Consider the following 57,671-nt stretch of genomic DNA (forward strand, 5'->3'; position numbering starts at 1 on the left):
CATCGCGCCACGGGTGGATACCACCAGCGTTCCGGCGCCGTCGCGGGACAGCCATGACTGCAACACGGGTAGCACCGCTCGCGTCGCCGCGTACACCTCGGTGATCACGTCGCCGGACACCGGCTGCGACTCGAACAGCAACGCCGATGGCTGCGCCTCGGTGTCGTCGGATTCCGGTGCACCCCAGGCGGATACCGATACCGGCTGCACCGCCGGCGGCGGCTGGGCGGACCAGATGACCTCGAAGAGCCGGTCGGGTCCCGAATTCGACACCGCGGCCAACAGCTGCGTATCGGTCACCGGGCGGGCCACCATCGAGGCCACCGAGAGCACCGGCAGCCCCAGCGCGTCGGCCAATTCGATCGACACCGCGGAGGGGCTCACCGGCACGATGCGTGCACGTACGGCCCCCGCCCCGGCGGCATGCAAGGACACCTGTTGCCAGGAGAACGGGACCAACATGGAGCCCGCCGCGAGTTCCTCGCTGTCAGAAGCCAACATGACCGCGTGCAATGCCGCGTCGAGCATCGCCGGGTGGACGCCGAACCCGGCAGGCGAAACCCCGGCATCGGCGGGCAACGACACCTCGGCGAAGACTTCATCGCCGCGACGCCACATCGACGTCAGGCCGCGGAATGCGGGCCCGTACCCGTAACCGCGTTCGGCCAGTTGCTCGTATCCGTCGCCGACATCCACCGGGGTCGCACCCACCGGCGGCCACGCCGACAGGTCCGCGCTGGGCTGCACCGACCCCGCCCGCAGCACGCCTTCGGCATGCAAGGACCACCCCGAGCCCGCTTCGGCCCGGGAAAACACCGACACCGTACGGGGACCCGAATCATCGGGGCCGCCGACCACAACCTGGATCGCGACCGACCCGCCGGCCGGCAACACCAGCGGCGCCGCCAAATTCAGCTCGTCGACAATTCCGCAGCCCACCTCGTCGCCGGCCCGAATTGCCAACTCGACGAAGCCCGCACCGGGGAACAGCACGACACCGCCGACGGCGTGATCGGTCAACCAGCCCTGCGTGCCGGGCGACAGCCGGCCGGTCAACACCACGCCGCCTGAGGCCGGCAGTTCCACCACCGCGCCCAGCAGAGCGTGTTCACTGGCGGACAGGCCCAAGCCCGCGGCATCGGCCGGCGCCCCGTCGGCCGCAAGCCAAAAGCGCCGCCGGTCAAAGGCATACGTGGGCAGCTCGACGAGATTGGCGTCACCCACGACACCGCGCCAGTCCACATCCATCCCGACGACGAATCCCTGCGCAACGGAGTTGACCAAAGAGAGCGGCTCTGGGCGGTCCTTGCGCAGGCCGGACATCGTTGTCACCGGCGCATCAGCCAGCGATTCCTCGATCGATGCCGTCAGGCCGCTGCTCGGCCCGACTTCGAGGAACCTGTTCGCCCCGGCCGAGTGCACAAAGCGCACGCTGTCGGCGAATCGCACCGCCTCGCGTACGTGTCGCTTCCAGTACGCCGCCGACGCGAAGTCGTCTCCGGCCAGCTGTCCGGTCACGTTGGACACGACCGGGATGGTGGGCTTGCCGATGGCCAGTCCGGCTGCGACAGTTCCGAATTCGTCGATCATCGGGTCCATCAACGGCGAGTGGAACGCGTGCGAGACGGATAGTTGATGGACGCGGTGCCCGTCGGTGCGGAGTCGATCGGCCACCGCGGCCACTGCTTGTTGTGCGCCTGAAATCACCACCGAGGTGGGGCCGTTGACCGCGGCGATGCCCACGCTGGCGTGTTCGGCGCGCGCCAGCACCTCGTCTTCGGTAGCCTGCACTGCGACCATCGCGCCGCCTTCGGGCAGCGCCTGCATGAATCGGCCCCGCGCCGCCACCAGCACCGCGGCATTCTCCAGAGACAGCACGCCGGCGACGTGCGCGGCGGACAACTCCCCGATCGAGTGGCCCATCACGAAGTCGGGTCGTACACCCCAGGATTCGAGCAGGTGGAACATCGCGACTTCCACCGCGAACAGCGCGGGTTGCGCGAATTCGGTGGTGTTCAGCAGGGTTTCGTCATGTCCCCACATCACTTCGCGCAGCGGACGAAGCAGATGACGATCCAATTCGGCTACAACGGTGTTGAACGCCTCGGCGAAGACGTCATAGCCGGCGTGCAATCCCATTCCCATGCCCAGTGCTTGGGAGCCCTGGCCGGGGAACACAAAGACCGTCTTGCCGGCCGTTGCCGTCCCACGAATGATCGAGCCGGCCAGGTCGTCAGCGGCCAGCTCGTCCAGGCCCGCCAGCAGCCGGTCGCGGTCGCTGCCGACGATGACCGCCCGATGCTCGAACGCCGACCGGCCCGCCAGCGACCACCCCACATCGGCACTGTCCACATCCAGGTTCGCCTGCAGGTGGGCCGCCAACCGCGCAGCCTGAGAAGTCAACGCCGACAACGATTTCGCTGAGATCGGCCACGGCACCACCGGTACCTTCGAGCCGTCCACGACGCGTGGCGACTCGGCCGGAGCGGCCTCGACGATGACGTGGGCGTTGGTGCCGCTGATGCCGAACGACGACACCCCCGCGCGCCGCGGGCGGTCAGCGGGCCACGCCCGCGCCTCGGTCAGTAGCGACACCGAACCCGCCGACCAATCGACGTGCGGGCTGGGCTCATCCACATGCAAAGTCGCCGGCAACATCTCATGGCGCATCGCCTGCACCATCTTGATCACACCAGCCACCCCCGCGGCAGCCTGCGTATGACCCATGTTCGACTTGATCGACCCCAACCACAACGGCTCGCTGCGATCCTGCCCATACGTGGCCAACAACGCCTGCGCCTCAATCGGATCACCCAACGTGGTGCCAGTGCCATGACCCTCAACAACATCCACATCAGCCACCGACAACCCGGCATTGGCCAACGCCGCCCGCACCACCCGCTGCTGCGACGGACCATTGGGCGCGGTCAACCCATTCGAAGCACCATCCTGATTGACCGCCGAACCCCGCACCACCGCCAACACCGGATGACCCAGACGCTGCGCATCCGACAAACGCTCCACCACGAGGATGCCGCCGCCCTCGGACCAGCCGACGCCGTCGGCTGCGCCCGCATAGGCCTTGCATCGGCCGTCCGGCGCCAATCCGCGGTGTCGGCTGAATTCCACGAAGACCGTCGGCGTGGCGTTTACCGTCGCGCCGCCGGCCAGCGCCAGATCGCACTCCCCCGAGCGCAACGACTGCACCGCCATGTGCAACGCCACCAACGACGACGAACACGCCGTATCCACCGACACCGCCGGGCCCTCCAACCCCAGCACATAAGACACCCGCCCCGACGCGACACTCGATGACTGGCCGGTGAGCCGGAAGCCTTCCGCGGTCGGTGCGGCGCCCATGCCGTAGCCCTGCGTGTACACGCCGGCGAACATCCCGGTGGCGCTACCGCGCAGCCCGCTGGGGTCAATCCCGGCCCGCTCCAACGCTTCCCACGACAACTCGAGGAACATCCGCTGCTGGGGATCCATCGCCAGCGCCTCGCTCGGCGCGATGCCGAAAAACCCCGGATCAAAGTCCGCCACACCGTCCACGAAGCCGCCGGTGCGGGTGTAGCAGGTGCCCGGAACATCAGGATTCGGGTTGTAGACGCCCGCCAGATCCCAGCCGCGGTCGGTCGGGAATTCGGAGAGCACGTCGCGGCCCTCGGTCAACATGTTCCACAGGTCGTCGGGTGAGTTCACCCCGCCCGGATAGCGGCAAGCCATGCCGACGATGACGATCGGATCGTTGTCGGTGGCGCGCGTGACCGGGGCGTGCTTGATCTCTTGTGGAACCCCGGCGAGTTGGCTGCGGATGTAGCCTGCCAAGCCGTTGGGCGTCGGGTAGTCGAAGATCAGCGTGGGCGAAAGCGCCAGTCCAGTAGCGGTTTTGAGGCGGTTACGCATCTCGACCGCGGTCAGCGAGTCAAAGCCCAACTCCTGGAACGCCCTGTCGGGATCGATCGCCTCGGCACTGGCGTTCCCCAGCACGGTGGCGATGTGCGAACGCACCAGATCCAGGAGCACGGCATGCTGCTCCGCTTCGGAAAGCCCCTCGAGACGGTGCGCCAGCGCCGATTTCGATTTCGCGGCAGCCAGCGAGTCGTCGACCCGGCGGCGCGTCGGCGCGTTGATCAGATCGGCGAACATCGGCGGTACCGCGACCGCGTGGGCCCGCAGCGCGCCGAGGTCGATGCGGGCCGGCGCCATGAATGGTTCGTCGACAATCAGTGCGGTGTCGAAGAGTTCCATGGCCTCCTCGGAGGACAACGCCAAGATCCCGTCGCGGCCCAGCCGGGCGAGGTCGGCGGCGTCCAATCCGCCGGTCATGGCGCTGGCCTGATCCCACAGGCCCCAGGCCAGCGAGACCGCGGGCAGTCCGTGCGCCCGACGATGCGCTGCCAACCCGTCGAGGAACGAGTTGGCCGCTCCGTAGTTGCCCTGGCCCGATGAACCCACCAGCCCGGCCATCGACGAAAACATCACGAAGGCAGACAGATTCACGTCACGGGTTAATTCATGCAGGTTCCATGCGGCGTCGATCTTGGCCCGCAAAACCGCATCGATGCGCTCGGGAGTCAGCGAGGTGACCACGGCGTCGTCGAGAACGCCGGCCGCGTGAATCACGCCCGATAGCGGCCGCTGCGCCGAAACAGCGTCGATGACGCCCGCAAGTGCTGTGCGGTCAGCGGCATCGCAGGCAACCACGCGAACCCGCGCTCCCGCGGCTTGCAACTCGGCGGTTAACTCGGCCGACCCCGGTGCGTCCGGGCCACGCCGGCTCAGCAGCACCAAATCCTGCACTCCGTGGTGTGCCACCAGGTGACGGGCCAACGTCGAACCGGCCATGCCGGTGCCGCCGGTGATCAGCACGGTGCCGGCCGACAGCCCGGAAGGTAGCGTCATGACGACCTTGCCGATATGGCGAGCCTGGCTCAAGTATCGCAGCGCGCTGCGGGCACGCCGCACGTCAAACGTCGTCACCGGCAACGGCTTCAGCGCCCCGGCGTCGAACAGTCCGGCGAGCTCCAGCATCCACTGATGCATCCGGGGACGGCCAGGCTCGAACAGGTCGAAGGCGCGGTATCGAACACCCGGGTAGTCCTGGGCCACCACGCCGGGGTCGCGGATGTCGGTCTTACCCATCTCCAAGAACACGCCGCCGGGAGCGACCAGCCGCAGTGAGGCATCGACGAATTCGCCGGCCAGCGAGTCCAGCACCACATCCATCCCGCGGCCGCCGGTGACGGCGCGGAACTTCTCCTCGAACTCCAAGCTGCGCGAATCCGAGATGTGGTCATCGTCAAAGCCCATGGCCCGCAACGTGTCCCACTTGCCGCGGCTGGCGGTGGCGAACAACTCCAGGCCCAGATGCCTGCCCAGCTGAACCGCGGCCATTCCAACGCCACCGGCTGCGGCGTGCACCAGCACTCGCTGTCCCGGCTTGACGTCGGCCAAGTGAATGAACGCCATGTAGGCGGTGGTGAAAACCGCTGAGATACCGGCGGCTTCGGCGTAGGACCAGTCGGCGGGCTTGTGCTGCAGCAGGCGCACATCACCGGGCACCAGCGTGCCGCTGCCGTCGGGGAAGAACCCGTACACCGAATCGCCGACCGCGAATTCCGTGACATCCGGTCCCACTTCGACCACCACGCCGGCGCCTTCACCGCCGAGCAGGGCGTCGTGGGTGAACATGCCCAGGGTGATCATCACGTCGCGGAAGTTGGTGGCGATGGCGCTTAGCGCCACCCGAACCTGGCCGGGCTGCAGCGGAGCGTCGGCGTTGGGAACCGGCTCCAATTGCAGGTTCTCGAACGTGCCCGCGCTGCTGATGCCAAGCCGCCAGGGGCCGTGCGCTGGCGGCGTCATGATGCCGTCGACCGCGCGACTGCCGTGTACTCGCGCCGTATAAGCCTTGCCGTCGCGCAGCAATACGGCAGGCTCGGCAACCGCGAGAACGGTCGTTATCGCGCTATCGTCAAGCGCCGCATCCGAATCGACCAGTACGAACCGGGCGGGATGCTCGGTCTGCGCCGACCGCACCAAGCCCCACACCGCCGCACCGGCCAGATCGGTGACGTCCTCCCCGGCCAGTCCCATCGCGCCGCGGGTCGCGACGATCAGCACTCCGGTCTCGTGCTCGGTCAGCCACGATTGGACGGCCGCCAGCGCGCGATGGGTACGCTCATACGATCCGGTGACCGGATCTTCACCGGCCGCAATGGATTCGAACACCTCGTGCACGGGGGCTTCGGTGCTGACGGCCGTCGTCGACGCCGGTGACCACACCACTTCGAACAGCCGGTCGGGACCCGAGGCCGATACGGCCGCGCGCAACTGCCGCTCGCTCACCGGACGCGCGACCATCGCGCGCACCGACAACACCGGCAATCCCAAGCCGTCGGCCAGCTCGATCGAGACCGCCCGGGCCGTCGATGTGGCCTCGGACGGCGATGCCGGAGCGATGCGCGCACGTACCGCCGGCGCGCCGGCGGCGTGCAGCGACACGCCCTGCCAGGAGAAAGGCAACACCACTTCGTCGGTCTCGCCGGCGATTTGGTGGCTGACGATCAGTGCGTGCATCGCCGCATCCAGCAACGCAGGGTGGACGCCGAACCCGTTCATCCCTCCAGCGGCATCGGGCAGACGCACCTCGGCGAACACCTCATCGTCGCGCACCCACGCCGCGGTCAGGCCCTTGAACGCCGGGCCGTACTCATAGCCGCGCGCGGCCAACTGCTCGTAACCGTCCGCCGCATCGACCTTGACGGCTCCCGCCGGCGGCCATGCAGACAGGTCCGCGCTCGGCTCGACCGAACCGGTGCTCAATGTTCCTTCGGCGTTGCACACCCAACCGGAGCCGGCGTCGGGGCGCGAGAAGATCGATACTTCGCGCTGTCCGGAGTCCGCGGCGGGACCCACCACTACCTGCACCGCAACCGATCCGAACCCGGAATCCTTGGCCGGTAACATCAACGGCGCCTGCAGCGTCAGTTCGTCGACTGTCGAACATCCGACTTCGTCGCCGGCGCGAATGGCCAGCTCCACGAAGCCGGATCCGGGGAACACGACCGTGCCGGACACGGCGTGATCGGTCAGCCACCCTTGCATGCTCGGTGACAAGCGGCCGGTCAGCACCACCCCGCCCGACGCCGGCAGTTCGACGACGGCGCTCAACAGCGGGTGCTCGCCGGCGCCCAGCCCCAGCCCTGAGGCGTCGGCCGTGGCACCTTCACCGGACAGCCAAAACCGGCGCCGGTCAAAGGCGTACGTCGGCAGGTCTACGAAGCCGGCGCCGTCCAGGGCGCCGCGCCAGCGCACGTTCACACCCGCGGCAAACGCGGTGGCGGCCGAAGTCATGAATCGGTCGAGGGCGCCGTCGTCGCGGCCCAGGGTGGGGATGACGATGGCCTCGGTGTCTCCCGGCAGGCTGTCGTTGGCGGTGTCCTCGATGCCGGCGACCAGGGCCGGGTGGGGGCTGGATTCGATGAACGTCCGGTATCCGTGTTCGCATGCGCTGCGCACCGCCTGATCGAACTGCACGGTCTGCCGGATGTTGCGGTACCAGTAGTCGGCGTCCAATCCCGCTGTGTCCAAGCGGTTTCCGGTCACCGTGGAAAAGAAGGCGGTGCGCGAGGAGTGCGGCTCGATACCAGCGAGCACCTGTGCGAGGTCATCGCGGATCGCCTCGACCTCAACCGAATGCGAGGCATAGTCCACGTCGATCCGGCGGGTCCGCAGCTCGAGGTCGGCGCAGAAGCCGACCAGCTCGTCGAGCGCGGCCACATCACCTGATACCACGACGGCGGATCTGCCGTTGACGGCGGCGATGCTGACTCGATTGCCGTAGGGCGCCAACAACTCCCGGGCCCGTTCGGTGCTGCAGGCGATGGACAGCATGCCGCCGGGGCCGGCCAGTGACCGGAGCAGCTTGCTACGCAACGTGACCACCCGGGCGGCGTCGCGCAACGACAGCGCGCCCGCGACGTAGGCGGCGGCGATTTCACCTTGCGAGTGCCCGATCACCGCGTCCGGATTCACCCCGACCGACTTCCATAGTTCGGCCAGCGACACCATCACCGCGAACAGGACCGGCTGCACGACATCGACCCGGTCAAAGCCCGGAGCGCCAGGCACGCCGCGCAGCACGTCGGTCAGCGACCAGTCGACGAATTCCGCGAAGGCCTCTTCGCAATCCCGGATCTGTTGCGCGAATACCGGTGCGGTGTCCAGCAATTCAATGGCCATGCCCAGCCATTGGGAGCCTTGGCCGGGAAACACGAACACCGTCTTGCCGGCCGCGGCGGCGATGCCCCGGATGACCGATCCGGTCGGGTCATCGGCGGCCAGCTCGTCGAGCCCGGCTAACAGCCGGTCGCGGTCACCGCCCACGACGACGGCCCGGTGCTCGAATGTTGACCGGCCGGCCAACGACCAGCCGATGTCGGCGACATCCAGGCCGTCGTGCGCGCGAACGTATTCGGCCAACCGAGCCGCCTGGGCCGTCAGCGCCGACGGCGATTTCGCCGATACCACCCACGGAACCACCGGCCGTGCCGGGCCGGCCTCCCGCACTGGCGCCGCCGGGGCGGCCTCGACGATGACGTGGGCGTTGGTGCCGCTGATGCCGAACGACGACACCCCCGCGCGGCGCGGGCGTTCGGCGCGCCATGGTTGTGCCTCGGTCAGCAGTGATACCGAACCCGCCGTCCAGTCGACGTGCGGGCTGGGCTCATCCACATGCAAAGTCGCCGGCAACATCTCATGGCGCATCGCCTGCACCATCTTGATCACACCAGCCACCCCCGCGGCAGCCTGCGTATGACCCATGTTCGACTTGATCGACCCCAACCACAACGGCTCGCTGCGATCCTGCCCATACGTGGCCAACAACGCCTGCGCCTCAATCGGATCACCCAACGTGGTGCCAGTGCCATGACCCTCAACAACATCCACATCAGCCACCGACAACCCGGCATTGGCCAACGCCGCCCGCACCACCCGCTGCTGCGACGGACCATTGGGCGCGGTCAACCCATTCGAAGCACCATCCTGATTGACCGCCGAACCCCGCACCACCGCCAACACCGGATGACCCAGACGCTGCGCATCCGACAAACGCTCCACCACGAGGATGGCGCCGCCCTCGGACCAGCCGACGCCGTCGGCTGCGCCCGCATAGGCCTTGCATCGGCCGTCCGGCGCCAATCCGCGGTGTCGGCTGAATTCCACGAAGACCGTCGGCGTGGCGTTTACCGTCGCGCCGCCGGCCAGCGCCAGATCGCACTCCCCCGAGCGCAACGACTGCACCGCCATGTGCAACGCCACCAACGACGACGAACACGCCGTATCCACCGACACCGCCGGGCCCTCCAGCCCCAGCACGTAGGAGACGCGCCCCGAGGCGACGCTGGAGGTCATGCCGGTCAGCCGGTAACCCTCGATTTCCTCGGCGAGCATGCCGTAGCCCTGAACGATGAGCCCGGCGAATACGCCGGTGGCGCTGCCGCGCAGCCCGCTGGGGTCAATCCCGGCCCGCTCCAACGCTTCCCACGACAACTCGAGCAGCATCCGATGCTGGGGATCCATTGCCAGCGCCTCGCTCGGCGCGATGCCGAAAAACCCCGGATCAAAGTCCGCGACACCGTCGACGAACCCGCCGGTGTTCACATAGCACTTGTGCCGCGCGTCGGGATCCGGGTCGTAGAGGCCCGCCAGATCCCAGCCGCGGTCGGTGGGGAAATCCGAGATCACGTCGCGGCCCTCGGCCACCATTTGCCAGAGCGCTTCCGGGCTGTCCACCCCACCCGGGAAGCGGCAAGACATACCGACGATGGCGATCGGCTCGTTGGACCGCTCCAGCAGTGCGCGGTTGGTGCGCTTCAGCCGCTCAACCTGGACCAGCGCTTTACGCAGCGCTTCGGTCGCATGCTGGAGTTGATCAACCATCACAAACCTCGCCTAACCTTCACCTAACGACGTTCGGCCGCCTTGCACCGCCGGTTGCGGTTCTGGCCGAGTCACGGAATTTGCTGCACGAGGCGACGCCGTTTCCCGTTCGACCAGCGCCGTGCTGCTCTCCGACACAAGAATGTTGCTGGTGAGTATGGCCAACTCCGACACGATTTCAAAACGTCCGCTGCTCGCGGGCGCTAAAGGAGGACCAGCATGGAGCGGCGCGCCGCGTCGCGCGAAGAAGATGCGGCGCCGGGTGTCCGGTGTGCTCGCTGCACAGCGGTGCGCTGTCGACATGGCCCGAAGTCCATGGCGCGACTGTACCCGGCTGGCCATAGCGGGTGGTCAGGCACATGTCGTGGCAGGTTCGGTGGAGGGCCAGGCCGACAGGTTCGGGGGCGGACGACGCAGTCACACGCCGGCTCGGCGCCAGCCGTCGGCGGCCCGGGCGGCTTGGATCAGCGCGTCGCACAACTCGCGGAGCTCGTTGGCCCCGGCGCCTTCGTCGACCGCCGTGGCGACGTCCTCGGCCGCGCACCGCACCTGGTAGACGCGATCGGACAGATCGGCAGCATCGTCGGCCGACAGCACCACGGCGTCGTCGGGCACGGCCGCAGCACCGTTGCGGTTCAGTGAGGCCCGTTGTTCGTAGGCCCGCTGCCGGCACGACTGCCGGCAGTACTGGCGGCGGCGGCCCATTGCCGCATCGGTGACGTCTCGGCCGCACCAGCGACAAGGCTGCGGGTGGGTACGGCGGCTCACGCCTGCCGACTTTAGTCGGGGTTTCCCGGCGATCCCGGTATCATGGAAGGTCGCGTCGCGTATGCCGGCTGCGGCCGGGGAACTGCGCAGATCGCCGCAGCGTTTGCTAAACGAAGAGAATTGCACCGAATTGCAGTAACGGAGCTTGCGAGCTCCGGAAGACCTAAAGGAGTAGCAGCCATGGCTGATCGAGTACTGAGAGGCAGCCGCCTCGGAGCCGTGAGCTACGAGACGGACCGCAACCACGACCTTGCACCGCGTCAGCTCGCGAAGTACCGCACCGAGAACGGCGAGGAGTTCGAGGTCCCCTTCGCCGACGACGCCGAAATCCCCGGCACCTGGCTGTGCCGCAACGGCCTGGAAGGCACCCTGATCGAGGGTGACCTGCCCGAGCCGAAGAAAGTGAAGCCGCCGCGGACACACTGGGACATGCTGCTGGAGCGCCGCTCTGTCGAGGAACTCGAAGAGCTGCTCAAGGAGCGCCTCGAGATCATCAAGACCCGCCGCCGGGGCTGACCCCGAATCCAGCCGGGGTCGGCTGACGGCCTATTGACACCTAGGTGCGATTGTCGGCCCTGGTGGCCCGGACGCCGGACCGTCGGCCCTGCACGCCCCAACGGGTGACTTTGACCAGGGCCTCGCGGATGTTAGAGCCGCTCATCTTGGACACGCCGAGTTCGCGCTCGGTGAACGTGATGGGCACTTCGGTGATGGTGAACCCGTTGCAGATGGTGCGCCAGGTCAGATCGATCTGGAAGCAGTAGCCCTTGGAGTCGACGCCGTCCAGATCGATGGCTTCGAGCACTTCGCGGCGGTAGGCGCGGTAGCCCGCGGTGATGTCGTGCACGCCGATGCCGAGCGCCAGCCGGGCATAGGTGTTGGCCGTCCAGGACAGCGCCCAGCGCCGCCAGGGCCAGTTGCGCACCGTCCCGCCGTCGACATAACGCGACCCGATGGCCAGATCGGCGCCGGCATCGACGGCGTCCAATAGCCGGTGCAGTTGTTCGGGCGCGTGGCTGCCGTCGGCGTCCATTTCGACCAGCACCGAGTAGTCGCGGCTCAATCCCCAGGCGAAACCGGCCAGGTAGGCCGCGCCCAATCCGTCCTTGGCGGTGCGGTGCATGACGTGCGTGCGACCGGCGTCAGCCGCCGCCAGCTCTTCGGCAAGCCGGCCGGTGCCGTCGGGGCTGCTGTCGTCGACGATGAGCAGGTGCACGTGCGGGCAGGCGTCTTTGAGCCTCCGGTGGATCACCGGCAGGTTCTCCAGCTCGTTGTAGGTCGGGATGATCACCAAGACGCGCTGGCTGGGACGATTGCCCTGGGCTCGGTGCGCCGGCTGGCCGGTGGTCATGTAGCTCCTTTGTGTTGCCCGACATCGAAAGCGTGTCGGCCGTCCTGGTGGGACGGAGTGTGGTCAGTCGCCGTCATCCGTCGGCGTGCGGTCCCCGCCCTGATAGGACGTTGAGCCTGAGTCGTGCTGGTCGGGCGGGGGTTTGCCCGGGGTCGCACCAACCCTTGTCGATTGACGAGTCGTTTCACCCGGGGACCTGGACCTACGACGAATCGAACGCGGGAACCATCCATTGTGCCGTATCCCGGCCAGAATGACCGCCCCAGCCGCTAGCACCATGACCCACTGCAGCAGCGGCCCCCATCGGGTCGCGGGCGTCAACCTGGTCTTGAGGCGCACCTGCATGTCCAGGTATGCGGGCTGGAAGAAGTCGGTGCGTGCCAACTCGCCGCCGTCGGGGGCGATCACCGCGCTGATTCCGGTGGTGCCGGCCACCACCACGTAGCGGTCGTGCTCCACGGCCCGGACCTTGGCGAATGCCAGTTGTTGTTCACTCATCCGCTTGTTGAAGGTGGCGTTGTTTGCCGGGACGGCCAGCAGCTGGGCACCGCCGACGACGGCTTTTCGCGGAACCCGGTCGAAGATCACTTCCCAGCAGGTGGCGACGCCGACCGGCACACCTGCGATGTGCACCACATCGGATCCGCCGCGAGGCACAAAGCTTCCGGCGCGGTCGGCGTAGCCGGACAGATGTTTGAACAGCCACGGCATCGGCAGGTACTCGCCGAACGGCTGCACGATCTCCTTGTCGTGGCGGTCGGCCGGGCCGGTGGTGGGATTCCACACGATCATGGTGTTGGTGTAGCGCGGGTCCTCCGGTGGGCGTCCCGGCACGTCGAGCACGCTGCCGATCAGGATCGGAGCGCCGATCGCCGTGGCGGCCTGCGATATCGCCAGGGCGGCATCGTTGTTGACCAGCGGATCGATGTCCGACGAGTCTTCCGGCCAGATGACGAATTGCGGTTGCGGGGCGGCCCCGGCGCGCACGTCCTCGGCGAGCCGCAGGGTCTCCTGGACGTGGTTGTCCAATACCGCCCGGCGCTGTTCGTTGAACCCGAAGCCCAGCCGCGGCACGTTGCCTTGTACCGCAGCGACGGTGACCGACGGGTCGCCTCCCGACCCGGTACCAGCGTGGCGCACCTGCGGCCAGACGATGAGCGAGGCGAACAGCACCAGGCAGATGCAGACGCCCGGCAGCACCACCGCGGGCGGCGCCGCCTCGGTGGCGTCGCTGTCGGTGGCCCGGGGCGTCGCCGCGTGACCGAAGTGCCACCACTTCACGATCTCCAGTGCGATGGCCGTCGCGCTGAAGCCCACCAGCATGATCCCCATGGACAGCAGCGCAACGCCGCCGAGCTGGACCAGCGGCAGGAACGGACCGTGCGTCTGACCGAATGCCACCGAGCCCCAGGGGAAGCCGCCGAACGGGAAAGCCGATTTGAGCCACTCCTGAGCCGCCCACAACAGCGCGAACCAGATGGGCCAGCCGGGCAGCCGGCGCACGGTGACGGCGCACAAGCCGAAGAGGGCGGGAAACAGCGCCGATACGGTCGCGAGCGCGACCCACGGGATGGCACCAACCAGCAGACCGACCCAGGGCAGCAGCGGCAGGTAGAACGCCAGCCCGAACAGGAACCCGTAGCCCAGACCGCCCGCCGGTGTCGTCGCGGGATGGGTCAGCACCCAAGCCAGCAGCGCGGCGCCCAGCACGGCGCCCCACCACCAGTTCAGCGACGGAAAGCTGGCGCATAACAGTAGGCCGCCCGCCACGGCGCAGATCAGCCGCGTCAGGCGGGGCAGCATGGCGGCCTGGGCCGCGGGTAGCCGCGCGACCACCGCGGCCACCAGCCCGGTTAGCGCACCGCGCGCAGCGCTCCCCAGTCGATCGGCCAGCATCGTCGCGGCGGGCCTGCGCTCGTCGGTCGGTCCCGGTTTCGCGGAGTCCTCATTGTCCTGGTCGGGTTCGCCGTCGTGTCCGGTGTGTTGCGCTGCATGCTCGGCGTGGATGTCGGCGGGCTGGTCATCGCGATCCGATTCGGCCTCGTCGCTGATGGGATCGGTGTCTGGCCGGGTCGGCACGTCCTCGCCCAGCCCATCGGCCGCACCGGTTCGGTCCGGACGTTTCTCGCCGCCGAGCCGATCCCTAGCCATAGATGACAGCGCCCCGATGCACGGTTCGCAGGCACCGCGGTAAGGCATCGCTCGGGCCCAACCGCGGCAGCGCGGGCACGCGGGAACGCGGATCGGTCGACCAGCGCTGGACGGTGTCGCGTGGGGCGTGCACCTCGAGATCCCCGGCATCCCAGATGACATAGGAGGCCGGCGCTCCCGGCGTCAGGGTGCCCGTCTTCCCGTCGTGGACACCCGCCGCCCGCCAGCCCCCGCGGGTGGCCGCAGCAAACGCGGCACGGGCCGATACCGCGCTGCCCGGGGTGCGGTGGTTGACCGCTGCGCGCACACTCACCCACGGGTCGAAACCAGTGACCGGGGCGTCGGAACCAAGCGCGAGGGGCACGCCTTGGGATGCTAACAGCGCAAAGGGGTTCAGCCGACTGCCTCGTCGGGCGCCGAGCCGCCGCGCGTACATGCCGTCGGCACCGCCCCAGAGCGCATCGAAATTGGGCTGCACGCTGGCGATGACGCCCCACTGGCCCAGTTTGGTGGCCTGATCGGCGCTGACCATCTCGACGTGCTCCAGGCGGTGTCCGCAGTGGGCGACGGCGACCGGGCCGAGGTCGGCGACGACGCGCTCAAGGGCAGCCACCACGGTCGTTACCGCGGCGTCCCCGATGACGTGAAATCCGGCGGTCACGTTGGCCTGGGTGCATGCCCGCAGGTGCGCCTCGACGGCGGGGGAATCCAGATAGCAGGTTCCGCTGCAGTCCGGAGCGTCGGCGTACGGCTCGTGCAGCCAGGCGGTGCGCGACCCCAGAGCACCGTCGACGAACAGGTCGCCGGCCAGCCCGCGGGCACCGGTCGCCGCCATCAGCGCGCGCGCGTCGGCAGGGCTGCTCACCGGCTCGCCCCAGTAACCGATCACCTCGACGCCGTGGTCGAGGGCCCGCAACTGCAGCCAGTCGTCGATCCCGCCGATCTGCGGTCCGGCGCATTCGTGCACCGCGACGATGCCGGCCGCCGCGGCAGCCTGCAATGCCGCGGCGCGGGCTTCGGTGAGTTGATCGGCGGTCAGCAGATTCCGGGCAACGGCTCGCACCAGGTGGTGTGCGTCGCCGACCAGCGCGCCCTCGGCGCTGAAGCCGTCGGCCGCCGTAAGGTCCGCGACCAGCCGGCGCAGGCCCGTCGAGGCCAGCGCCGAATGCACATCTACGCGAGCCAGATAGGCGGGCCGGTCTCCGAGAACGGCATCCAGGTCGCTGGTGCTGGGCGCGGTGTTCTCCGGCCACGCCGTCTCATCCCAGCCATGCCCCCACACCGGTTGGGCGGGATGTGCGGCGGCGTAGTCGGCGACCATCTGCAGGCACTGAGCTCGCGAGGCCGCTGGGCGCAGGTCCAGCCCGCTGAGTGTCAGCCCGGTGGCGGTTAGATGGATGTGGCTGTCCACGAACCCCGGCGCGACGAAGCCGCCGTGCAGGTCTTCGACGTCGGCATCGGGGAACATGCTGCGGCCGACCTCATCGCTGCCCAGCCATGCGACGACGCCGGCGCGCACGGCCATCGCGGTCGCGTCGACGTGAGTCGGGCTGTGTACCCGGCCGTTGACCAGGAGTGTCACCGGGGCAGGACTATCGGTCACGTCCTGCGACGATGCAGACCGCGAAACGGCCTGAGAAGGAGCAGGACTATCGGTCACGTCCTGCGACGATGCAGGCCGTGAAACGGCCTGAGAAGGAGCAGGACTATCGGTCACAGGCCAAAACTACTGTTCGGATGGCGACAAGGGTCAGCGGGTGAAACGGTCGGCTCGCCGAACGTTCAGCGTCCGTCGAGTCGTTGCGGAGGCGCCTCGACGTCGCGGACGTCGATGACCTCGCCGTCGATGTAGTCGCCGTGGCCGGGTCGAGCACCAGACCCGCTGTGATATGACGCCGGATAAAACTCCGCGCCGAAAGCGTTTGCGTAGTTGACTCCCGGCATCTGCCGCTGCAACTTGCGGACCGCCACGGCGGTCAATCCGGGGCCGACGGCGGACCGTACCGGCGGAATGAGCAGCAACAAGCCCAGCGCCGTGCTCACCAGGCCGGGCACCAGAACGAGCAGTGCAGCCAGGCTGAGCAGCGCACCATCGCCGGCCGCATTGCGTTGTACGGTCAGGCCCGAGCGCAGTTGGCCGATTCGGCGAATGAGGTGCGAACCTGCCAGCGGCGCCACGACGCCCCAGCCGAGCACGAAGGTGACCAACAACGCCAGCAGGGTCCAGCCCCACCCGATCGTCGACACCAGCGTGAAGATGACCGCGAGTTCGACGACCGCGTAAGCCAGCAATAGCCGCGACACCATGCCAGCTCAACGTCCGCGGACCACATCCAAGTTCCCATGGTGCGATCGGCCGTGATTGCAGTTAGATGACGCTATGACGACGATTCAGATCGATGCCCCCGACGGGCCGATCGATGCGTTACTGAGCACTCCTTCCGGAACGGGTCCCTGGCCGGGCGTGGTGGTGGTCCACGATGCGTTCGGCTACCGCCGGGACAAGCAGTCGATCAACGACCGCATCGCCGCGGCGGGTTATCTGGCGATCACCCCGAACATGTACGCGCGCGGTGGCCGCATCCGCTGCATCACCCGCGTCATGAAGGAGTTGCAGACGCAGCGCGGCCGCGCCCTCGACGACATCCTAGCCGCCCGCGACCACCTGAAAGCCATGCCGGAATGTTCCGGCCAGGTCGGCGTCGCGGGCTTCTGCATGGGCGGCCAATTCGCACTTGTCATGTCGCCCAAAGGATTTGGTGCCTCAGCGCCGTTCTACAGCACTCCCCTGCCCCGCAACCTCGATAAGACGCTGGACGGCGCGTGCCCGATTGTGGCCAGCTTGGGCGGCCGTGACCCGCTGGGCCGGGGCGCCCCCGAAAAGCTGAGCAAGACCCTCGCCGACAAGAACATCACCGCGGATGTGAAGACCTATCCCGACGCCGGGCACAGCTTCGCCAACGAACTGCCGGCCCAACCGCTGCTTCGCATCACGGGTTTCGGCTACAACGAGCAAGCTACCGAGGACGCCTGGCGGCGGGTCTTCGCGTTCTTCGGCGAGCATCTGGGAACGGGCGCCGCGACGTAGGGGGTTAGCGGGCGTCCAGTTTCTGCGACAACACCGTTGCGAATGTGCGGGTATCGCCGGGCCAGTGCGCCGACACATAACCGTCGTCATCGAGACAACTGCGGGCCGCGAGTCCGTCACCGTATCAGGTGCTGCCCCTGAGGTTTTCACGAGCCAGCGTGGTGATCCGCGCGGCAAGCAGCACGCCGTAACAGGGTCAGGCCACCTTCAGCGCGAGGCCGACGTTGTTCTCCATCCCGCCGCGCAGCTTGCTGAAGAAGTTGAACACCTTGCCGACGATGCCGTAGCGCTTGCCGATCGCGTCGTAGACGGCAGCCGTTTCCGACTTGTCAAGGATGGCCGCTTTGCCGTCGACGGCCTCGCTGGTGGGCCGGCCGTTCACGGTGCAAGTGGCCAGCGTGACCCGTGGCGTGTTGCGGATTCGCTTGACCTTCCATGACTTTTCCTGGGTGATGACTAAGAGTCGGTCACCGCGTTCTTTGTCCACGGCGGCCCAGATCGGGGTCGGCTTGGGCTTGCCGTCCTTGGTGAAGGTGGTCAGCAGGATGTACTGCGCCTCGGCGAGATCGGCGAAGGTTGGTGTCACCTGAACAACGTACCGCTGCAAAACAGGAAGTCAGCCTTCGAGGTCGCCCTCGGTTTCCAGCAGCGCCTGGCGCAATTGAGCCAGGGTTTCCGGTTGCGGCGCCGCCCACATGCCGCGCCCGGCCGCCTCCAGCAGTCGTTCGGCCATGCCGTGCAGTGCCCAGGGATTGGACTCGGACATGAACTTCCGGTTCTCCGGGTCCAGCACGTAGCTCTCGGTGAGTTGTTCATACATCCAGTCGGCCATCACCCCGGCCGTCGCGTCGTAACCGAACAGGTAGTCCACGGTGGCCGCCATCTCGAACGCGCCCTTGTAGCCGTGCCGACGCATTGCCGCCATCCAGCGCGGATTGACCACACGCGCGCGGAACACCCGGGTGGTCTCCTCGGACAGCGTGCGGGTGCGGATCGCGTCGGGCCGGGTGTTGTCACCGATGTAGGCGGCCGGTGCCTGACCGGTCAGCGCGCGGACCGTGGCCACCATGCCGCCGTGGTACTGGAAGTAGTCGTCGGAGTCAGCGATGTCGTGTTCGCGGGTATCGGTGTTCTTGGCGGCGACCGCGATACGCCGGTACTGGCGATTCATGTCGTCGACGGCTTCGCGGCCATCCAGGTCACGCCCATAGGCGAATCCGCCCCAGGCGGTGTACACCTGCGCGAGGTCGGCATCGTCACGCCAGTTACGGCTGTCGATCAGTTGCAGCAACCCGGCACCATAGGTTCCTGGCTTCGATCCGAAAACCCTTGTGGTGGAGCGGCGTTGATCACCGTGCTGAGCCAGGTCTGCCTGGGCATGCGCACGCACGTAGTTGTCTTCGGCGGCCTCGTCGAGGTCCGCGACCAGTCGGACCGCGTCGTCGAGCATGGTCACCACATGTGGGAAGGCATCCCGGAAGAATCCTGAGATCCGCACGGTCACGTCGATGCGCGGGCGGCCCAGTTCGGTCAGCGGAATCGGTGTCAGGTCGACGACCCGTCGCGATGCGTCGTCCCACACCGGACGGACACCCAGCAGCGCAAGCACTTCGGCGATGTCGTCACCGGCGGTGCGCATGGCCGATGTCCCCCACACGGACAGCCCAACCGACTGCGGCCATTGCCCGTGGTCGTTGCGATAGCGGGTGAGCAGCGAATCCGCCAGCGCCACACCGGCTTCCCAGGCCAGCCGGGACGGCACCGCTTTGGGGTCGACGGAGTAGAAGTTGCGCCCGGTGGGCAGCACGTTGACCAGCCCGCGCAGCGGTGAACCCGACGGGCCGGCCGGGATGAAGCGGCCGTCCAGAGCGCGCAGCACCTGGTCGATTTCGGCGGCAGTATCGGCGAGCCGGGGCACGACTTCGCTGGCCGCGAACCGCAACACCGCGGCGACCTCGGCGTTGTCGGTAATTTGTTCGGCCGCACCGGCATCCCAGCCGGTCGCCTGCAGCGCTGCTACCAGTCCGCGGGCGGCGGCCTCTGCCTGGTCGACCGCGGATCGTTCATCGGTGCCGTCCTCGGCCAGCCCGAGGGCCTGCCGCAGGCCGGGGAGGACCTGCTCGCCACCGAACAGTTGGCGGGCGCGCAAGATCGCCAGCACCAGGTCCAGTTCCGCTTCCCCGGTGGGCTTTTGCCCCAGGATGTGCAGGCCGTCGCGGATCTGGACATCCTTGATCTCGCACAGCCAGCCATCCACGTGCAGCAACATGTCGTCGAACGAGTCTTCTTCGGGCCGTTCGGTCAGACCCAGGTCGTGGTCCATCTTCGCGGCCCGAATGAGGGTCCAGATCTGCTGGCGGATGGCGGGCAGCTTGCCGGGATCCAGCGCCGCGACGTTGGCGTGCTCGTCGAGCAGTTGCTCCAAACGGGCAATGTCGCCGTAGGTTTCGGCACGCGCCATCGGCGGGATCAGATGGTCGACCAACACGGCATGCGCGCGTCTTTTCGCCTGGGTTCCTTCGCCGGGATCGTTGACCAGGAACGGGTAGATCATCGGTAGATTGCCCAGCGCGGCGTCGGGTCCGCAGGCCGCGGACATGCCCAGCGTCTTGCCGGGCAGCCATTCCAGATTGCCGTGCTTGCCTAGATGCACCACCGCGTGCGACCCGAACCCGGCGTCCAGCCAGTGGTAGGCGGCCAGGTAGTGGTGGCTGGGCGGCAGGTCGGGATCGTGGTAGATGGCGACCGGGTTTTCTCCGAAGCCGCGGGGCGGCTGCACCATCAGTACCAGGTTGGCCGATTGCAGTGCGGCAATGACGATTTCGCCGTCGGGGTCGTTGCTGCGATCCACGAAGAGATTCCCCGGCGGCGGGCCCCAGTGTTCCTGCACGGCGTCGGTGAATTCGCTGGGCAGGGTCGCGAACCATTCACGGTATTCCTTGGCGGACACCCGGATCGGATTGCCGGCCAGTTGCCCCTCGGTGAGCCAGTCGGGGTCCTGGCCGCCCCGCTCGATCAGTGCGTGGATCAAGGCGTCGCCGTCGTTCGCCTCGACGCCCGGCAGCTCACCCACCTGGTAGCCGTGATCCCGCATGGCCTGCAGCAGCGCGACGGCGCTTGCGGGCGTGTCCAATCCGACCGCGTTACCAATCCGGGCGTGCTTGGTGGGATACGCCGAGAACACCAGGGCCACCCGCTTGTCCGCCGGACTGACATGACGCAGCCGTGCGTGCCGGACCGCCAGTCCGGCGACCCGGGCGCAGCGTTCCGCGTCGGCGACATAGGAAATGAGTCCGTCTTCGTCAATCTCTTTGAACGAGAACGGAACCGTGATGATGCGACCGTCGAACTCGGGCACCGCCACCTGGCTGGCCACGTCGAGCGGGCTCAGGCCGTCATCGTTTTCGTGCCACTGGGCGCGCGGACTGGTGAGACACAACCCCTGCAGGATCGGAATATCCAGGGCGGCAAGATGTTCGACGTTCCAGCTGTCGTCATCACCGCCGGCAGACACGGTGGCCGGCTTCAGCCCCCCCGCCGCCAGGACGGTTACCACCATGGCGTCGGCGTCGCCCAACCGTTGCAGCAGTTCGGGTTCGGCGGTGCGCAGCGACGCGCAGTAGAGCGGCATCGGCCGCGCGCCGGTGTCCTCGATGGCCCGACACAGCGCTTCGACATAACCGGTGTTGCCGGCCAGGTGCTGGGCGCGGTAGTACAGCACGGCGATCGTCGGGCCGTCCGTCTCAACGGCGTTCGGGCGCGACAGCTCACCCCACATCGGCGTCACGACCGGCGGGGTGAACCCGAACCCGGTCATCAGCACGGTGTCGGAGAGGAAGGCGTGCAGCTGGCGCAGATTGTCCACGCCGCCGTGGGCCAGATAGATATGCGCCTGGACCGCGATGCCGGCCGCCAGCGTGGACAGGCCGGTCAGCTCGGCGTCGGCGGCCTGCTCCCCGCTGACCAGCACCGTGGGCACCCCGCTGGCGATCACCGTGTCAATGCCGCTTTGCCAGGCCCGGTAGCCGCCGAGGATGCGCACCACCACGATGGCGACATCGGCCAGCAGATCGGGCAGTTCGTCTTCGGACAGCCGTGACGGGTTGGCCCACCGATAGTTTTTACCGCTGGATCGCGCGCTGATCAGGTCCGTATCGGACGTCGACAGCAGGAGGATGGTCGGCTCAGCCACCCACCATTCGTACCGCAGTGAGGCATGGAGATGCCGATGGGGCCCGCGGCTCAACCGCCCAGCGTCGCGGCAATCCGGTCGGCGACCCGTTGGGCTACCGCCCGGCCGGGTCCGTTCTTCGAGGGTTCATAGCGGTCCGCGACGGCGTCGTAGTCGGCGCCGGCAATCGACCCGTGATCGGCCTCGAGTTCGACCACCTGCACCGGCCAGCCGATCCGTTGCAGGCACGCGGCAAAGTCTCTACTGGCGGCAACCGGCACGACGTCGTCGGCGAGGCCGTGCAGCAACGTGAAGGGCGAACCGATCTCGGCGGCGGTGAGCCCGTCGGTCAGCGGTGTACCGAAGATCGGATCGGGGACCATGAAAGCTCCAGCCAGGCACACCGTGTGCGCGGGAGTCAAGCCGAGTTGCGCCGCATGAAGCGTCACGGCCGCCGCGGCGGTGCCGCCCATCGACCACCCGACGAGCAGGATGCGCTCGGCGTCGGTGGCGAGGTTGCAGGCGAACTCCAGCGATCGCAATAAATCCGCGCGGCCGCCGTCTTCGGCGTGGGAGTTCCAGTCGGGTGCCACCACCACCGCGGCGCGGCCGGACAGCATGCCGGCCAGTGGGCCGACGGCGGCGCGGGCATCGGTCTGCGCGCCGTGCCACAGCAAGATGGTGGACGGTGCCGGCTCGCCGAAGACATCAGCCCGGCGCCCCGGGGCATACTCCACCGTCCTCACAGGCACCAGGATGCCCGCGCCGAGGCGACTTCAACCCTCGCGGATTCAGGCGACGCCCTCGCCCGTCGTCGGCAGGAATCAAAAAGGCTTTGCCGCCATGACTCCTCGGATCAGCCGGCCAAGCCTTGTCGCAGGGCTTCATTGAATCGACGGTCGACCCAGTTGGCAAACCTGGGTGACGATGCAAGCTGGCCGGCCGCCGCGAACAGGTCGGCCAGCTTCTGCTCCGATGCGACCACGTCATCACCGAGTTCGGTCGGCAGTCGCAAACTGCGAGTCGCGGCAACCGCCGCCACTTGCGGGTCCAATCCGACTGCAGCGGAATAGCTTTGCGCCCATTCCTGCGGGTGAGCCCTGGCCCACTGCACGGCCTTCTCGAAACGTATCAACAGATCTGACAGCGCGGTGTTGCGTTTCGGGTCGTCCAGCGCCTGGTCGGATGCGACACCGACCCAGTCGCCGTTGGTGACGCCCTGCGCCTCGGCGATGCTGCGCACCGGGATCTGCTGCTCGGCCTGGGCGGTGTAGGGATCCCAAATGGCCCACGCGTCGGCCTGGTGCTGACTGAACGCCGACAGCGCATCGGCGGGTTGCAAGAACACGAATTTCACCTCGGCGGGTTTGAGTCCGGCCTTGTCCAGCTGGGCCAGCAGGTTGGCGTGCGATGAGCTGCCTTTGGCGACGGCGATCGCCTTGCCGCGCAAGTCGGATACCGACCTGATCGGCGAATCAGCGTGCACCAGAACGCGATTGCCCTTCCCGCCGCCGCCATACGCGGAGACCGCCTTGATCTTCGCATTGCTGGCGGCCCCGAAGATGGGCGGCGTGTTACCGGTGATCGCAAAGTCGATCTTCCCCGCGGTCGCAGCCTCGACTTGCGGCGGCCCGGAGGTAAATGTCGAAAACGCGACCCGGTAGGGCAAGTCGTCCAACTGCCCCGCGGCGCGCAACAGCGCTTCGGTGCCACCCTTTTGATCGCCTACCTGCAGGGTGAGACCCGACAATTCCGATAACGGCACCGCAGCCGGTGGTGGCTTGGGCCCCAAACTGGCAGTGCGAGAGACACATCCGGTCAGCAACAGTCCGGCCGCCGCGGTGAGCGCGACGAGAGAACGCCACTTGGTCAAAGCCGTACACCAAGACGATCCAGCAGCTCCGCGCGATGCTGCTCGGTGTGGGCGCCGGGATCACCAGGGGCGCGGCGGGGCTCGTCGATGGCAAGCGTATGGATGATGCGTCCTTCCTCGAGTACCAACACACGATCGGCCAGCGCTATCGCTTCGTCGACGTCATGGGTGATCAGCAGCACCCCAAACCCATGCTGGCGCCACAGATCCAGCAGCAGGGTATGCATCGTCAGCCGAGTCAGCGCGTCCAACGCACCGAACGGTTCGTCGAGCAGCAGCAGCTGCGGCTCGGCCACCAGCGCGCGGGCCAGCGAAACACGTTGCGCCTGACCGCCGGACAGGGTCAGCGGCCAAGAGTCGGCGTGGTCGGCCAGCCCGACGTCGGCCAGTGCGCGCTCAGCACGTTCCCGGACTTGTGCGCGCGGAAGGCGACTGCGGGTGAGACCGTAGCCCACATTGGTGCGCACGTCGCGCCACGGAAAAAGGCGCGGCTCCTGGAATGCCAGCGCCGGTGCGCCGGCGACCACGCATTGTCCGCTGTGGTCGCGGGATAGGCCGGCCAGCACCCGCAGCACCGTGGACTTGCCCGAACCACTGCGTCCGACCAGCGCGACGATCTCTCCGCTTTGCACCCGCACCGAGACGTCGGTGAGCACCTGGCGGTTCCCGTACCACTTGTCCACGTGGCGCAGTTCGGCGGCAACCTCGGCCCGCCCGCGGGTAACGCCGGACGATTCCGCGATGAGAGTCAAGCCTGGACCTTTCAGTGTCGGTAGCGCAGCGTTCGGCGCTCGATCAGCCGGACGATCGCGTCGGTGATGATGCCCAGCAGCGCATAAATGGTCAGCCCGAAGATGATGATGTCGATGCGCAGGAAATCACGGGCGTTGTTGATCAGGAAGCCAATTCCCTTGTCGGCATTGATCTGCTCGGCCACGATCAGTGTCAGCCACGCGATCGCCAGCGACTGCCGGAAACCGACGAGCACCTGCGGCGCCGTGCTGGGGACAATGATCCGGGTGAACCGCTGGGCGAATGAAAAACCCAGCACCTGAGCGGTTTCCAGCATCTCGGGATCGACCTGGCGGATCGCCGAAAAGGTGTTCAGGTAGAGCGGAAAGACCACCCCCAAAGCGACGAGCAACACCTTGGGCAGCTCGCCGATCCCGAACCAGAGGATGAACAGCGGGATCAGCCCCAGGTGCGGCAACGCCCGAATCATCTGCATGGGTGGGTCCACGGTGGATTCGACCCAGCATGACAGTCCGACCGCCGCGCCCGCCACGATCCCGATGACCCCACCCAGGACCAACCCCTCGACGACGCGGACGGTGGAAATGTGCAGGGCGGCAGCGAGCTGACCGTTACGGGTCAACTCGACGCCGGCCTCGACGATCAACGAGGGCGCGGGCAGCACGTCGGCGGGGATCACTCCGATCGCGCTGCCCAACTGCCACAGCGCCAACAGCGCCAGCGGCGACACCACGCGCACGATTTCCCATTTGCGCCGCGCCCACAACCCACTCGCCGCGCCGGCTTGTGCGCTGTCCGGATTGCTCGATGCAGCGTCGACCGCAGTGGCAATGCTCACTGTGCCGACGCTAAGGCGCGGCGATGGGCTTGGGTAAGGGTTTAGGTCTGGCTGAAGGCAATCACTCCCGGTCGCCATCTTCAGCGGGGGCCGTACCGTGGACAGGTGGCCAGGACACGCGAGAGCGACGCTTGCCCGGGTGCGCTGCAGGTGCACCAGGCGGCCGATGGCGCTCTGGCGCGGGTCCGGCTACCCGGCGGCATGATCACGGCCGCCCAGCTGGGTGCGTTGGCCGCGATCAGTAGCCGCTCAGGTTCGGGAACGCTCGAGTTGACCGCTCGGGGCAACGTGCAGTTGCGCGGGCTGACCGAGCTGACCGCGGTTGCTGGAGCGCTGGCGGCGGTGAACCTGTTGCCGTCGGCGACGCATGAGCGGGTCCGCAACATCGTGGCATCACCGCTGTCTGGGCGGTCCGGCGGCAACCTCGACGTGCGACCCTGGGTCGGCGAGCTCGACGCCGCGATCTGTGCCGAGCCCAGACTTGCGGAGTTGGGCGGTCGGTTCTGGTTCAGCTTGGACGACGGGCGCGCCGACGTGTCCGGGCTGCGCGCCGACGTCGGGGTGCACGCGTTCCCCGACGGCTGCGCGCTGTTGCTGGCCGGGCGCGACACCGGTGTTCGGCTGGCGGCCGGCGAGGTGGTCGAGACGCTGGTCCGCCTCGGCATGCGGTTCGTCGAGGTCCGCGGAACAGCTTGGCGCGTGCAGGAATTGGACGATGTTCGGCAGCTGCTACCCGAGGCAGAACCGGGCACCACCTCCTTCCCGGTCGTCACCAAGGCTCCGGTGGGATGGATCAACCAGGATGACGGCCGGGTGACGCTGGGGGCCGGGGTGCCGCTCGGCGTGCTGCCGGCCCGCGTTGCGGAGTATTTGGCCGCGATCGAGGCGCCGTTGGTGATCACGCCGTGGCGATCGGTGCTGGTGTGCGATCTCAGTGAAGCCGTCGCCGACACGGCGCTGCGGGTGCTGGCGCCGTTGGGCCTGGTGTTTGACGAGAACTCACCCTGGCTGACGGTCAGCGCCTGCACCGGCAGCCCCGGCTGTGCGCGTTCGGCCGCCGACGTACGGGCCGACGCAGCGCAGTCACTGGAACCGGCCTCGACGGGGCATCGCCATTTCGTCGGCTGCGAACGGGCCTGCGGCAGTCCGCTCGCCGGTGAGGTGCTGGTGGCCACCGCGGACGGATACCGGCGGCTGTAGCCGGGTGCGGCGGGTCGCCGCGTGGGTGCGCCTTAAAGTGGGCGGGTGCTCGACTACATCCGCGACGCGGCGGAGATCTATCGCCAGTCGTTCGCGACCATCCGCGCCGAAGCCGACCTCGCGCGATTCCCCGCCGACGTGGCACAGGTCGTGGTCCGGTTGATCCACACCTGCGGGCAGGTCGACGTCGCCGAGCACGTCGCGTTCACTGACGATGTGGTGGCACGGGTCGGCGCCGCGCTGCGAAGCGGCGCTCCCGTGCTATGTGATTCGTCGATGGTGGCCGCCGGGATCACCGCCGCGCGGCTGCCCGCCGACAACCAGGTGGTGTCGCTGGTGGCTGACCCGCGGGCGGCGGAACTGGCCGCACGCCGGAACACCACTCGCTCGGCGGCCGGCGTGGAGCTGTGGGCGGACCGGCTGCCCGGCGCGGTGCTGGCGATCGGCAACGCGCCGACCGCTCTGTTCCGGCTGCTCGAGCTGATTGACGACGGGGTTGCCCCGCCGGCCGGGGTGTTGGGCGGCCCGGTGGGATTCGTCGGCTCGGCACAGTCCAAGCAGGAGCTGATCGATAACCCGCGCGGGACGTCGTATCTGGTGGTGCGGGGCCGCCGCGGCGGCAGCGCCATGGCCGCCGCGGCCGTCAACGCGATCGCGAGCGATCGGGAATGACCGTGCGGGGGACGCTTTGGGGTGTCGGGTTGGGACCCGGTGACCCGGAATTGGTGACCATCAAAGCCGCCCGGGTGATCGGCGAGGCCGACGTGGTGGCCTATCACAGCGCTCGGCACGGCCGCAGCATCGCCCGCGGTATTGCCGAACCGTATCTGCGGCCGGGCCAGATCGAAGAGCACCTGGTTTACCCGGTCACCACCGAGACCACCGACCATCCGGGCGGATATGCCGGCGCGATCGAGGACTTCTATGTAGAGGCCACCCAGCGGATCGCCACTCACCTCGACGCCGGCCGCAATGTGGCCCTGCTGGCCGAGGGTGACCCGCTGTTCTACAGCTCCTACATGCATCTGCACACCCGGCTGACGCAGCGGTTCGACGCCATCATCGTGCCGGGTGTGACGTCGGTGAGTGCCGCCTCCGCGGCCATCGCGACTCCGCTGGTGGCCGGCGACGAGGTGCTGTCGGTGTTACCGGGCACCCTGCCGGTCGCCGAGCTGACCCGGCGGCTCTCCGACGCCGACGCCGCCGTCGTGCTCAAACTGGGGCGCTCCTATCATGCTGTGCGAGAAGCACTTTCGGAGTCAGGGCAACTTGACGGCGCATTTTACGTGGAACGGGCCAGCACCTCCGCGCAACGCATACTGCCGGCCGCCGACGTCGACGAGGCCAACGTTCCGTACTTCTCGCTGGCGATCTTGCCGGGCGGGCAGCGTGGGCCGCGCACGCCCACCATGGGCAGCGTCGCGGTGGTGGGTCTGGGCCCCGGCGACATGGACTGGATGACGCCGCAGACCCGCCGGGAGCTGGCCGCGGCGACCGACCTGATCGGCTACGACGGCTACCTGAACCGGGTCCCGGTGCGTGACGGCCAGCGGCGTCACCCCAGCGACAACCGCGACGAGCCCGAGCGGGCCCGGCTGGCCTGCGCGCTGGCCGAGCAGGGCCGCGCGGTGGCGGTGGTGTCGTCCGGTGACCCGGGTGTGTTCGCGATGGCGACCGCGGTGCTGGAAGAGGCCAAAGAATGGCCGGGTGTACAGGTTCGGGTGATCCCGGGGATGACCGCCGCCCAAGCGGTGGCCAGCCGGGTCGGCGCCCCACTGGGCCACGACTATGCGGTGATTTCGCTGTCCGACCGCCTCAAGCCATGGGAGGTGATCTGCGCGCGCCTCGACGCCGCCGCTGCCGCCGATCTGGTGCTGGCGATCTACAACCCGGCTTCCAAAACGCGGACCTGGCAGGTCGGTGCGATGCGCGACATATTGCTGGCCCACCGCGAACCCGGCACACCGGTGGTGATCGGTCGTAACGTGTCCGGCCCCGACGAAGACGTCCGCGTGGTCCGGCTGGCCGATCTCAATCCCGCCGAAATCGACATGCGGTGCCTGCTGATCGTCGGGTCGTCGCAAACCCAGTGGTACTCAGACGATTCCACTGATCGGGTTTTCACACCCCGGCGCTACCAGGCATGAAACGCGCTTAGTGCCGAACGCAAGCACGCCGGGCGCAGCGGGTCACCACCATTGGACCTAGTCGCGGTCCCAGGTGCTCGGCATCATCGGCACCGTGGGACCGTCGCTCAGCCCGTCACGGGTCAGCGTCGCCAACCCGGTGGCTTGGGCCGCATCCGATTTGGCTGCGGCACCGGCGAATCCGAGCGGCCCGGCACTGTCTTCGGAAGGGCGGGCGGCGTGCGGATCCTCAGCGTTACCAACCAGATCGACGCCGTCGTCCAAGTCCATGAATTCGTAGCGGTACGCGCGCTCGGTGGCGGTGCCACCGCGGCGCCGACGGGCCCGGGCCTTCTTCTTGGCCGCGGCGGCCGCGGCGGCGGAGGCGGACGCGTCGACATCGTCAGACGATGGTTCCATCGACTTACGACGTGACCGACTGCTCGCGCTGCCGCGCGCCGACAGTCCCGATATCCCCACCGCGTAAAGCGCATTGGACACGTTCGCGCCGATGCCGTCGGTCGCCGTGGGGCCGAAGCCGACGCCGGGCCCGCCACCGACCGGTCCGCCGCCGGTCGACCCGGCGACTGTCGACGCGGGGGCCGTGGACGGTGTCGGTACGTGGCTCACACTGGCGGGCGCGCTGGCGATCGTCGGCGCCGCAGCGGCCACCGGTGCCGGTGCCGGTACCGGTGCGACGGCCGGCAACGGCGCCGGTGTCGAAAGCGGGACCGCGACGCTGATCGCGGTGACCGCGGCCGCCGCCCCACCCGCCGCGGCCGCCCCGATAGCGGCAACGACAACCGGTGCGAGCACCACCGCCATCTGGATCGCGAGCTGAATGAACGGCCAGAAGATCATCAGGGTGTGGAAGATGGCCCAGCCCAGCGCGCTGGACAGGGCCGGCGAGAATCCCAACTGCCCGAAGAAGGAGGCGAGGCTGTTGACCCACGGCACCGGGTTGAACGGCCATCCGCCGGGGTTGAGCTCTTCGGATACCGGCCAGGCGAAATTCTGGGTGTACTGCTTCAGCCACGCCGTGAGCTGATCCATCCACGACGGATAGGTCTGCGTGGCCGTGCTGGCCTGCTGCTGAGCGCTCGAAGTGTCCGCCTGGTGGAGGTTCGAGCCCGAAGTGACGGCCGGAGCCACGGCGGCCGACTGGACCGCCGCGACGCCTGCCGTCCCCGCCTCGGCGCCCGGCACGACGATTGTCGGCGCGGGCGTGGTCACCGGCACCGCAGCCAGGGCGGATTCGCTGACGGCCTGGTAGGTGGTCATGGTCGTGGCGGCCTGCACCCACATGCGCGCGTAGTCGGCTTCGTTGACGGCGATGGGAATGGTGTTGATCCCGAAGAAGTTTGTGGCGACCAATGCCCCGTGAATGGCGTGGTTCGCCGCCAGTTCGCCCAAAGTCGGCATGGCGGCCAGGGCGGTGGTGTAGGCGGTGGCCGCTGTCTCGTGCAGGGTCGCCGCGGCGGTGCTCTTGGCCGCGCTCTCCAGCAGCCACGCTTGATATGGGGCGTGCGCAGCCACGTACTGGGCGGCGCTGGGACCCTCCCACGCTCCTGCCTGGGTGGCACTCAATAGTCCGTCGAGCTCGGCTGCCGCGGTCGCGTAATCGGTGCTCAGGGACGACCATGCCGTGGCGGCGGCCACCAGTGGCGCCGGGCCGGGGCCGCTACTCAGCAGCGTCGAGTGCACTTCGGGCGGAAACGCCATCCAGATCGGGGCGGTCATCGTCGGGGGCCTTCGGGCACGAACACGAATACCTCTTCGGTGCATCTCGTGGGTGGGCTGGCGATGCTTACCACCAGAGGTCGGTTGCTGGCGTCGGTTAGTTCCATGCAATTTCGTTGCGGCGGGAAATTTCGCGAGTCTTTGCGCGCAGCCGGGCCATGCGCAACGATGCAGGGATGCGGTGTGAGATTGCGCGCGAAGCGCTGTCGGCTCGATTGGACGGCGAGCGCCCCCAGGTGCTCGCGCAGCAGGTCGATGCCCATCTCGAATCCTGCCGCAGCTGCCGCTCCTGGCTGATCGGGGCGGCGGTGCAGACCCGCCGGCTGGCCTCGGTGACGCCCGGCGAGGGCCCCGACCTGGTCGAAAAGATCATGGCCAGCATCGGCGAGCAGCCCACCGGGCACCAGGCCCGGATGCGCTGGTTGCGCTCGCGCTATCGCCGGTGGGGTTTGATCGCCGTCGGCCTTTTCCAGGTGGCGATTGCGGCCGCCCAGATCAGCGGCATCGATTTCGGCATGGTGTCGGCTCACATGCACGGCGCGATGTCCGGCGAGCACCTGATGCACGAGTCCACGGCATGGTTGCTCGCGTTGGGCCTGGCGATGGTCGCCGCCGGAGTCTGGCCCGCCTCCGCATCGGGGGTGGCGGCTATCACCGGTGTCTATTCCATTGCGCTGCTGGGTTATGTGATCGTCGACGCCTTCGACGGCGAGGTCACCGCCACCCGCATCGCCAGCCACATGCCGTTGTTGTTGGGCCTTGCGTTCGCGTTGCTGGTGGCGCGCGAACGCGTGGGCACGCACCGACGGCGCGGCTCCGATGCCTCGGACGACGCCCACTTCCCCGCGTGGGCGGCGGACTCACCCAGTGGTCGGCGACGCGGGCATCTGCGGCCCATCAATCATGCACTTCTCGACCCAATTGCATCGTCTACGACGACCCGTCGTAGGATCGGAAAACCCGCGCAACAAAGGTGGTTGGGCATGATCGCGTCGAGCGACGACGAGGCAATAACCGAGCTCGCGTTGTCAGCCGCACGCGGAAACTCGCGAGCGCTCGAGGCGTTCATCAAAGCCACCCAGCAAGACGTGTGGCGGTTCGTCGCCTATCTGTCGGATACGGGCAGCGCCGACGATCTGACTCAAGAGACGTTTCTGCGCGCCATCGGCGCGATCGAGCGGTTCTCCGGACGTTCGAGCGCGCGGACCTGGCTGCTCTCCATCGCGCGCCGCGTGGTCGCCGACCACATCCGCCACCTGCAATCGCGGCCGCGTGCCGCGCTGGGCGCCGACCCCGAACACGTGGCGCACGGCGACCGTCACGCCCGGGGCTTCGAGGACCTGGTCGAGGTGACGACGATGATCGCCAACCTCAATGCCGAACAGCGCGAAGCACTTTTGCTCACCCAGCTGCTCGGCCTGCCCTACGCCGACGCCGCCGCGGTGTGCGGCTGCCCGGTGGGCACCATCCGCTCCCGCGTCGCGCGTGCCCGCGACGCGCTGCTCGCCGATGGCGAGCGCAGCGACCTAACCGGATAGCGCGCCAACCCATTCGGCGGCCTCCGGCACGGTGCCGACCGAAATCACGCCGGCTGGTAGCGGCGGCCGGGCCACCATCACCACCACAACGTCCAGCGCCGCAGCGGCATCCAGCTTCGCGCGCGTCATGTCCCCGCCGCTGTTCTTGGTGACCAGCGCGTCGATGCGATGGTCTTGCAGCAGTGCGAGTTCATCGTCGTAGCGATACGGTCCGCGGGAAAGCACCACCCGGTGATGACCCGGCAACACAGAGGTGTCCGGTTCGGTGACCGCCCGGATCAAAAACCACGCGTCACTCTCGGCGAAGGCCTTCACTCCGGAGCGTCCAGTGGTGAGAAATACTCTCGAATAGCCTTCTCGGGCAACGGTTTCAGCGGCAGCGGTGTCCGACTCGACGACCAAAGCGGCGCCCGGGTCCCAGGCCGGGCGCGCCAGGATCAGGTGCGGGATCTGCAATTCTCCGCACACGCCGGCCGCGTGCGCCGTCATGGTCGCCGCGAACGGGTGGGTGGCGTCGACGACGGCATCGATGCGTTCGTCTTGCAGCCAGCGTCGCAGCCCGTCGACGCCGCCGAAGCCGCCGATACGCACCGAGCCGACCGGCAGTGCCGGATCAGGCACCCGGCCCGCCAGGGAGCTGATGATGTCGACGCGGGGGTGCAGGGCTTTCGCCAGAGCGCGGGCCTCACCGGTGCCACCGAGCAACAGGACCCGCATCAATGCCTGCTCCCCCGGGCCCGCCCGGTCGAGTACAGGTAACTGTCGGTGAACCCCCCGGCGCTCAGCGCCTGGCCGACGACGATGACGGCGGTCTTGGTGATGTTGGCGTTGCGCATCTGCTCGGCAATGTCCGCGAGGGTGCCGCGCAGCACCGTCTCCTGCGGCCAGCTCGCGAAAGCCACGACGGCTGCTGGTGTTTCGGGTTGGTAGCCGCCTTCGAGAAGTTGCGGAATGATCGCGTCGATTTGGGCGGCGGCCAGATGCAGAACCAGGGTCCCGCCGGATTGGGCCAGCGTTTTCAGGTCTTCGCCGGGCGGCATCGCCGTCGACAAAGTCGCCACCCGGGTCAATGTCACTGTCTGCGCAACCCCGGGAACGGTGAGCTCACGCTTTAGTGTGGCCGCGGCGGCGGCGAATGCCGGTACGCCGGGCACGATTTCGTAGTCGATGTCCAGCGCGTCGAGCCGGCGACACTGCTCGGCCAGCGCGCTGTACAGCGACGGGTCACCGGAATGCAGACGCGCCACGTCGTGACCGGCGGCATCCGCCTCGTTCAGCTCGTCAACGATCTGCTCCAGCGTTAACGGGCCGGTGTCAACGACTTTCGCGTCGGGCGGACATAAGGCAAGCAGATCGTCGGGCATGATCGAGCCGGCGTACAGGCATACCGGGCAGGTTTGCAGCAGTCGTTGGCCGCGCACCGTGATCAGGTCGGCGGCGCCCGGCCCGGCCCCGATGAAATACACCGTCATTTAGTCACCACCCATTGGGTGACGGGATACTGCGGGCGCCAGCCGGTGAAGGCACCCAACGGCTCGCCGTGATAGTGCTGGAAGCGTCGCAGCTCGCCACCCAGGCGCTGATGCGTTTGCGCCAGAACGGCTTCCGACTCGGTGGTGACCACGTTGACCACGAGTCGCCCGCCTGAAGGCAGGTTGTTCAAGCAGGCGTCGAGCAGACCCGGCTGAGTCAGTCCCCCGCCGATGAAGATCGCCGACGGCGGCTCGGCGCCGTCGAATGCCTCGGGTGCGTCGGCGCGCACATCGATATCGACGCCGAAAGCCGCGGCATTGCGGTCGAGGTTATGCCGTCGCCGTTCGTCGCGTTCGAATACCACTGCGCTGCAACCGCGCCCGCTCAGGCACCACTCGACGCTGATGCTGCCCGACCCCGCACCGACATCCCACAACCGCTCCCCCGGGCGCGGCGCCAGGGCGGCCAGCGTCACCGCCCGGATTCCCTGTTTGGTGATCTGCCCGTCGTGGGTGAACGCGTCGTCGGGCAGGGGTGACACGCGTTCGTCGGGCAGGTAGCGCACCGCAATCACGTTGAGGTCATCGAGGTCTCGATCGTCGGTCCAGTCGCGGGCGATACCGTCGTGGCGGCGCTCGTCGGGGCCGCCGAGACGTTCGAGAACCGTGAACTCCGAATCGCCGCGGCCATGGGCGATGAGCAGTGCGGCGAGCTCGTTGGGCGTGGATTTGCTTTGCGACAGCACGATCGCTTGGCCACCGCGGCGCACCGCGGTGTGCGGACGCGCGGTAACCAGGCTGATCACTTCGGTGTCCTGGACGTTCCAGCCCATCCGTGCGCACGCCAGCGTCACCGAAGACACGTGCGGCAGCACCCTGATGTTGTCGTTGCCGTGCAGGCGGACCAGTGTGCCCCCAATGCCGTGCAGCAGCGGATCGCCGCTGGCCACCACGTGGACGTCGCCCGTGTGCTCATCGAGCAATGTTTGCAGCGCGGGCATCATTGGCGACGGCCATTGCCGCCGCGGCGCAGGTACCGTGTCGTCGAGAAGGTCCAGTTGTCGCTTGGATCCGTAAATGACTGATGCACTTCGTAATTCGGCTCGGGATGCTTCACTGAGGCCGGCCATGCCGTCGGCCCCGATACCGACCACGACGATCATGAGCGCCGCTCCGCTCCATCGCTTCGCTCGGCATCGCCCGCGGCGCGGATCATCGCGGCATCCTGCGCCAGACGAATTGCGGCAGTGCGCGCATTACGGCCGATGCGGGGCCCAACGCCCGCGGGATCCACACGGTGCGGCGGCCCTTTGCCAGCGCTCGCGCGGTGGCAGCGGCCACCTGCGCGGGCGTGCTGGACAAGGGAGCCGGCTTCATGCCTTCGGTCATGCGCCCGATGACGAATCCCGGGCGGGCGATGAGCAGCCGGACCCCGGTGCCATGCAGCGCGTCGGCCAGGCCGCTGGCGAAGCCGTCCAGGCCGGCCTTCGCCGAGCCGTACACATAGTTGGCGCGGCGCACGCGCGCGCCGGCGATCGAGGAGAACACCACCAGTTGGCCTTTGTCGGCTTTGCGCATGGCCGCGGCCAGGTGGGTGAGCAGGCTGACCTGGGCGAGGTAATCGGTGTGCACGACGGCGACCGCGTGCGCGGCATCGCTTTCAGCGCGGGCCTGGTCACCCAGGATGCCGAAAGCCAGCACTGCAGTTCCGATGGGTCCGTGCTCGGCGACGATCGAGGCGACCAGCGGACCGTGCGAGGCCAGGTCGTCGGCGTCGAATTCCCTGGCGTGCACCGCCGTGGCCCCGGCGGCTTTGAGCGCGGCAACCTGGTCATCGAGTTGATCGGCGTTGCGGGCGGCCAGCAGCACCGTCGCGCCCGGCGCCAGGAGTCGCGCCAGCTCGATCCCGATCTCGCTGCGGCCGCCCAGGATTAGTACTGGACCTGCGCCCGTGTCATCCACGGCTGCGATTATGACCTGCGCTAGCGTGGGCGGTGATGGCGAATACCACTACTCGGCTCACCGACGACGCGTTGGCGTTTCTGTCGGAACGCCATCTGGCCATGCTGACCACGCTGCGAGCCGACAATTCGCCGCACGTGGTGGCGGTCGGCTTCACCTTCGATCCCAAGACGCACATCGCGCGAGTCATCACTACCGGGGGGTCGCAGAAGGCGGTCAACGCCGACCGTGGCGGAGTGGCCGTGCTCAGCCAGGTCGACGGCGCGCGGTGGCTGTCGCTGGAGGGGCGGTCCAAGGTCAACAATGACGCCGACGCCGTGCGCGACGCCGAGTTGCGCTACGCCCAGCGGTATCGCACGCCGCGCCCCAACCCGAGGCGCGTCGTCATCGAGGTTCAGATCGAGCGGGTACTGGGGTCGTCGGATCTTCTAGACCGGGGCGCGTAGTTAACACAAGTCATACCAGGGCAATTGGTAGTAACCGTTACTCTTGATTTTGGCTGCGGTGTTCGTATTCGGTTCCGGAAGTATCGTCCCAGAACTTAGGTGAAACGTTCGTGACTCGATCCTCCGGGGCTACAGCGTCTATCTTCTGCTCAAACTCATCGAAGATCTTCTCCGCGCGCGCTATCTCCTCTTCTGTAGGCGGAGTAACACCAGCCTCTTCCGGGGTCGAGAAAATCTTTCCGGCGATCTCCCTACTCATGGTTATCCAATCCGCACTTTGGCTCTTGAAATAATTGTTTCTAGAGCGTCCAAGTTCCGATTCTACAAGCGTCGAGCTCGACAACGCAATTACCTAAGGTTCCATCCTATGCATCGTCCGATTTCGTGCGGTGCCTCCTGAGATAATTCAGGATGTTGTTGATGGAAACGGTTCAGGATGTCATCCACGCATTCCGTTAGCGTCAAATTTCCCCATTCGAGTGGCATGCTAACTGCCTCGTGCACCAATTCGGAAACACGCGCGATCAGCGATTCGCCTTGCGGTTGCCCGTACATCTTCAGCAACTTCTCTTCGTCGATATGAGGAACAGTGGTGTCGCTGATGGCGACGACAATTGCGGCATTGACGACGGCTGGATCCATCCTCAGCTCTTTCCCGGGTTGAAAAGCGGTCTTCCTTCTGAATCGAGCGCCGAAGCTTCAATTTGATCTGTTGTCGCAGCCAGATACAACGCAAGTTTTTTGAGTTCTGATGTTGCAGTTATCATATCAGCGCTACTGATAGCCACCGGCGAGCCATCGGAGTCAATTAGCGCGAAGCGCTCGACACCTTCGAAGTCGCGGGTCTCGATGCTGAAATTGGGAGGCTGTTGGTTCGCCGAGGTTGATACGCCTACGCGAGGCAGACCCCGCGCGCTCCGAATGTACCTACCAAATCGTCCAAACAAGTATTTCTCGATCGTATCGATGGAAGAAGCTGCGAGGACGAAGCCTTCGGATTCCATTCGGTCGGAATCAGTAAGAACGAACCAGCCCTCTCGCCTTCGTGCAATGAAGAGCCGGGTCTCGCCTGAAGCTGACCAAAACAGCGGGCGTCCGTCGTTTGTTGCTGAAGCAGGCGTAAGGGTGTAACCAGCCAGGTTCGCCCATTGCTCAAGCCGGGGAGAGATTTCAATCTGGTCTGTCATTTTAATACTCCGATGTCAGGATCGGTGAGCTCTTCGACCGTCATTACCATGCCTTCTGAGTTAAGCACCTGTACCTGTAGCGAGCCGCCGTTTTGACCTAACCCGGGCGCAACCTCCGACACTTCAATTGTCCATTTATCTGGTAGATGGTCAAAGGTATAAGCGTGGTAGGGATCTCGAAGTGAGTTGACGTGTAGGGCGCGCCCTTCCCATGATGCCGGCTGTCCGTGTTCCGTTACGGCCAAGTACTTTCCATCCACCTTGCCAATGCGATCAAGTAAAGATCCATAATCTCGTACGTAGGACGCAGCATCCGTATAGGCGACCCGCGTAGTTGGGACGGCACCGTGATTACCCGGAAAATTCAGCCAACGTTGCCCCTGACCACCTGGCTTGTTGAAGCGCTCCGCGTACTGCTCTTCGGTATACGGCTGCCCTTGTGGGTTGCGGCCGAATGGCGCTTCGGGATCACGAATCAGCTTGGCGACGTCCGCGTCGATCTTTGTAGCGTCGATTGGATTGTCGGTGAAATCCCAATGCTCGGAAAGTGGCTCACCGTAGCGAGGGTCCAGCTCCTTATCCGGTAGCCGATGCCACCCGTCACCGGATGGCTCGTGCGAATGCACGCCTGATCGGCGAAATTGTCGAGGTTCGTCGCCAACTTCCCGGACAGATCGCCGACCTTCGCTAAGCAGTCGCCTATGTTCGACACAGCATCGTCGATCTTGTCGCCTTCGGGCAGGTGTTGCCCATCGAGCAGCGACTTGGAAGCGTTGAGCGCACCCTTCATACCGCTAGCCGTCGCACCGAAATTTCGCCAACGGGCTGCGGCTGCGTGCAATCCAGCGACGTCGCCGTCCGGCCAGACATCGTCTACAAGGGACTCGACCACCGCCCAAAGCAACGGTGGTGGTTCCCCTTTGCCCCATGTCCCTGGCGGCCCAGGCGGGGTGGCCTGGTGCGGCTGGGCCGGGGACTGCAAAACGCCGGCACCGCCACCCAACTTCGAGGCTGCTTCGGCCTTCGAATAGTTCGCTGCGCCTTGCTGTATCAGGGCCCCACATTGCCGACACGCGTTGATGGCAGCCGCCGCGGCCTTCAGGACCTGCTCGGCCCCATCCTGGTATGCCAGACCGAAGATCGTGCCGGCAGCATCCAAGCCCGTATGCGCCGAAAACCCTCCCGCCAACACCGTCAGGCTCGCGGCCAGGCCCTCCCCGGCGGCGCCCACGGCGCTACCCGCGGCGTACAACGCCTCCGGATCAACCGCCAATGGAGCCACGTGCGGAATTTTCGCTCAGATCCGCCCGTCGCCGCTATTCACCCGATAATCGTTTCGCCAAGCTAGCCACGATCACCGAGCACGACAACTCACTTACCAACAGCCACTTTTGCGGCCAACGTAATGCGGTGTCGTCCGGGCGATACCGTGACGGTCGGCCCGGCCGGCTCCCCATCGAGTTGCACGTCAACCCCGTCAGGCAAGCCACCGAGCGTGATCTTGGCGGCGACGTCGGTGGCCACCGTGATGGTCGACGACGCCAACGCGGCCAGACCGGCACGCTCGATATCGACCCTCAGACCAGCAACCCCGTTGAGGCGCAACGTCAGATACGGCAGGGGGTCAACGGGCCGTCCCACTTGCCAGTCCAGCTCGCTGTACAGTCCGGGCGTCGGCTCGAAGTGTGGGATGAAGCCGCGATGGTGCCGAACTGTGTGCGCGGGGTCCGGCCGCGCGTAGGAGCGCGCGTCGACTTCCGCCACGGCCCCGCGCCGCGCGGTCACCTCCGGATCGGCGGCCAGCTCGGACAACCACCACACCTGATGCGGCCCGATGCCCAGATCGGCGCGCACCAGTTGGGGATACCAGGCGAACGTGATGTGCCCCGGATCTCCTTGGCGCACAGCGGTTCCCATGTGCGAGACCGGATCCTCGAACTTGTCCTGAAACACCCAGGCGATGTGATCCTCGAACGGGTACACACTGAACCGGTGGCGGTAGCCCAGCCGATCCAGCTCCAGCACCTGCTCGGCGGCCGAGGCGAACGGCACCAGTTCGTCAAGCAACCCGTGCGCGATGACGTACGGCAGCCATCGGGCGTTCACCAGCAACTTCCACGTATCGCCCTCGCGGGCACAGGGCGAGTGCGGGTCGAGGTCGGCCGGAATGTCGACGTGGGGCAGCAGCCGCACACCGCACGTCGGCGGGCCGGCCAGCACGACCGCTTGGGAGAACACCTGTGGGTAGCTCAGTCCCAGCTTGTAGGTCGCATAGCCACCCATCGAATAGCCGCTAATCACAGTGCGATTGGGATCGGTGCCCAGTTGTTCGGCAACTCGCGCCCATACTTCCCAGACGTCGAGTTCGCCGGTGTCGAAGTACCAGGTGGACGGTCCGCGGGCCAACGGCGTGACCACCACCGAGTCGCGGCCCTCGCATACCTCGTGCAGCAGTCGCGGGTCGATCGCGGCGAACTGGCTCTGCCCGAGTGACAGGGAGTGCAGCAACAAGGTCAGTGGCAGCGCGCTACCCGGTGCGTAGCTCGACGGCAGGCATATCGAATACGGCTGCACCCGACCGAGGAATTGCGGCTTGGTGCTCAAAATGTCGTTGGCGGCCCAGCCTTGTTCCAGGCCTTGGCCGAGTTCGATCGAGGACACGTACCAGCGGGTGGACGGGGCGGTGATCACCGGCTCGGGGGCGGTTTCGCGGGCCGCCAGCCGGGCCCACGGCACCGTCAGTGCGAACTCGGAGACGTCGCCGTGTGTCAGGGCGGCGGCCTGGGCGGCATCCGACCAGAAGTTCAGGTGCGGCGGCTCCTGCTCGTTGGTGCGGAATGCGACGTTGTAGACGTTCGGTTGCCCCGGCAGCGCTCCCCGCGTGGCGGGCACGTCCGCGAATCCGTCGCCCGCGGCGTTGGCCAGCCCAGAGACAAGCCGGACCGTCCAGCTGCCGGTGGGTTCCAGCTTCGACCGCGGCACCTGCGCCACAAACGAGCGCGAGGCGGTGTCGACCGTGTGCTCGACCGGCGTGAAGACATGCGTGTCGAGGTCGATCAGCCGGGCACCCTTGGCCGAGATCAGCAAGGCCGTGTCGATGCCGGCCGAGCGCACACCCGCTCCCGCCGGCCACTCCTCCGAAGCGGCCCGGTCGGCGCCGGTGTCGAAGGCGAACAGCGCGATGGGCACCGAAGCGTCCAGCAGGGTGTTCCAGTCGATCCGCCACCATGTGTGGGTCTCGGTCAGCCCGACGGCGACGCGGAAGATGTCGGCACCGTTGCCGGCCGCCGGCCCGTCGGGATAGATGTAGGTTCCGCGTGGCGGCGCCTGAATCTTCAGGTCGCCGATCGGGATACCCGTCGCACCATGGTCGTCGTAAAGGAAGTCGGTCCAGAACAAGGCACCGCCGGCCAGTCGTCCGGTGCCGCAGGTGCGCGGGAACTCCTCGCCGAACGGCCATGCTGAGGGGGCGGGCAGCTTGGGCTCGGGGCGCCGCGCGGCCGGCGGCACACCCTCGGGCATTCCGTCGACCACGATGAGCTCAGCCGGCGGAGCCGGTGCCGGGGCAGCTGTCGATGCAGGTACGGGCTTGCTGGGGTGAAAGACCGCGTCGACAACGTGGCGCGCAATGCGTATCGGCAGCAAAGAGAGATCCAGGATCGACACCACCCCCAACCTACGCGGAAGCCGGGGTGGCGTCGGTTAATCCACCGGGACCACGATCAGTTCATGCGGCCGGTTGTTGACCGCCAAGGCGCCGTCGGGGGTCACCACGACGATGTCCTCGATGCGGGCGCCCCACCGGCCCGGGAAATAGATGCCCGGCTCGATGGAAAACGCCATGCCCGCAGCAAGGGGCAGATCGTTGCCGGCGACAATGTAGGGCTCTTCGTGTACCGACAGCCCGATACCGTGTCCGGTCCGGTGCACGAAATACTCAGCGAGTCCTTCGGCAGCCAGCACGTCGCGGGCCGCGGCGTCGACCTGTTCGGCCGTCACTCCCGGGCGTACCGCGTCGTAAGCGGCGCGCTGAGCGCGTTGCAGCACCGAATACTGTTGAGCTACTTCAGGTTTCGGCTCACCGATGCTGTAGGTTCGCGTCGAATCGGAGTTGTACCCGGGTTCATACGAGCCGCCGATGTCGACGACGACGATGTCACCGACCTGCAGTTCACGATCGGAATACCCGTGGTGCGGGTCGGCGCCATGCGGTCCAGATCCGACGATGATGAACGCCACCTCCGAATGCCCTTCGGCCACAATGGCATCCGCGATGTCGGCGGCCACGTCGGCCTCGGTGCGGCCCGGCACCAGAAACTCCGGCACCCGGGCATGCACCCGGTCGATTGCCGCACCCGCCTTGCGTAGCGCGTCGACTTCGCATTCCTCCTTGACCATCCGCAGCGTGCGCAACACATCGGTGGCCAGGACCGGCAGCGCGCCGAGCACACCGGCCAGCGGCAGTAGGTGCAACGCCGGCATGGAATCGGTGACGGCGGTCGCGGCGGGAGCACCGCCCAACGCGGAGCCCACCAGATCGTAGGGATTGTCGCCGTCGACCCAATCCCTTACGGCCAACCCGAGTTCGGCGATGGCCGAGCCCTTGAGCGAGGCCAGCTCCAGTCGCGGCACCACAACCGTCGGGTCGCCGGATGTGGGCAACACCAGTGCGGTGAACCGCTCCAGGGTCTGGGCGCGGGACCCGACCAGGTAGCGCAGGTCGTAGCCCGGCGTGATCACCAACCCGGCCAAACCCGCATCAGCGGCCGCGGCGGCGGCCGCGGATAATCGGCGGCCATACACTGCTGCGTCGAAGCGGTGCGACTCCATGGCAGTCAGGCTAATGCTCAATGGCGGGTCGCCTCGCGGCGGCGTGAGACCATAACCGGCATGCCAGCACCCCGACCGCCGCTCGTGCTGCTCGACGGCGCCAGCATGTGGTTCCGCTCGTATTTCGGGGTGCCATCCTCGATCACCGCCCCCGATGGCCGGCCGGTCAACGCCGTTCGGGGATTCATCGACTCAGTCGCCGTGGTGATCACCCAGCAGCGGCCGAACCGGCTGGCCGTCTGCCTGGACCTCGATTGGCGGCCTCAGTTCCGGGTGGACCTGGTCCCGTCTTATAAAGCCCACCGGGTGGCCGAGGAGGAGCCGGCCAACGAACCGGACATCGAGGAGGTGCCCGACGACCTGACGCCGCAAATCGACATGATCGCCGACCTCCTTGACGCGTTCGGGATCCCGACGGCAGGGGCGGAAGGCTTCGAGGCCGACGACGTGCTGGGCACCCTGGCGGCCCGGGAACGCAAGGACCCGGTGGTGGTGGTCAGCGGTGACCGCGACCTGCTGCAGGTGGTGGGGGACGATCCGGTCCCGGTTCGGGTGCTTTACCTCGGCCGCGGGCTGAGCAAAGCGACGTTGTTCGGGCCCGCCGAGGTGGCCGAACACTATGGCGTGCCGGAGGATAGGGCCGGGGCCGCGTACGCCGAACTCGCGCTGCTGCGCGGCGACCCGTCCGACGGGCTGCCCGGTGTGCCGGGCGTCGGTGAGAAGACGGCAGCCACCCTGCTGGCGCAGCACGGCTCGCTGGACGGGATCCTGGCCGCCGCCCACGATCCGAAATCGAAGATGGCCAAGGGCGTGCGGGCGAAACTGCTCGGCGCGCTGGACTACATCGAGGCGGCCGGTCGGGTGGTACGAGTCGCCACCGACGCGCCGGTCACCTTGTCCACACCCGACGACAAACTCCCGCTGGTCGCGGCCGATCCGCAACGCACGGCCGAACTGGCGACCAAGCTGGGCGTCGGCTCGTCGATCGCCCGCCTGCAAAAAGCGCTGGACGCGTTACCGAACTGACGATGGCTACTGCGGCCGGCCGACCTCGTAGGTGCCCTTGCTGTCCTGGAAGGTCACGGTCACCCGCTTGGGCGCGCCATCGATGCTGACGTCGCAGTCGAACGTGGCGCCCTTCTTGACGGTCGGATTCTGGCCGTGGTTGCACTTGACGTTCTGCACGTTCTTCGCGCCGTAGCCGTTGGTTTCGTCGCTAAGGACCTGCTGGACCCCGGCCTGTGCCTTATTGACGTCCAGCTTGGTGGTGACAAAGAACCCGGGCTGCCAGAAACCCAGCACCAGCACGACCGCGATGAGCAGAAACGCGATCGCGCCGCCCACTCCGGCGATCAGTCCGGCCGGCCGCTTCTTGCCGGGCTGCTCGTATGGGGGGTACTGCTGCGGGTACTGGCCCGGCTGGCCGTACTGGCCGGGCTGCGGGTACTGCCCGGGCTGCGGGTATTGGCCGTACTGGCCCGGCTGGGGGTACTGCCCGGGCTGAGCGTATTGGCCGGGCTGACCGTACTGGCCGGGTTGGGCATAGCCCGGCTGCTGGGGATATTGCTGCGGGTACGCCTGTTCGGCCGGCTGCTGGTACTGCGGGTATTCGGCAGGCGGTGTGTAAGCCGGGGGCTGCCACGAGGCCTGCTGGGTGTGCTGCTCCGGCCAGGTTGGCGCAACCTGAGTCGGCTCCGACGAGGAATCGCTACCTTGACCTTGACCGGGCGGCTTCCACTGCTGGTCCGATCCGTGCGGTCCGCTCATCTTTCTCCCTCAGCCCTTGGTGTCTTGGCGTGAACTATCGGCGTTCAACGGTAGCTCCGGCCTAGCCTACCCGGCGTCAACTGCGACGACGCCGCGCCGAATGTCATTGATAGCGCGCTTGGCGGTGGCTCGTAACTCGGGGTCCGGAGCGGCGTTGCGAACCTGGTCCAGCAGATCCAGCGTCTGGCGGCACCAGCGCACGAAATCCCCCGCCAGCAGCGGCGAGCCGGTGCCGGCCGGGTCGGCGGCCGCCAGTGCAGCGGCCAGATCTCCGGATCTGGCCCAGCGGTAGATGACATTGACGAAGCCGTCGTCGGGTTCGCGACTCGGGGCGATCCGGTGCGTTTGCTCATCGGTGCGCAGCGACATCGACAATCTCGAGGTGCGCAGCAGCGCCTGCCGCAATTGCTGGGTGGGCGCCTCGGCCGCGAAGCCCGCCCCCGGCCCTTCGCCGCCCCGGGTTTCGTACAGCACCGCCGAGACCACCGCCGCCAGCTCGGCCGGCTTCAACTCCGACCAAGCGCCGGTGCGCAGGCATTCGGCCACCAGCAGGTCGCTTTCGCTGTAAATGCGAGCCAGCAACCGACCGTCGTCGGTGACGCGAGGATCGCCGTCGCGCCCTTCGATGAAGCCGCGCTCGGTGAGCAAGCCGACAATACGATCGAAGGTCCGGGCCAGCGAATTGGTCGCCGCCGCAACCTTTTTCTCCAATTGCGCGTTGTCGCGCTCGATCCGCAGGTAGCGCTCGGCCTGCCGGACTTGTTCTTCCAGGCCGGGCGTGTTGTGCGACGGGTGACGACGCAGCTGTTCGCGCAACAACGCCAGCTCGGGGTCGTGAAAGGCACCGTCGGAGTCGCCGCGGCCGCCGCGCCGCCGGGCCGGCATGGTCAGCCCCGCGGCCGCCGATCGCAGCGCCGACGCGAGATCACGCCGGACCCGTGGCTGACGATGTTCGACCCGCTTGGGCAGTGACATCGAACCGACCGGAGCGGACGCCCCCGAATAGTCCGCCGACGAAATCCTTCCCGCCCAACGGTTTTCGGTGAGCACCAACGGGCGCGGGTCCGAGCTGTCGCGGGCCGATTCCAGCACCACGGCCAGGCCGCCGCGCCGGCCATGGGTGATGTTGATGATGTCGCCGCGACGCAGCGCGGCCAGCGCGTCGCTGGCGGCCTGCCGTCGTTGCAGCCGAGATGCGCGGGACTGGGCGCGCTCCATCTCACTGATGCGGGCACGCATCCGCGCGTACTCCAGAATCGGGGCCTTGGGTCCGCCTATCTGCGCGGCGATCTCGTCGAGCATCGCGGTGCCGCGCTCGATGCCGCGCACCAGCCCGACCACCGAGCGGTCGGCCTGATACTGCGCAAACGACTGCTCCAGCAACCGATGTGCCTGCTCGGGCCCCATCTGCTGGACCAGGTTGATCGTCATGTTGTACGACGGGGCGAACGAGCTGCGCAGCGGGAAGGTGCGGGTGGAGGCCAGCCCGGCCACCGCGGACGGCTCGGTGGTTTCCTCGGTGGGATTCCACAGCACCACCGCGTGGCCCTCGACGTCGATGCCGCGCCGCCCGGCGCGGCCGGTCAGCTGGGTGTACTCCCCCGGCGTCAGCGCCACGTGCTGCTCGCCGTTGAACTTGACCAGCCGCTCGAGCACCACCGTGCGGGCCGGCATGTTGATCCCGAGCGCCAAGGTCTCGGTGGCGAACACCGCCCTGACCAGCCCGGCGGTGAACAACTCTTCGACCGTGTGGCGGAAGACCGGCAGCATGCCGGCGTGATGGGCCGCCAGACCGCGCAGCAGCCCCTCGCGCCATTCGTAGTAACCGAGCACGCCCAGGTCGGCATCGGCGAGATCGCCACACCGATGCTCGATCACCTCGGCGATCTGTGCGCGTTCTTCCTGGGTGGTCAGCTGCAGGGGCGAGCGCAGGCATTGCTGGACGGCGGCGTCGCAGCCGGCCCGGGAGAACACGAACGTGATCGCCGGCAGCAGCCCTTCGGAGTCCAGGGTGGCGATCACGTCCGGGCGCCCCGGCGTCCGGTAGAAGCGGGGACGGCCGGACCGCGCCGGCGCACGCCCGCGTCCGGCGCTTCGCCGCGGCTGCCAGTCCGACATCCGGTCGGCCTCGCGGCGATGCGTGATGTGCCGCAACAGATCCGGGTTGACGCGCGCCTCCCGAGGGGCGGCCGGTTGCTCGGGTGCTTGCGCATTCCGGTAGTCGAAGAGATCGAAGAGTCGCTTGCCCACCAACACGTGTTGCCACAGCGGCACCGGCCGGTGCTCGTCGACCACCACCGTTGTATCGCCGCGCACGGTCTGGATCCAGCCGCCGAACTCCTCGGCGTTGCTCACCGTCGCCGACAGGCTGACCACCCGCACCTCGTCGGGCAGATGCAGGATCACCTCCTCCCACACCGGGCCCCGCATCCGGTCGGCGAGAAAATGCACCTCGTCCATCACCACATACGAAAGCCCGTGTAGTGCAGGCGAATCCGCGTAGAGCATGTTGCGCAGCACTTCGGTGGTCATCACCACCACGGGTGCATCGGCGTTCACCGACATGTCCCCGGTGAGCAGGCCGATGCTGTCGCGGCCGTAGCGCGCCGTCAGGTCCGTGTGCTTCTGGTTGCTCAGCGCTTTCAGCGGCGTGGTGTAGAAACACTTGCCGCCGGACGCCAACGCCAGGTGCACGGCGAATTCGCCGACCACTGTCTTGCCGGCGCCGGTCGGTGCGCAGACCAGCACACCGTGACCTCGTTCGAGGGCCGCGCACGCGCGATGCTGAAACGCGTCCAGCGCGAAGGGCAGTTCGGCGGTGAACCGGGTGAGTTCGACCAGCTCCGCAACGTCTTGGGGCACCGGCGGATCAGGTGACATCGTCATGTTGCCCGGCGGTGAACGACGGCTCCGGTATCGCGGTGGGCGGTTCGATGACCGATGCTTCGTCGTCGGGAATCACGGCCTGGGCGTCACGCTTAGCCTTCCGTTTGTCATGCAGGCGGGCGATTTGAATGGCGAACTCCAGCAGCACAGTCAGCGCGAGCCCGAGTGCGGTCATCGAAAAGGGGTCGGATCCGGGGGTGAAGACCGCCGCGAACGCGAACATCGCGAAGATCAGACCACGCCGCCACGCCTTGAGCCGCTCATAGGGCAGCACGCCGATCGTGTTGAGCATGACGATGAGCAGCGGAAATTCGAAGCTGACCCCGAAAACCACCAGCAGATTGATCAGGAAGCCGAAATAGCGGTCGCCGGACAGCGCGGTCACCTGCACATCGCTGCCGACCGTCAACAAAAAGCCCAGCGCCTTGGACAGGACGAAGTAGGCCAGCACCGCGCCCACCATGAACAGCACCACCGCCGGGATCACGAAGGCGATCGCGAAGCGGCGTTCCTTCTGGTAGAGCCCGGGCGTGATGAACGCCCACAGCTGGTAGAACCACACCGGGCAGGCCAGCACCACCCCGGCTGTCAGCCCGACTTTGAGCCGCAGCATGAACTGGTCGAACGGCGCGGTGGCCAGCAGCCGGCATTGCCCGCCTGGGCTGATTTCCGCCCGCGCGGACTGCGGCAGCGAACAGTAGGGGTGACGTAACCACTCGCCGAGGCTTTCCAGTCCGAAGATCGAGTGCGAGTACCAGACGAACCCGAAAATCGTGGTCAGCAGGATCGCGGCCAGGGAGATCAGCAGCCGGGTGCGCAGCTCGGTCAGGTGGTCGACCAGCGACATGGTCGCATCCGGGTTGGTGCGGCTGCGCCGGTTACGAGGGTTGAGGCGCTTCAGCAGGCCGGAAGTGCGCGCTGAAGCCTTGAAGATTCTCACGATGCTCGGTCAGTGGCGCTCGGGCAGCGCGACAATGATGGCGGCTACGCCGGACGTGCTTCGCTGTGCCCCTGCTCGCTGGGCGCTGGCGCGTCGACCCGCTGCGACTGCACGGGAGTCGGGTTCGCCGGGGAGCTCTCGCTCTGGGTCCCCAAGGCCGACGTCTCCGCTTTGTTCTCGGTTTGCATTTCGCGGAGCTCAGACTTGAAGATCCGCATCGACTTACCCAACGAACGCGCCGCATCGGGGAGCTTCTTGGCACCGAACAGCAAGATCACCACGACCGCGAGGATCGCCCAGTGCCACGGACTAAGACTGCCCACTTTGATTACCTCCAGACGTCCACTTGATGCTACCGCAGTCGCGCCATGTGGCGGCGGGCCCGCGCCGCGTCGCGACGGACCGCGTAGCCGGGACTTTTCTCAGCTCAGGGCTTCGTAGGAGGCCACGGCGGCCGCCGCGGCATCCCGTACCCGCTGCGCCAGGGACGTAGGCCGCAACACCTGCACGTCGGGTCCGAAGCCCAGCACCAGCCGCGTCATCCAATCCTCGGAGGCATAGGTCATCACCGCCTCACAGAATCCGTCGGGCAATTCGCGCACGTCACGCATGGGGTAGTACTCAAACATCCAGGACGCCGCGGGCGCCACCCGCAGCGTGGCCGACGGTAGCGATGGATCGCCGTCGAACAGCGAGGTGTCCGGCGGCGCGTGCAGCGCCGGCTCGGGTGGCGCCGCCGGCTCGTCGAGTTCGCTGGCGTCCACGATCCGGTCGAAGCGGAACAGCCGAACGCCTTCGCCCTCGCGTGACCAGCCCTCCAGGTAGCTGTGGCCGCCGATCAGCAGCACCCGGATGGGGTCGACGACCCGGCTGGTCAGTGTGTCGTGCGAGGCGGAGTAGTAATCGATGGCCAGTGCGTGCCGGGCCTGAACGGCCGCGCGTACCGCCGCGGCGGCCCGGTTTTCCACCGGAGCGGGCTCATCGACAGCCGACGCCCTGTGTGAGGTGTCGTGCCCGACGGCCCCCGCGGCATCTTCGATCTTGGCAATGGCGCTACGCGCCGCTTCCGGATCGACGACCCCGGGAATGTCGGCCAGCGCCCGCAACGCCACCAGCAGGCCGGTGGCCTCCGGTGAGGTGAGCTTGAGCGGGCGGTCGATGCCCGCGGAGAAGGTCACCTCGATGGTGTCCCCGGAGAACTCGAAATCGATGAGGTCACCCGGGAAATAGCCGGGCAGACCGCACATCCACAGCTGGTTGAGGTCTTCTTCCAGCTGCTTGGCCGACACGCCGAGGTCGGCGGCGGCCTTGGCCCGGGTAACCCGCGGATTGGCCTGGAAATACGGCACCATGTTCAGCAGCCGGATCAGGCGGGTGGCGATGGGTGTCATGCCGACACTCCCCTGCCGCCCTGTGGTTGCGCGGCGCCGACGGCGTCGACGCCCGCGTGGGCGCGCAGCCGGGCCAGCACGTCGTCACGCAATGACTGCGGTTCGAGGACCAGGGCGTCGGCGCCGTAGCCGGCGATGTCGCGAGCCAGCTGGTCAGCCGACCGGACGTCGAGTTCGATCACCTCGCCGTCGCGGCCGCCGAGTTGGCGCGCCTCGATGGGTGTGCCGGCGCGCCGCAGCGCGGTGGCACGGCCGTCGGCCACCCATACTCGGGCCTGCCCGACGGTCGGTGTCGCTGACGCCTCAGTGACGGTCTGGGCCACGATGTTGCGCAGGTCAACGCCTTCCGGCACGGTGATGGCGCCCGGCGGGCCGATCGGCGTGACGTCCCGGCCGATCCGGGACAGCCGGAAGGTGCGGGTGGCGTCGCGGTCGCGGTCGTGGCCGACCAGGTACCAGCGGCCCTTCTCGGTGACCACCCCCCAGGGCTCGACGGTGCGGGTGGCGTACGGCTCTGCGCGGGACGGTCGGTGCGGAAACTGCACGGCCTGCCGGGAGTCGATGGCCGACAACAGGATTCCGAGGACTTCTTCGGACCCACGCAGACCCGGCACCCCGGCCGGCGATGCGATGGCGACCGGCGCGTCCGGATCGACGTCGACCCCGGCGGCGCGCAGTTTGAGCAGCGCGCCCTGGGTCGCGGTGATGAGTTCGGGTGACTCCCACAGCTGGGTGGCAACGGCCACCGCGGCCGCCTCGTCCGGGGTCAGATCCACCGGGGCGAGCGAGTAGGCGTCGCGGTTGATTCGGTAGCCCTCGGTGGGGTCCCAGGCCGACGCTCGGCCGACCTCGAGCGGGATGCCGAGGTCGCGCAGCTCGTTCTTGTCCCGCTCGAACATGCGGGAAAACGCCTCGGCGCTGGCGCTGTCCGAATAGCCCGCCACGCTCGACCTGATCTTTTCCGCCGAGATGTAGCCGCGGGTGGACAGCAAGGCAATGACCAGATTTACCAGCCGCTCGACTTTTGACGTCGCCATTGGCTCCAGGTTATTCGATGGTCGCTGCCTGGCGCTTCCGCCGCCCAACGCGTCGCGGTATTCCCTGTCGCCACTTCTAAAACGGGTTTGGCAGGCAGCGGCGAGTGGCGGCCGGTGGGGCGATGCGACGGACGGTGAACCGAGCGCGCTACATGCTTGCGATCAGGCGTTTGACCCGCTCGTCGACCGCACGGAAGGGGTCCTTACACAGCACGGTCCGCTGCGCCTGGTCGTTGAGCTTGAGGTGCACCCAGTCGACGGTGAAGTCACGCCCGGCGGCCTGGGCGGCGCTGATGAACTCGCCACGCAACCGCGCCCGAGTGGTCTGCGGCGGGTTGTCCACCGCCTCCGCGATGTCTTCGTCGGTGGTGACGCGCGCGGCGAGGCCCTTGCGCTGCAGCAGATCGAAGACGCCGCGCCCGCGCTTGATGTCGTGGTAGGCCAGGTCCAGCTGGGCGATCTTCGGGTCGGACAACTCCATGTTGTAGCGATCCTGGTACCGCTGGAACAACTTGCGCTTGATCACCCAGTCGATCTCGGTGTCCACCTTGGCGAAGTCCTGGCTCTCCACCGCGTCAAGCTGGCGGCCCCACAGGTCGACGATCTGCTCGATCTGCGCGTTGGGTTCGCGGGTCTGCAGGTGCTCGACGGCCCGGCTGTAGTACTCACGCTGAATGTCCAGCGCGCTGGCCTGACGCCCGCCCGCCAGCCGCACCGGCCGGCGGCCGGTGACGTCGTGGCTGACTTCGCGGATGGCGCGGATGGGGTTGTCCAGCGAGAAGTCCCGGAACGGCACACCGGCTTCGATCATCTCGAGCACCAGCGCGGCCGTGCCCACCTTGAGCATGGTGGTGGTCTCGCACATGTTGGAGTCACCGACGATGACGTGTAGGCGCCGGTACTTCTCGGCGTCGGCATGCGGCTCGTCGCGAGTGTTGATGATCGGCCGGCTGCGGGTGGTGGCCGAGGAAACGCCTTCCCAAATGTGCTCGGCGCGTTGGGAGAGGCAGAACGTTGCCGCCTTGGGGGTCTGCAGCACCTTGCCGGCCCCGCAGATCAGTTGGCGGGTGACCAGGAAGGGCAACAGCACGTCGGAAATCCGGGAGAACTCGCCGGCCCGGACGATCAAGTAATTCTCGTGGCAGCCATAGGAGTTGCCGGCCGAGTCGGTGTTGTTCTTGAACAGGTAGATGTCGCCGCCGATGCCCTCGTCGGCCAGTCGTTGTTCGGCGTCCACCAGTAGGTCTTCCAGCACCCATTCCCCTGCCCGGTCATGGGTGACCAGCTGCACCAGGCTGTCGCACTCGGCGGTCGCGTACTCGGGGTGGCTGCCCACGTCGAGGTACAGGCGGGCGCCGTTACGCAGGAAAACATTGGAGCTCCGGCCCCATGAAACGACGCGGCGGAACAGATAGCGCGCCACCTCGTCGGGGCTGAGCCGCCGGTGGCCGTGGAATGTGCAGGTGACCCCGAACTCGGTCTCGATGCCCATGATTCGCCGCTGCACGTAATCGAGCGTACTGGTTGTCGGACCGCGACGGTGAGCAAGCCGCGCGTATCAGTCGACGAAGTTTCTCGTAGGCCCTCGGTAGCGGCCGCTCTCGGCCGGCCCGAGCAACCGTCAACCAATCACCGGCGCGCGCGGATATCCGCTAGCTCACGGCGTCTTATGCACCACAAAACCGGCACCAGCACCGGCGGAATGTGAGTGGTGGCCCGTTGTCGGGCCGGGTCTATTCGGAGGATCCGCCGTCAGCATCCGACGGCTCGCCGTCCGATGCTGACCCGTTGGAATCCTGCTCACGCAGCAAATTCTCCAAGGTGGCGCGATTGATCCGCCGGAACGCCCGTCGCGGCCGGTTGACGTCCAAGATGGCCATCTCCAGGCTGGCCACCTCCAGGGCGGACTGGTCTCCGTTCGAGGATTCGCTGCCGGCGCGCAACGCCTTGACGGCGATGCGCGTGGCCTCACGCAGATCGGCGTTCTCGGCGTAAGACTCCTTGAGCGCCGTGGTGATCGGTTCGGTGGTACCGCCCATCACCACAAAGTGCGGCTCGTCGGCGATCGATCCGTCGTAGGTAATCCGGTACAACTCAGGCGGTTTGCTCTCGCCGTAGTGCGCGACCTCGGCGACACACAACTCCACCTCGTAAGGCTTGGCCTGCTCGGTGAAAATGGTGCCCAGTGTCTGCGCATAGACATTGGCCAGCTGGCGGCCGGTGACGTCGCGCCGGTCGTAGGCGTACCCGCGGGTGTCGGCGAATTGGATTCCGCCGCGGCGCAAGTTGTCGAATTCGTTGAACTTGCCGGCCGCGGCGAAGCCGACGCGGTCGTAGAGCTCGCTGATCTTCTGCAACGACCGTGACGGATTCTCCGCGACGAAGAGCACACCGCCGGCGAAGGCCAGTGCCACCACGCTCTTGCCCCGGGCGATGCCTTTGCGCGCGAGCTCGCTGCGCTCGCGCATCGCCTGCTCAGGCGAGATGAAATACGGGAAGCTCACTTCTCACCACCATCGGGGCCGAAAGTGTCAGCGCGCGAACGGCTTTGGATCACTTCACGGGCCAATTCGGCAATGCGGCCCTCCGGCACCTCAACCGCCCCCTCGGCCCCGATGATGACCGCCGTGGGATAGATGCCGCGCACCAGATCCGGTCCACCGGTCGCGGAATCGTCATCGGCCGCGTCGTAGAGCGCCTCGATTGCGACGCGCACCGCGGAGTCGCCATCGGTCACCTGCGAGTACAGCTTCTTCATCGACGACTTGGCGAAGATCGAACCCGACCCCACCGACTGGTAGCCCTCTTCTTCCAAGTTCCAGCCGCCGGCGGCGTCGAACGAGACGATGCGACCGGCGCCTTCGGGGTCGGCCGAATCGATGTCGTAACCCACTAGCAGCGGCAGCGCCACCAGACCCTGCATCGCGGCTGCCAGGTTTCCCCGCACCATGATGGCCAGCCGATTCACCTTGCCGGCGAACGTGAGTGGCACACCTTCGAGTTTTTCGTAGTGCTCGAGTTCCACCGCATAAAGGCGGGCGAACTCCACGGCGATCGCGGCGGTGCCCGCGATGCCGGTAGCGGTGTAGTCGTCGGTGATGTACACCTTCTTGACGTCGCGACCGGCGATCATGTTGCCCTGCGTCGAACGCCGGTCGCCGGCGAGAACCACGCCGCCGGGGTATTTCAGCGCGACGATCGTGGTGCCGTGCGGCAATTGCCCCGTGGCGGCGTCTGACTGCGCGCCCGACAGGCTGGCCGGCAGCAACTCCGGAGCCTGACGGCGCAGCAGGTCAGCAAACGACGACAGGTCTACAGCGGGATTTGCCGGAATTGCGGAATTAGTGGACAGGCGATTAGAGAAAGGCCAGGTCACTGTCCGCCCTTTTGGACATACGCGCGAACGAAGTCCTCAGCGTTCTCCTCGAGGACGTCATCGATCTCGTCGAGCAGATCGTCGGTGTCCTCGGCTAACTTCTCCCGGCGCTCTTGGCCCGCTGCGGTGCTGCCGGCGATGTCCTCTTCGTCGTCGCCACCACCGCCACGCTTGGTCTGCTCCTGAGCCATCGCCGCCTCCTGTTGTCTGGGCCTGTTGAATGGCTTACTGACCGATCAAGCCACGCTGCCCGTTGGTTGTTCCCTAGCCTACCGGTCGCCCCCGACGTTCCCGGTGCTAACCGGCACCTAGCTAGTGAGTTGTTCGACCAGTTCGGCGGCGCTGTCCACCGAATCCAGCAGCGCTCCGACGTGCGCCTTGCTGCCACGCAACGGCTCCAACGTCGGAATGCGGACCAACGAATCGCCGCCCAGGTCGAAAATCACCGAGTCCCAACTGGCCGCGGCGATGTCGGCGCCGAACCTGCGCAGGCATTCGCCGCGGAAGTATGCCCGGGTGTCGGTCGGCGGCTTGTCCACCGCTTCGAGCACTTGGTGCTCGCTGACCAGACGCTTCATCGAGCCGCGTGCGACCAATCGGTTGTACAGGCCTTTGTCCAGCCGGACGTCGGAATATTGCAGATCCACCAGATGCAGGCGCGGCGCCGACCAACTCAGGTTCTCTCGCTGACGGAACCCTTCGAGCAGCCGCAGCTTGGCCGGCCAGTCCAGCAACTCGGCGCATTCCATCGGGTCGCGCTCCAATTGGTCGAGCACGTGCGCCCAGGTTTCGACGATGTCGGCCGCGCGCGGATCGGGGTCGCGGCTGTCGACCAGCTTGGCCACCCGGTCAAGGTAAACCCGTTGCAGCGCAAGCCCGGTCAGCTCCCGACCGTCGGCCAATGCCACGGCGGCCCGCAGCGACGGGTCGCGGCTGATGGCGTGGACCGCGTGCACCGGACGTGCCAGCGCCAGGTCGCTCAGGTCGATGCCGTGCGCCGGTCCCTCTTCGATGAGGTCCAGCACCAGCGCGGTGGTGCCCAGCTTCAGATACGTCGACGTCTCGGCCAGGTTCGCGTCGCCGATGATGACGTGCAGCCGTCGGTACCGGTCGGCGTCGGCGTGTGGTTCGTCGCGGGTGTTGATGATGCCGCGCTTGAGCGTGGTCTCCAGGCCGACCTCGACCTCGATGTAATCCGAGCGCTGGGACAGCTGAAAGCCGGGTTCATCGCCGGAGGGCCCGATGCCGACCCGGCCGGAGCCGGTGACTACCTGCCGCGACACCAGAAAGGGGGTCAGCCCGGCGATGATGGCCGAGAACGGCGTCTGCCGCGACATCAGGTAGTTCTCGTGGGAGCCGTAGGAGGCGCCCTTGCCGTCGACGTTGTTCTTGTAGAGCTGCAGCTTGGCGGCTCCCGGCACGCTGGCGACATGCCGGGCGGCGGCCTCCATGACGCGCTCGCCGGCCTTGTCCCAGATCACCGCGTCCAGCGGATCGGTGCACTCGGGTGCCGAGTATTCGGGGTGCGCGTGGTCGACGTAGAGCCGCGCCCCGTTGGTCAAGATCATGTTGGCGGCGCCGACCTCGTCAGCGTCGACCACGGGCGGGGGCCCGGCCGAGCGGCTCAGGTCAAAACCGCGGGCATCCCGCAGCGGCGATTCCACCTCGTAGTCCCACCGGGTGCGTTTCGCGCGCTGGATTCCCGCGGCGGCGGCATAAGCCAAAACCGCCTGCGTCGATGTGAGGATCGGGTTGGCTGTCGGGTCCGATGGCGATGAAATGCCGTATTCGACCTCCGTCCCGATAATCCGTTGCATGACCTAAGCGTAGGCCGCGCGACGAAGCGGCCCCCGAAGCGGGGCGCATCGCAGCCGGCCAACCCTGTCATGCCGGATGAGGAAACGGACGCGGCAACACCAGAAGTCACCAGCCCGCCAACCGGCCAACCGAATACCGGTCCAGGTTCTCGACCACGTTGGCGGCGCGCAATCGCTACCACGGCGCCGCCGTCCGTCGTGTTGACGGCGCCGACACCAGTGACTAATTTCACCGTGTGTCCGCCCCCGAATCCGACCGCGCCGTCGGTAAGCACGCACTGGACCTGTTCGGCAAGCGCTACGGCGAGGTACTCCTGGTGACGCCCGGCGAGGCGGGCCCTCAGGCAACGGTGTACAACAGCTTCCCGCTCAACGACTGTCCCGAGGAGCTGTGGTCGGCGCTGGACGCTCACGCCATCGCCACCGAACACGGTGCGGCCGCGGCCCTGCTCAACGGTCCCCGGTACTGGTTGATGAACGCCATCGAAAAGCAAGCCCGGGGCCCGCAGATCACCAAGTCCTTCGGCGGCATCGAGATGATCCAGCAGGCCACCGTTCTGCTGTCGTCGATGAACCCGGCGCCCTACGTCCCGAACACCGTCAGCCGCCACACGATCTTCGTCTTCAACGCCGGCCAAGAGGTCTACGAACTCATCGACCCGCACAACCAGCACTGGGTGATGCAGACCTGGAGCCAGGTCGCTGACGCCACCTTGTCGCGAGCAGACCTGCCCGGCCTCGGCGCCCGTCTCGACCTGCCGGCCGGGTGGGCCTACCAGCCCCGGGTGCTCACCAGTGAACTACGGGTGGACACCACCACCGGGCCCGCACAGGTGCTGCAGGACAATCTGACCAACAGCTATTCGCTGGTGGTCTGACCCGAAACGTAAACCACGCACATCCGCCTCGGCGTGTCGTGTACGTGGTTTACGTGTCCCGAGTTCACGGGCCTGCGCCTACAGGTACTGACCCAGGTTGGATTCGGTGTCGATGGCCCGCGACGCGCTCGAGCTCTTGCCGGTGACCAAGGTGCGGATGTAGACGATCCGCTCGCCCTTCTTGCCCGAAATCCTCGCCCAGTCATCGGGATTGGTGGTGTTGGGCAGATCCTCGTTCTCGGCGAACTCGTCGACGATCGAGTCCAGCAGATGCTGGATGCGCAGACCCGGCTGGCCGGTCTCCAGCACGGACTTGATCGCGTTCTTCTTCGCCCGGTCGACGACGTTCTGGATCATCGCCCCGGAGTTGAAGTCCTTGAAGTACATGACTTCCTTGTCACCGTTGGCGTAAGTGACCTCCAGGAACCGGTTGTCGTCGATCTCGGCGTACATCCGCTCGACGACCTTTTCGATCATCGCCTTGATGCAGGCGGTGCGGTCGCCGCCGAACTCGGCGAGGTCGTCGGCGTGCAGCGGCAGCGCCTCGGTCAGGTACTTCGAGAAAATGTCTTGCGCCGCTTCAGCATCCGGGCGCTCGATCTTGATCTTCACGTCGAGGCGTCCGGGCCGCAGGATGGCCGGGTCGATCATGTCCTCACGGTTGGAGGCGCCAATCACGATGACGTTCTCCAACCCCTCCACACCGTCGATCTCACTGAGCAGCTGCGGGACCACCGTCGTCTCGACGTCTGAGGACACGCCGGTGCCACGGGTGCGGAAGATGGAGTCCATCTCGTCGAAGAACACGATCACCGGTGTTCCCTCCGACGCCTTTTCACGGGCGCGCTGGAAGATCAGCCGGATGTGCCGCTCGGTCTCACCGACGAACTTGTTGAGCAGCTCGGGACCCTTGATGTTCAAGAAGTAGGACTTGGCTTCGCGGGCGTCGTCGCCGCGCACCTCGGCCATCTTCTTGGCCAGCGAGTTGGCCACCGCCTTGGCGATCAGCGTCTTGCCGCAGCCGGGCGGACCATAGAGCAGCACACCTTTGGGCGGGCGCAGCGCGTACTCGCGGTAGAGCTCCTTGTGCAGGAACGGCAGCTCCACCGCATCGCGGATCTGCTCGATCTGGCGAGTCAGGCCACCGATGTCCAGGTAGCTGACATCGGGCACCTCTTCCAGCACCAGGTCCTCGACCTCGGCCTTGGGGATGCGCTCGAAGGCATAGCCGGCCTTGGTGTCCACCAACAGCGAATCGCCGGGCCGCAGCTTGCGCGGCCGGGTGTCGTCGTTGAGTGCGTCGGGGTGGCCATCGGGCAGGTTGTCGGCAACCAGCGGCTCGGCGAGCCAGACGATGCGTTCTTCGTCGGCGTGCCCCACGACCAAAGCCCGGTGTCCGTCGGCCAGAAGTTCACGCAACGTGGAGATCTCGCCGACCGATTCGAATGTGCCGGCTTCCACCACGGTCAAAGCCTCGTTGAGGCGGACCGTCTGCCCCTTGCGGAGCAACGGGACTTCGATGTTGGGCGAGCAGGTGAGTCGCATCTTGCGGCCAGAGGTGAAGACGTCGACGGTGTCGTCCTCATGGGCGGCGAGCAGGACGCCGTAGCCGCTGGGCGGCTGCCCCAGCCGATCGACTTCCTCTCGCAGCGCCAGCAGTTGCTGACGAGCTTCCTTGAGGGTCTCCATCAATTTCGAATTCCGCGACGCAAGGGAGTCGATGCGCGCTTCAAGCTGATGCACATCGCGGGCAGAGCGAGCACCGCCATGCGAGCCGACGGCGTGCTCGAGTTGCTCGCGCAACATCGCTGCCTCGCGGCGTAGTTGCTCCAACTCGGCTTCGTCGCCGCTGGACATGTTTGATTCGCGGGGGGTTCCGAAATCTTCAGAACGCTCTGAGCTACCCATCTTGCGCTCCTTTCCCACACCGAATTGGCGCGGCGGATACTTCAAAGCTACCGGCGATTGCCGATTGATGCGCGTAGTCAAATACCCACGAAAAGTTAAGATTTTCGCCACGCTGGTAATCTCGGCCACTAATCGTGATGATCGAAAGGGCCGCCGTGACCGCAAAAAGCCTCGCCACAGGCTCGACTCGGGTCGCCTCCGCCGGTGTCACATCAGTTGCACCCACCGG

At 67.2% G+C, this 57,671-nt stretch carries 43 protein-coding genes and 2 pseudogenes; 10 read left to right on the forward strand and 35 right to left on the reverse strand.

Going from position 1 to position 57,671, the window contains the following annotated elements; genetic code table 11:
• Positions 1–9,948 (reverse strand): type I polyketide synthase (locus A5625_RS13595; RefSeq protein ID WP_066994298.1); only part of this gene is annotated, 9,948 nt, incomplete at its 3' end.
• A 417-nt stretch (positions 9,949–10,365) separates the two neighbouring features.
• Complete coding sequence (locus A5625_RS13600) at positions 10,366–10,716, reverse strand: hypothetical protein (protein ID WP_082984399.1); 351 nt, start codon at positions 10,714–10,716, stop codon at positions 10,366–10,368.
• Between the two features lie 180 nt (positions 10,717–10,896).
• Between A5625_RS13600 and A5625_RS13605 the strand changes: the two genes are divergently transcribed.
• The gene (locus A5625_RS13605) at positions 10,897–11,232 is read left to right on the forward strand and encodes an RNA polymerase-binding protein RbpA (protein ID WP_007770897.1); all 336 of its coding nucleotides are present in this window, start codon (positions 10,897–10,899) and stop codon (positions 11,230–11,232) included.
• A 40-nt stretch (positions 11,233–11,272) separates the two neighbouring features.
• On the opposite strand, the pseudogene A5625_RS30760 reads toward A5625_RS13605, so the two are convergent.
• From A5625_RS30760 to A5625_RS13625, 4 genes and pseudogenes are all read right to left on the reverse strand, one after another.
• A pseudogene (locus A5625_RS30760) lies at positions 11,273–12,088 on the reverse strand (polyprenol monophosphomannose synthase); the annotation flags it as partial.
• A 42-nt stretch (positions 12,089–12,130) separates the two neighbouring features.
• Entirely contained in the window at positions 12,131–14,218 is a 2,088-nt protein-coding gene (gene lnt / locus A5625_RS28380; protein WP_066994308.1) for an apolipoprotein N-acyltransferase, read from the reverse strand.
• Positions 14,211–15,800, reverse strand: coding sequence for an amidohydrolase (locus tag A5625_RS13620; RefSeq protein ID WP_066994311.1), 1,590 nt, complete (start codon positions 15,798–15,800; stop codon positions 14,211–14,213). Before A5625_RS13620 ends, lnt begins: the two co-directional genes overlap by 8 nt.
• A gap of 200 nt (positions 15,801–16,000) precedes the next feature.
• Complete coding sequence (locus tag A5625_RS13625; protein ID WP_066994315.1) at positions 16,001–16,525, reverse strand: FxsA family protein; 525 nt, start codon at positions 16,523–16,525, stop codon at positions 16,001–16,003.
• Between the two features lie 73 nt (positions 16,526–16,598).
• Between A5625_RS13625 and A5625_RS13630 the strand changes: the two genes are divergently transcribed.
• On the forward strand, positions 16,599–17,306 hold the full coding sequence (locus A5625_RS13630; protein WP_066994318.1) for a dienelactone hydrolase family protein: 708 nt from the start codon (positions 16,599–16,601) through the stop codon (positions 17,304–17,306).
• 196 nt (positions 17,307–17,502) lie between these two features.
• On the opposite strand, the gene A5625_RS13635 is transcribed toward A5625_RS13630, so the two are convergent.
• The 6 genes from A5625_RS13635 to A5625_RS13660 form a co-directional block, all read right to left on the reverse strand.
• Entirely contained in the window at positions 17,503–17,892 is a 390-nt protein-coding gene (locus A5625_RS13635) for a PPOX class F420-dependent oxidoreductase (protein WP_066994321.1), read from the reverse strand.
• A gap of 30 nt (positions 17,893–17,922) precedes the next feature.
• On the reverse strand, positions 17,923–21,498 hold the full coding sequence (gene cobN / locus A5625_RS13640) for a cobaltochelatase subunit CobN (protein ID WP_066994324.1): 3,576 nt from the start codon (positions 21,496–21,498) through the stop codon (positions 17,923–17,925).
• Positions 21,499–21,548: 50 nt separating this feature from the next.
• The gene (locus tag A5625_RS13645; protein WP_066994327.1) at positions 21,549–22,223 is read right to left on the reverse strand and encodes a S9 family peptidase; all 675 of its coding nucleotides are present in this window, start codon (positions 22,221–22,223) and stop codon (positions 21,549–21,551) included.
• Positions 22,224–22,333: 110 nt separating this feature from the next.
• Positions 22,334–23,350: an ABC transporter substrate-binding protein gene (locus A5625_RS13650; protein ID WP_066994330.1), complete on the reverse strand. Its 1,017-nt coding sequence runs from the start codon at positions 23,348–23,350 to the stop codon at positions 22,334–22,336.
• Complete coding sequence (locus tag A5625_RS13655; RefSeq protein ID WP_066994333.1) at positions 23,347–24,102, reverse strand: ABC transporter ATP-binding protein; 756 nt, start codon at positions 24,100–24,102, stop codon at positions 23,347–23,349. The genes A5625_RS13650 and A5625_RS13655 overlap by 4 nt, the downstream gene beginning before the upstream one ends.
• A gap of 11 nt (positions 24,103–24,113) precedes the next feature.
• The gene (locus A5625_RS13660) at positions 24,114–24,941 is read right to left on the reverse strand and encodes an ABC transporter permease (protein ID WP_066994336.1); all 828 of its coding nucleotides are present in this window, start codon (positions 24,939–24,941) and stop codon (positions 24,114–24,116) included.
• Between the two features lie 105 nt (positions 24,942–25,046).
• On the opposite strand from A5625_RS13660, the gene cobG reads away from it, so the two are divergent.
• The 3 genes from cobG to A5625_RS13675 are packed head-to-tail and all read left to right on the forward strand — an operon-like array spanning position 25,047 to position 28,288.
• Positions 25,047–26,141: a precorrin-3B synthase gene (gene cobG / locus A5625_RS13665; protein ID WP_066994339.1), complete on the forward strand. Its 1,095-nt coding sequence runs from the start codon at positions 25,047–25,049 to the stop codon at positions 26,139–26,141.
• Between the two features lie 45 nt (positions 26,142–26,186).
• Complete coding sequence (locus tag A5625_RS13670; RefSeq protein ID WP_066994343.1) at positions 26,187–26,813, forward strand: precorrin-8X methylmutase; 627 nt, start codon at positions 26,187–26,189, stop codon at positions 26,811–26,813.
• On the forward strand, positions 26,810–28,288 hold the full coding sequence (locus A5625_RS13675; protein ID WP_066994346.1) for a precorrin-2 C(20)-methyltransferase: 1,479 nt from the start codon (positions 26,810–26,812) through the stop codon (positions 28,286–28,288). Before A5625_RS13670 ends, A5625_RS13675 begins: the two co-directional genes overlap by 4 nt.
• Positions 28,289–28,345: 57 nt before the next feature.
• Here A5625_RS13675 and A5625_RS13680 read toward each other — a convergent pair whose 3' ends face one another.
• The gene (locus A5625_RS13680) at positions 28,346–30,007 is read right to left on the reverse strand and encodes a PPE domain-containing protein (protein WP_066994349.1); all 1,662 of its coding nucleotides are present in this window, start codon (positions 30,005–30,007) and stop codon (positions 28,346–28,348) included.
• A gap of 176 nt (positions 30,008–30,183) precedes the next feature.
• Here A5625_RS13680 and A5625_RS30145 point away from each other — a divergent pair.
• A pseudogene (locus A5625_RS30145) lies at positions 30,184–30,876 on the forward strand (DUF2275 domain-containing protein); the annotation flags it as partial.
• Between the two features lie 114 nt (positions 30,877–30,990).
• Positions 30,991–31,545, forward strand: coding sequence for an RNA polymerase sigma factor SigC (gene sigC, locus A5625_RS30150; protein ID WP_232003679.1), 555 nt, complete (start codon positions 30,991–30,993; stop codon positions 31,543–31,545).
• On the opposite strand, the gene A5625_RS13690 is transcribed toward sigC, so the two are convergent.
• From A5625_RS13690 to A5625_RS13705, 4 genes are read right to left on the reverse strand one after another with little or no spacing between them, the layout of a single operon-like run.
• Complete coding sequence (locus A5625_RS13690) at positions 31,534–32,262, reverse strand: cobalt-precorrin-6A reductase (RefSeq protein ID WP_066994352.1); 729 nt, start codon at positions 32,260–32,262, stop codon at positions 31,534–31,536. The genes sigC and A5625_RS13690 overlap by 12 nt on opposite strands.
• On the reverse strand, positions 32,262–33,017 hold the full coding sequence (gene cobM, locus A5625_RS13695; RefSeq protein ID WP_066994356.1) for a precorrin-4 C(11)-methyltransferase: 756 nt from the start codon (positions 33,015–33,017) through the stop codon (positions 32,262–32,264). The genes A5625_RS13690 and cobM overlap by 1 nt, the downstream gene beginning before the upstream one ends.
• Entirely contained in the window at positions 33,014–34,180 is a 1,167-nt protein-coding gene (locus tag A5625_RS13700; protein WP_066994359.1) for a bifunctional cobalt-precorrin-7 (C(5))-methyltransferase/cobalt-precorrin-6B (C(15))-methyltransferase, read from the reverse strand. The genes cobM and A5625_RS13700 overlap by 4 nt, the downstream gene beginning before the upstream one ends.
• Before the next feature lie 49 nt (positions 34,181–34,229).
• The gene (locus tag A5625_RS13705; protein WP_066994361.1) at positions 34,230–34,979 is read right to left on the reverse strand and encodes an SDR family NAD(P)-dependent oxidoreductase; all 750 of its coding nucleotides are present in this window, start codon (positions 34,977–34,979) and stop codon (positions 34,230–34,232) included.
• A 35-nt stretch (positions 34,980–35,014) separates the two neighbouring features.
• On the opposite strand from A5625_RS13705, the gene A5625_RS13710 reads away from it, so the two are divergent.
• Entirely contained in the window at positions 35,015–35,425 is a 411-nt protein-coding gene (locus A5625_RS13710) for a F420-dependent biliverdin reductase (protein WP_066994364.1), read from the forward strand.
• A gap of 37 nt (positions 35,426–35,462) precedes the next feature.
• Here the strand turns inward: A5625_RS13710 and A5625_RS13715 are convergent, their stop codons facing one another.
• From A5625_RS13715 to A5625_RS13735, 6 genes are all read right to left on the reverse strand, one after another.
• A complete protein-coding gene (locus A5625_RS13715; RefSeq protein WP_066994367.1) occupies positions 35,463–35,684 on the reverse strand; it encodes a hypothetical protein in 222 nt (73 codons plus the stop codon).
• A gap of 89 nt (positions 35,685–35,773) precedes the next feature.
• Positions 35,774–36,067 (reverse strand): hypothetical protein, encoded by a 294-nt coding sequence (locus A5625_RS13720; protein WP_066994370.1) that lies wholly within the window; start codon positions 36,065–36,067, stop codon positions 35,774–35,776.
• Between the two features lie 2 nt (positions 36,068–36,069).
• The gene (locus tag A5625_RS28390) at positions 36,070–36,612 is read right to left on the reverse strand and encodes a TNT antitoxin family protein (RefSeq protein ID WP_082984400.1); all 543 of its coding nucleotides are present in this window, start codon (positions 36,610–36,612) and stop codon (positions 36,070–36,072) included.
• Positions 36,609–37,238: a glycohydrolase toxin TNT-related protein gene (locus tag A5625_RS30155; RefSeq protein WP_232003669.1), complete on the reverse strand. Its 630-nt coding sequence runs from the start codon at positions 37,236–37,238 to the stop codon at positions 36,609–36,611. The genes A5625_RS28390 and A5625_RS30155 overlap by 4 nt, the downstream gene beginning before the upstream one ends.
• Before the next feature lie 745 nt (positions 37,239–37,983).
• A complete protein-coding gene (locus A5625_RS13730) occupies positions 37,984–40,278 on the reverse strand; it encodes an alpha/beta hydrolase-fold protein (protein WP_066994418.1) in 2,295 nt (764 codons plus the stop codon).
• A 36-nt stretch (positions 40,279–40,314) separates the two neighbouring features.
• The gene (locus tag A5625_RS13735) at positions 40,315–41,442 is read right to left on the reverse strand and encodes a Xaa-Pro peptidase family protein (protein ID WP_066994375.1); all 1,128 of its coding nucleotides are present in this window, start codon (positions 41,440–41,442) and stop codon (positions 40,315–40,317) included.
• Between the two features lie 60 nt (positions 41,443–41,502).
• Here A5625_RS13735 and A5625_RS13740 point away from each other — a divergent pair, with 60 nt between their 5' ends.
• Complete coding sequence (locus A5625_RS13740) at positions 41,503–42,468, forward strand: 5'-3' exonuclease (protein ID WP_066994378.1); 966 nt, start codon at positions 41,503–41,505, stop codon at positions 42,466–42,468.
• A 6-nt stretch (positions 42,469–42,474) separates the two neighbouring features.
• Here the strand turns inward: A5625_RS13740 and A5625_RS13745 are convergent, their stop codons facing one another.
• The 11 genes from A5625_RS13745 to dop form a co-directional block, all read right to left on the reverse strand.
• A complete protein-coding gene (locus A5625_RS13745) occupies positions 42,475–43,209 on the reverse strand; it encodes a DUF4333 domain-containing protein (protein ID WP_066994381.1) in 735 nt (244 codons plus the stop codon).
• A gap of 66 nt (positions 43,210–43,275) precedes the next feature.
• Positions 43,276–46,089: an RNA helicase gene (locus tag A5625_RS13750; RefSeq protein WP_066994384.1), complete on the reverse strand. Its 2,814-nt coding sequence runs from the start codon at positions 46,087–46,089 to the stop codon at positions 43,276–43,278.
• Entirely contained in the window at positions 46,079–47,035 is a 957-nt protein-coding gene (tatC, locus tag A5625_RS13755; RefSeq protein ID WP_156748215.1) for a twin-arginine translocase subunit TatC, read from the reverse strand. The genes A5625_RS13750 and tatC overlap by 11 nt, the downstream gene beginning before the upstream one ends.
• A gap of 44 nt (positions 47,036–47,079) precedes the next feature.
• Positions 47,080–47,358, reverse strand: a complete 279-nt coding sequence (gene tatA, locus A5625_RS13760) for a Sec-independent protein translocase subunit TatA (RefSeq protein WP_066994387.1) — start codon at positions 47,356–47,358, stop codon at positions 47,080–47,082.
• A 99-nt stretch (positions 47,359–47,457) separates the two neighbouring features.
• Positions 47,458–48,426 (reverse strand): YafY family protein, encoded by a 969-nt coding sequence (locus tag A5625_RS13765; protein WP_066994392.1) that lies wholly within the window; start codon positions 48,424–48,426, stop codon positions 47,458–47,460.
• On the reverse strand, positions 48,423–49,463 hold the full coding sequence (locus tag A5625_RS13770; protein WP_066994395.1) for a YafY family protein: 1,041 nt from the start codon (positions 49,461–49,463) through the stop codon (positions 48,423–48,425). The genes A5625_RS13765 and A5625_RS13770 overlap by 4 nt, the downstream gene beginning before the upstream one ends.
• A 148-nt stretch (positions 49,464–49,611) precedes the next feature.
• Positions 49,612–50,970 (reverse strand): Pup--protein ligase, encoded by a 1,359-nt coding sequence (gene pafA, locus A5625_RS13775; RefSeq protein WP_095577084.1) that lies wholly within the window; start codon positions 50,968–50,970, stop codon positions 49,612–49,614.
• A 226-nt stretch (positions 50,971–51,196) separates the two neighbouring features.
• Positions 51,197–51,967 (reverse strand): proteasome subunit alpha, encoded by a 771-nt coding sequence (prcA, locus tag A5625_RS13780; protein WP_066994401.1) that lies wholly within the window; start codon positions 51,965–51,967, stop codon positions 51,197–51,199.
• Positions 51,964–52,839, reverse strand: a complete 876-nt coding sequence (gene prcB, locus A5625_RS13785) for a proteasome subunit beta (protein ID WP_066994404.1) — start codon at positions 52,837–52,839, stop codon at positions 51,964–51,966. Before prcB ends, prcA begins: the two co-directional genes overlap by 4 nt.
• On the reverse strand, positions 52,836–53,030 hold the full coding sequence (locus A5625_RS13790) for a ubiquitin-like protein Pup (protein ID WP_066994406.1): 195 nt from the start codon (positions 53,028–53,030) through the stop codon (positions 52,836–52,838). Before A5625_RS13790 ends, prcB begins: the two co-directional genes overlap by 4 nt.
• A 117-nt stretch (positions 53,031–53,147) precedes the next feature.
• Entirely contained in the window at positions 53,148–54,656 is a 1,509-nt protein-coding gene (gene dop / locus A5625_RS13795) for a pup deamidase/depupylase (protein ID WP_066994409.1), read from the reverse strand.
• A 236-nt stretch (positions 54,657–54,892) separates the two neighbouring features.
• Here dop and A5625_RS13800 point away from each other — a divergent pair, with 236 nt between their 5' ends.
• Positions 54,893–55,534, forward strand: a complete 642-nt coding sequence (locus A5625_RS13800; RefSeq protein WP_066994412.1) for a hypothetical protein — start codon at positions 54,893–54,895, stop codon at positions 55,532–55,534.
• A gap of 78 nt (positions 55,535–55,612) precedes the next feature.
• Here the strand turns inward: A5625_RS13800 and arc are convergent, their stop codons facing one another.
• Positions 55,613–57,442: a proteasome ATPase gene (gene arc, locus A5625_RS13805; protein WP_066994425.1), complete on the reverse strand. Its 1,830-nt coding sequence runs from the start codon at positions 57,440–57,442 to the stop codon at positions 55,613–55,615.
• Between the last annotated feature and the right edge of the window lie 229 nt (positions 57,443–57,671).

This window comes from Mycobacterium sp. 1465703.0, assembly GCF_001672975.1.
In the GTDB taxonomy this organism is placed as follows: domain Bacteria; phylum Actinomycetota; class Actinomycetes; order Mycobacteriales; family Mycobacteriaceae; genus Mycobacterium.

Coding starts and splice junctions, on each gene's coding strand:
- A5625_RS13605 (WP_007770897.1), top strand. CDS start 10,897: ATGGCTGATCGAGTACTGAGAGGCAGCCGCCTCGGAGCCGTGAGCTAC.
- lnt (WP_066994308.1), bottom strand. CDS start 14,218: ATGGCTAGGGATCGGCTCGGCGGCGAGAAACGTCCGGACCGAACCGGT.
- A5625_RS13625 (WP_066994315.1), bottom strand. CDS start 16,525: ATGGTGTCGCGGCTATTGCTGGCTTACGCGGTCGTCGAACTCGCGGTC.
- A5625_RS13630 (WP_066994318.1), top strand. CDS start 16,599: ATGACGACGATTCAGATCGATGCCCCCGACGGGCCGATCGATGCGTTA.
- A5625_RS13675 (WP_066994346.1), top strand. CDS start 26,810: ATGACCGTGCGGGGGACGCTTTGGGGTGTCGGGTTGGGACCCGGTGAC.
- A5625_RS13680 (WP_066994349.1), bottom strand. CDS start 30,007: ATGACCGCCCCGATCTGGATGGCGTTTCCGCCCGAAGTGCACTCGACG.
- sigC (WP_232003679.1), top strand. CDS start 30,991: ATGATCGCGTCGAGCGACGACGAGGCAATAACCGAGCTCGCGTTGTCA.
- A5625_RS13690 (WP_066994352.1), bottom strand. CDS start 32,262: ATGCGGGTCCTGTTGCTCGGTGGCACCGGTGAGGCCCGCGCTCTGGCG.
- cobM (WP_066994356.1), bottom strand. CDS start 33,017: ATGACGGTGTATTTCATCGGGGCCGGGCCGGGCGCCGCCGACCTGATC.
- A5625_RS13700 (WP_066994359.1), bottom strand. CDS start 34,180: ATGATCGTCGTGGTCGGTATCGGGGCCGACGGCATGGCCGGCCTCAGT.
- A5625_RS13710 (WP_066994364.1), top strand. CDS start 35,015: ATGGCGAATACCACTACTCGGCTCACCGACGACGCGTTGGCGTTTCTG.
- A5625_RS13715 (WP_066994367.1), bottom strand. CDS start 35,684: ATGAGTAGGGAGATCGCCGGAAAGATTTTCTCGACCCCGGAAGAGGCT.
- A5625_RS13720 (WP_066994370.1), bottom strand. CDS start 36,067: ATGGATCCAGCCGTCGTCAATGCCGCAATTGTCGTCGCCATCAGCGAC.
- A5625_RS28390 (WP_082984400.1), bottom strand. CDS start 36,612: ATGACAGACCAGATTGAAATCTCTCCCCGGCTTGAGCAATGGGCGAAC.
- A5625_RS13735 (WP_066994375.1), bottom strand. CDS start 41,442: ATGGAGTCGCACCGCTTCGACGCAGCAGTGTATGGCCGCCGATTATCC.
- A5625_RS13740 (WP_066994378.1), top strand. CDS start 41,503: ATGCCAGCACCCCGACCGCCGCTCGTGCTGCTCGACGGCGCCAGCATG.
- A5625_RS13745 (WP_066994381.1), bottom strand. CDS start 43,209: ATGAGCGGACCGCACGGATCGGACCAGCAGTGGAAGCCGCCCGGTCAA.
- A5625_RS13750 (WP_066994384.1), bottom strand. CDS start 46,089: ATGTCACCTGATCCGCCGGTGCCCCAAGACGTTGCGGAGCTGGTCGAA.
- A5625_RS13765 (WP_066994392.1), bottom strand. CDS start 48,426: ATGACACCCATCGCCACCCGCCTGATCCGGCTGCTGAACATGGTGCCG.
- A5625_RS13770 (WP_066994395.1), bottom strand. CDS start 49,463: ATGGCGACGTCAAAAGTCGAGCGGCTGGTAAATCTGGTCATTGCCTTG.
- A5625_RS13790 (WP_066994406.1), bottom strand. CDS start 53,030: ATGGCTCAGGAGCAGACCAAGCGTGGCGGTGGTGGCGACGACGAAGAG.
- dop (WP_066994409.1), bottom strand. CDS start 54,656: ATGCAACGGATTATCGGGACGGAGGTCGAATACGGCATTTCATCGCCA.
- arc (WP_066994425.1), bottom strand. CDS start 57,442: ATGGGTAGCTCAGAGCGTTCTGAAGATTTCGGAACCCCCCGCGAATCA.